At 40.2% G+C, this 57671-nt stretch carries 54 protein-coding genes and 1 riboswitch (2 of these 55 running past the window's edge); of the genes, 38 read left to right on the top strand and 16 right to left on the bottom strand.

From position 1 onward, the window contains the following. On the top strand, positions 1-624 hold the 3' portion of the coding sequence (gene coaA / locus LQ188_RS19175) for a type I pantothenate kinase (protein WP_101224861.1). Its footprint begins 297 nt before the window's first position; 624 of the gene's 921 nt are visible here — the last part of the coding sequence; its start codon lies off the left edge, out of view; it ends in the stop codon at positions 622-624. 617 nt (positions 625-1241) lie between these two features. Next, positions 1242-2747 (top strand): malate:quinone oxidoreductase, encoded by a 1506-nt coding sequence (locus LQ188_RS19170; protein WP_101224860.1) that lies wholly within the window; start codon positions 1242-1244, stop codon positions 2745-2747. Positions 2748-3090: 343 nt separating this feature from the next. Here LQ188_RS19170 and LQ188_RS19165 read toward each other — a convergent pair whose 3' ends face one another. Next, on the bottom strand, positions 3091-4143 hold the full coding sequence (locus tag LQ188_RS19165; RefSeq protein WP_230177832.1) for a potassium channel family protein: 1053 nt from the start codon (positions 4141-4143) through the stop codon (positions 3091-3093). Positions 4144-5054: 911 nt separating this feature from the next. On the opposite strand from LQ188_RS19165, the gene LQ188_RS19160 reads away from it, so the two are divergent. The 9 genes from LQ188_RS19160 to LQ188_RS19120 all read left to right on the top strand — a co-directional run bounded on the left by LQ188_RS19160 (position 5055) and on the right by LQ188_RS19120 (position 14438). Next, entirely contained in the window at positions 5055-6392 is a 1338-nt protein-coding gene (locus LQ188_RS19160; RefSeq protein ID WP_230177831.1) for a YjiH family protein, read from the top strand. Between the two features lie 335 nt (positions 6393-6727). Then, on the top strand, positions 6728-8353 hold the full coding sequence (gene nikA, locus LQ188_RS19155; RefSeq protein WP_230177830.1) for a nickel ABC transporter substrate-binding protein: 1626 nt from the start codon (positions 6728-6730) through the stop codon (positions 8351-8353). A 17-nt stretch (positions 8354-8370) separates the two neighbouring features. After that, a complete protein-coding gene (gene nikB, locus LQ188_RS19150; protein WP_101224856.1) occupies positions 8371-9315 on the top strand; it encodes a nickel ABC transporter permease subunit NikB in 945 nt (314 codons plus the stop codon). Then, a complete protein-coding gene (gene nikC, locus LQ188_RS19145) occupies positions 9312-10142 on the top strand; it encodes a nickel ABC transporter permease subunit NikC (RefSeq protein ID WP_101224855.1) in 831 nt (276 codons plus the stop codon). Before nikB ends, nikC begins: the two co-directional genes overlap by 4 nt. A gap of 18 nt (positions 10143-10160) precedes the next feature. Further along, complete coding sequence (gene nikD / locus LQ188_RS19140; protein WP_230177829.1) at positions 10161-10988, top strand: nickel import ATP-binding protein NikD; 828 nt, start codon at positions 10161-10163, stop codon at positions 10986-10988. Between the two features lie 33 nt (positions 10989-11021). After that, the gene (gene nikE, locus LQ188_RS19135; RefSeq protein WP_230177828.1) at positions 11022-11837 is read left to right on the top strand and encodes a nickel import ATP-binding protein NikE; all 816 of its coding nucleotides are present in this window, start codon (positions 11022-11024) and stop codon (positions 11835-11837) included. Positions 11838-12221: 384 nt separating this feature from the next. After that, positions 12222-12998, top strand: a complete 777-nt coding sequence (locus tag LQ188_RS19130) for a transporter substrate-binding domain-containing protein (RefSeq protein ID WP_230177827.1) — start codon at positions 12222-12224, stop codon at positions 12996-12998. Positions 12999-13062: 64 nt separating this feature from the next. Continuing rightward, positions 13063-13707 carry an amino acid ABC transporter permease gene (locus LQ188_RS19125; RefSeq protein WP_076370951.1) on the top strand — a complete coding sequence of 215 codons (645 nt, stop codon included), beginning with the start codon at positions 13063-13065 and terminating at the stop codon, positions 13705-13707. After that, positions 13704-14438, top strand: coding sequence for an amino acid ABC transporter ATP-binding protein (locus LQ188_RS19120; protein ID WP_101224851.1), 735 nt, complete (start codon positions 13704-13706; stop codon positions 14436-14438). Before LQ188_RS19125 ends, LQ188_RS19120 begins: the two co-directional genes overlap by 4 nt. A 231-nt stretch (positions 14439-14669) precedes the next feature. Here LQ188_RS19120 and LQ188_RS19115 read toward each other — a convergent pair whose 3' ends face one another. Beyond that, on the bottom strand, positions 14670-17177 hold the full coding sequence (locus LQ188_RS19115) for an NEW3 domain-containing protein (RefSeq protein ID WP_230177826.1): 2508 nt from the start codon (positions 17175-17177) through the stop codon (positions 14670-14672). A 256-nt stretch (positions 17178-17433) separates the two neighbouring features. Between LQ188_RS19115 and LQ188_RS19110 the strand changes: the two genes are divergently transcribed. From LQ188_RS19110 to argH, 5 genes are read left to right on the top strand one after another with little or no spacing between them, the layout of a single operon-like run. Beyond that, the gene (locus LQ188_RS19110; protein WP_230177824.1) at positions 17434-18660 is read left to right on the top strand and encodes an ROK family transcriptional regulator; all 1227 of its coding nucleotides are present in this window, start codon (positions 17434-17436) and stop codon (positions 18658-18660) included. Then, on the top strand, positions 18660-19751 hold the full coding sequence (locus LQ188_RS19105; RefSeq protein WP_101224848.1) for an extracellular solute-binding protein: 1092 nt from the start codon (positions 18660-18662) through the stop codon (positions 19749-19751). Before LQ188_RS19110 ends, LQ188_RS19105 begins: the two co-directional genes overlap by 1 nt. Before the next feature lie 15 nt (positions 19752-19766). Further along, entirely contained in the window at positions 19767-20879 is a 1113-nt protein-coding gene (locus tag LQ188_RS19100; protein ID WP_101224847.1) for an ABC transporter ATP-binding protein, read from the top strand. Further along, positions 20876-22564, top strand: a complete 1689-nt coding sequence (locus tag LQ188_RS19095) for an iron ABC transporter permease (RefSeq protein ID WP_230177822.1) — start codon at positions 20876-20878, stop codon at positions 22562-22564. The genes LQ188_RS19100 and LQ188_RS19095 overlap by 4 nt, the downstream gene beginning before the upstream one ends. 15 nt (positions 22565-22579) lie before the next feature. Then, positions 22580-24064 carry an argininosuccinate lyase gene (argH, locus tag LQ188_RS19090; RefSeq protein ID WP_230177820.1) on the top strand — a complete coding sequence of 495 codons (1485 nt, stop codon included), beginning with the start codon at positions 22580-22582 and terminating at the stop codon, positions 24062-24064. Between the two features lie 623 nt (positions 24065-24687). On the opposite strand, the gene LQ188_RS19085 is transcribed toward argH, so the two are convergent. The 3 genes from LQ188_RS19085 to LQ188_RS19075 all read right to left on the bottom strand — a co-directional run bounded on the left by LQ188_RS19085 (position 24688) and on the right by LQ188_RS19075 (position 27978). Further along, the gene (locus tag LQ188_RS19085; protein WP_101224844.1) at positions 24688-26166 is read right to left on the bottom strand and encodes a sodium:solute symporter; all 1479 of its coding nucleotides are present in this window, start codon (positions 26164-26166) and stop codon (positions 24688-24690) included. Continuing rightward, positions 26163-26363 carry a DUF3311 domain-containing protein gene (locus LQ188_RS19080; RefSeq protein ID WP_048685209.1) on the bottom strand — a complete coding sequence of 67 codons (201 nt, stop codon included), beginning with the start codon at positions 26361-26363 and terminating at the stop codon, positions 26163-26165. Before LQ188_RS19080 ends, LQ188_RS19085 begins: the two co-directional genes overlap by 4 nt. A 271-nt stretch (positions 26364-26634) precedes the next feature. Further along, a complete protein-coding gene (locus tag LQ188_RS19075; protein WP_230177817.1) occupies positions 26635-27978 on the bottom strand; it encodes an amino acid permease in 1344 nt (447 codons plus the stop codon). 206 nt (positions 27979-28184) lie between these two features. Next, positions 28185-28263: riboswitch (glycine riboswitch) on the bottom strand. A gap of 502 nt (positions 28264-28765) precedes the next feature. Here LQ188_RS19075 and LQ188_RS19070 point away from each other — a divergent pair. Next, positions 28766-30154, top strand: coding sequence for an amino acid permease (locus LQ188_RS19070; RefSeq protein ID WP_230177816.1), 1389 nt, complete (start codon positions 28766-28768; stop codon positions 30152-30154). A gap of 443 nt (positions 30155-30597) precedes the next feature. Continuing rightward, the gene (locus LQ188_RS19065) at positions 30598-31947 is read left to right on the top strand and encodes an FAD-binding oxidoreductase (RefSeq protein WP_230177814.1); all 1350 of its coding nucleotides are present in this window, start codon (positions 30598-30600) and stop codon (positions 31945-31947) included. A gap of 87 nt (positions 31948-32034) precedes the next feature. Here the strand turns inward: LQ188_RS19065 and LQ188_RS19060 are convergent, their stop codons facing one another. The 4 genes from LQ188_RS19060 to LQ188_RS19045 all read right to left on the bottom strand — a co-directional run bounded on the left by LQ188_RS19060 (position 32035) and on the right by LQ188_RS19045 (position 35280). Next, on the bottom strand, positions 32035-32247 hold the full coding sequence (locus LQ188_RS19060) for a hypothetical protein (RefSeq protein ID WP_101224840.1): 213 nt from the start codon (positions 32245-32247) through the stop codon (positions 32035-32037). 383 nt (positions 32248-32630) lie between these two features. Further along, positions 32631-34013 carry an adenosylmethionine--8-amino-7-oxononanoate transaminase gene (gene bioA / locus LQ188_RS19055; RefSeq protein ID WP_230177812.1) on the bottom strand — a complete coding sequence of 461 codons (1383 nt, stop codon included), beginning with the start codon at positions 34011-34013 and terminating at the stop codon, positions 32631-32633. Continuing rightward, the gene (gene bioD / locus LQ188_RS19050; RefSeq protein ID WP_101224838.1) at positions 34010-34717 is read right to left on the bottom strand and encodes a dethiobiotin synthase; all 708 of its coding nucleotides are present in this window, start codon (positions 34715-34717) and stop codon (positions 34010-34012) included. The genes bioA and bioD overlap by 4 nt, the downstream gene beginning before the upstream one ends. Continuing rightward, positions 34696-35280, bottom strand: coding sequence for a biotin transporter BioY (locus LQ188_RS19045; RefSeq protein WP_230177811.1), 585 nt, complete (start codon positions 35278-35280; stop codon positions 34696-34698). Before LQ188_RS19045 ends, bioD begins: the two co-directional genes overlap by 22 nt. A 301-nt stretch (positions 35281-35581) precedes the next feature. Between LQ188_RS19045 and LQ188_RS26850 the strand changes: the two genes are divergently transcribed. The 6 genes from LQ188_RS26850 to modA all read left to right on the top strand — a co-directional run bounded on the left by LQ188_RS26850 (position 35582) and on the right by modA (position 40981). Beyond that, positions 35582-35704 (top strand): hypothetical protein, encoded by a 123-nt coding sequence (locus LQ188_RS26850; RefSeq protein ID WP_290370127.1) that lies wholly within the window; start codon positions 35582-35584, stop codon positions 35702-35704. A 75-nt stretch (positions 35705-35779) separates the two neighbouring features. Continuing rightward, on the top strand, positions 35780-36763 hold the full coding sequence (bioB, locus tag LQ188_RS19040; protein ID WP_101225033.1) for a biotin synthase BioB: 984 nt from the start codon (positions 35780-35782) through the stop codon (positions 36761-36763). Positions 36764-37497: 734 nt separating this feature from the next. Next, a complete protein-coding gene (locus LQ188_RS19035; RefSeq protein ID WP_101224835.1) occupies positions 37498-38196 on the top strand; it encodes a polysaccharide deacetylase family protein in 699 nt (232 codons plus the stop codon). A gap of 17 nt (positions 38197-38213) precedes the next feature. Further along, entirely contained in the window at positions 38214-38813 is a 600-nt protein-coding gene (locus LQ188_RS19030; RefSeq protein ID WP_101224834.1) for a DedA family protein, read from the top strand. Between the two features lie 102 nt (positions 38814-38915). Next, positions 38916-40085, top strand: a complete 1170-nt coding sequence (locus tag LQ188_RS19025) for a glycosyltransferase (protein ID WP_101224833.1) — start codon at positions 38916-38918, stop codon at positions 40083-40085. A gap of 95 nt (positions 40086-40180) precedes the next feature. Continuing rightward, positions 40181-40981 (top strand): molybdate ABC transporter substrate-binding protein, encoded by an 801-nt coding sequence (modA, locus tag LQ188_RS19020; protein ID WP_230177810.1) that lies wholly within the window; start codon positions 40181-40183, stop codon positions 40979-40981. Positions 40982-41422: 441 nt separating this feature from the next. Here the strand turns inward: modA and LQ188_RS19015 are convergent, their stop codons facing one another. Continuing rightward, complete coding sequence (locus LQ188_RS19015; RefSeq protein WP_230177809.1) at positions 41423-41920, bottom strand: VanZ family protein; 498 nt, start codon at positions 41918-41920, stop codon at positions 41423-41425. 109 nt (positions 41921-42029) lie between these two features. Here LQ188_RS19015 and LQ188_RS19010 point away from each other — a divergent pair, with 109 nt between their 5' ends. Genes LQ188_RS19010 through LQ188_RS19000 form a run of 3 tightly spaced genes read left to right on the top strand, consistent with a single transcriptional unit; the run spans position 42030 to position 43442 of the window. Then, positions 42030-42401: a hypothetical protein gene (locus LQ188_RS19010; RefSeq protein WP_230177808.1), complete on the top strand. Its 372-nt coding sequence runs from the start codon at positions 42030-42032 to the stop codon at positions 42399-42401. Further along, the gene (locus LQ188_RS19005) at positions 42398-42898 is read left to right on the top strand and encodes a hypothetical protein (RefSeq protein WP_101224830.1); all 501 of its coding nucleotides are present in this window, start codon (positions 42398-42400) and stop codon (positions 42896-42898) included. The genes LQ188_RS19010 and LQ188_RS19005 overlap by 4 nt, the downstream gene beginning before the upstream one ends. Before the next feature lie 40 nt (positions 42899-42938). Then, positions 42939-43442, top strand: a complete 504-nt coding sequence (locus LQ188_RS19000) for a GrpB family protein (protein WP_230177807.1) — start codon at positions 42939-42941, stop codon at positions 43440-43442. Between the two features lie 113 nt (positions 43443-43555). Here the strand turns inward: LQ188_RS19000 and LQ188_RS18995 are convergent, their stop codons facing one another. The 3 genes from LQ188_RS18995 to kduI form a co-directional block, all read right to left on the bottom strand. Next, a complete protein-coding gene (locus LQ188_RS18995; protein WP_230177806.1) occupies positions 43556-44563 on the bottom strand; it encodes a LacI family DNA-binding transcriptional regulator in 1008 nt (335 codons plus the stop codon). A 180-nt stretch (positions 44564-44743) separates the two neighbouring features. Continuing rightward, on the bottom strand, positions 44744-45520 hold the full coding sequence (gene kduD, locus LQ188_RS18990; RefSeq protein WP_230177805.1) for a 2-dehydro-3-deoxy-D-gluconate 5-dehydrogenase KduD: 777 nt from the start codon (positions 45518-45520) through the stop codon (positions 44744-44746). A 47-nt stretch (positions 45521-45567) separates the two neighbouring features. Further along, a complete protein-coding gene (gene kduI, locus LQ188_RS18985; RefSeq protein WP_101225031.1) occupies positions 45568-46398 on the bottom strand; it encodes a 5-dehydro-4-deoxy-D-glucuronate isomerase in 831 nt (276 codons plus the stop codon). Positions 46399-46707: 309 nt separating this feature from the next. On the opposite strand from kduI, the gene LQ188_RS18980 reads away from it, so the two are divergent. From LQ188_RS18980 to LQ188_RS18940, 9 genes are all read left to right on the top strand, one after another. Further along, positions 46708-47673: a sugar kinase gene (locus LQ188_RS18980; protein WP_230177804.1), complete on the top strand. Its 966-nt coding sequence runs from the start codon at positions 46708-46710 to the stop codon at positions 47671-47673. A gap of 84 nt (positions 47674-47757) precedes the next feature. Further along, positions 47758-48783 (top strand): 2-keto-3-deoxygluconate permease, encoded by a 1026-nt coding sequence (locus LQ188_RS18975; RefSeq protein ID WP_034310693.1) that lies wholly within the window; start codon positions 47758-47760, stop codon positions 48781-48783. Positions 48784-48926: 143 nt separating this feature from the next. Continuing rightward, the gene (locus LQ188_RS18970) at positions 48927-49466 is read left to right on the top strand and encodes a GrpB family protein (RefSeq protein WP_230177803.1); all 540 of its coding nucleotides are present in this window, start codon (positions 48927-48929) and stop codon (positions 49464-49466) included. Then, entirely contained in the window at positions 49447-50055 is a 609-nt protein-coding gene (locus LQ188_RS18965) for a YdbC family protein (RefSeq protein WP_230177801.1), read from the top strand. The genes LQ188_RS18970 and LQ188_RS18965 overlap by 20 nt, the downstream gene beginning before the upstream one ends. 102 nt (positions 50056-50157) lie before the next feature. Then, entirely contained in the window at positions 50158-50913 is a 756-nt protein-coding gene (locus LQ188_RS18960; protein ID WP_161922136.1) for an AAA family ATPase, read from the top strand. Positions 50914-51104: 191 nt separating this feature from the next. Then, entirely contained in the window at positions 51105-51485 is a 381-nt protein-coding gene (locus LQ188_RS18955) for a GntR family transcriptional regulator (RefSeq protein ID WP_048686641.1), read from the top strand. After that, the gene (locus LQ188_RS18950; protein WP_057279131.1) at positions 51482-52168 is read left to right on the top strand and encodes an ABC transporter ATP-binding protein; all 687 of its coding nucleotides are present in this window, start codon (positions 51482-51484) and stop codon (positions 52166-52168) included. The genes LQ188_RS18955 and LQ188_RS18950 overlap by 4 nt, the downstream gene beginning before the upstream one ends. After that, the gene (locus tag LQ188_RS18945) at positions 52165-52992 is read left to right on the top strand and encodes a hypothetical protein (protein ID WP_101224822.1); all 828 of its coding nucleotides are present in this window, start codon (positions 52165-52167) and stop codon (positions 52990-52992) included. The genes LQ188_RS18950 and LQ188_RS18945 overlap by 4 nt, the downstream gene beginning before the upstream one ends. 24 nt (positions 52993-53016) lie before the next feature. Next, positions 53017-54228, top strand: a complete 1212-nt coding sequence (locus tag LQ188_RS18940) for a hypothetical protein (RefSeq protein WP_230177799.1) — start codon at positions 53017-53019, stop codon at positions 54226-54228. Positions 54229-54308: 80 nt separating this feature from the next. Here the strand turns inward: LQ188_RS18940 and LQ188_RS18935 are convergent, their stop codons facing one another. Next, positions 54309-55508 (bottom strand): MFS transporter, encoded by a 1200-nt coding sequence (locus LQ188_RS18935; RefSeq protein WP_230177797.1) that lies wholly within the window; start codon positions 55506-55508, stop codon positions 54309-54311. A 12-nt stretch (positions 55509-55520) separates the two neighbouring features. Next, positions 55521-55940, bottom strand: a complete 420-nt coding sequence (locus LQ188_RS18930; RefSeq protein ID WP_230177961.1) for a MarR family transcriptional regulator — start codon at positions 55938-55940, stop codon at positions 55521-55523. Positions 55941-56105: 165 nt separating this feature from the next. On the opposite strand from LQ188_RS18930, the gene LQ188_RS18925 reads away from it, so the two are divergent. Next, positions 56106-56507 carry a hypothetical protein gene (locus LQ188_RS18925; protein ID WP_230177795.1) on the top strand — a complete coding sequence of 134 codons (402 nt, stop codon included), beginning with the start codon at positions 56106-56108 and terminating at the stop codon, positions 56505-56507. 266 nt (positions 56508-56773) lie between these two features. On the opposite strand, the gene LQ188_RS18920 is transcribed toward LQ188_RS18925, so the two are convergent. After that, positions 56774-57421: a hypothetical protein gene (locus LQ188_RS18920; protein WP_101224818.1), complete on the bottom strand. Its 648-nt coding sequence runs from the start codon at positions 57419-57421 to the stop codon at positions 56774-56776. 135 nt (positions 57422-57556) lie between these two features. Between LQ188_RS18920 and LQ188_RS18915 the strand changes: the two genes are divergently transcribed. Beyond that, positions 57557-57671, top strand: partial view of a DUF4306 domain-containing protein gene (locus tag LQ188_RS18915; protein ID WP_230177793.1) — the 5' portion only. The gene runs 368 nt beyond the window's last position; the window shows 115 of its 483 coding nt (coding positions 1-115); its start codon is at positions 57557-57559; the stop codon falls past the right edge of the window.

Below are 57671 nucleotides of genomic sequence, written 5' to 3'. Positions count from 1 at the left end.
GCAAGGTTGCTTCAGACTTTATTATCTAGATGGGATAATCACAGAAACGTAGGTCTTGTCACTACCGACGGTTTTTTGTACCCAAATGATCTTTTAGAAGAAAAAGGACTCATGAAAAGAAAAGGGTTTCCTGAAAGTTATGATACTCAAAAATTAATTAATCTTATCGGAGATGTAAAAGCAGGAAAAAATAAAGTGGAAGTTCCAATCTACTCACATTTGAAGTATGACATTTTGCCAAATGAAGTGCAGACTATCTGTAATCCGGATATCTTAATAGTGGAAGGTGTTAATGTTCTTCAGGTAGACAAGGAAAACCAAGTATTCGTCAGTGACTTTTTTGATTTCTCACTCTATGTAGATGCAGATGTAAACGACATAGAAAGATGGTATGTTGAAAGGTTCCTTTTACTTCAAAAGACCGCATTTCAAAGTCCTGAATCCTATTTTCACCGTTATATTAACTTGTCTAAGGAACAGGCCATTAAACAAGCGACTCAAATTTGGGATGAAATCAATTTGAAAAATTTACATGAAAATATACTGCCGACAAAAGGACGGGCAAAACTCGTCTTGAAAAAGGGATCAGAACACAAAGTTGAAAATATCTTTATGCGAAAATAATATAATGAATGTAAGGATTGTGTATTAGAATAATATTTTTTTGTAATAGCAATAAAGTAAGTAATTTTTTATAAGGGACTATGCTATAAGTCTTAAAATTAGCAATATTATCAATGGTCTTACCTTATATTGGTTTAATTATCAGTAATTATTGGTATTGTTATAATATCTAATAATTGGGTGAAATTTATGATACAAGTTAAAAAGGTAGGAGTTTAACATTTTCAGGAAGGTACTTATTGTTTAGGGAAATGGTTACAAATCCTTCTAATTTCACTTCTGATTTTGTCAATAAATGTGTTTTTTCGTTGCTTTTTCCGATGTGTCAATATTATTTCACTAACAGTTTCTTCCTTCAATAAGGGGAAGTTGCTGAAGAAATCTTTTAATGCGACTATCGGGGCGGATAAGTTTAAGCTAATTTCTTCACAAAATCAATATTTTAACAAAAAAAGTAATAGTAGAATATTTTAATCTATGAAATAATAATAATAGACTATGATATAGTTATAAGGAGACAGAAAAGGTGTGTTCCTTGTTCGTGCCTGGCTTTTTGTGACACCTAAGCAGGAGCGCCTACATCTTTTTTGAAAATATAGGGGATAAGGAAGGTTATAATGAGCAACATACAGAAACAAACAGACGTTATCTTAATTGGCGGCGGAGTCATGAGCGCGACTTTGGGATCATTACTGAAAGAGTTAGCACCGGAATGGGAAATCAAAGTATTTGAGAAGCTTGCAAACGCAGGAGAAGAAAGCTCTAACGAATGGAATAATGCGGGTACGGGTCATTCTGCACTTTGTGAGCTTAACTATACATCCGAAAAGTCTGACGGATCTATAGATATAAGCAAAGCAATTAAAATTAATGAACAGTTCCAAGTTTCATTGCAGTTTTGGTCGTATCTTGTAAACTGTAAGCTGATTGATAATCCGCAAGACTTTATCATGCCATTGCCTCATATGAGTATGGTACAAGGGGATAAAAATGTAGCGTTCTTAAAGAAACGTTTTGAAGCGCTGTCAAAAAATCCTCTGTTCAAAGGTATGGAGTTTTCCGATGACCCAGCAAAACTGATGGAATGGATTCCACTTATTATGCAAGACCGTCCATCAAATGATTCTATAGCGGCAACAAAAATTGATTACGGTACTGACGTTAACTTTGGTGCTTTGACACGCATGTTGTTTGACCACTTAAAGACTAAAAACGTCGATATCAAATATAAACATAGTGTTGATAATGTTAAACGGGCTAGCGATGGCACATGGGAATTAAAAGTTCGTAATGTCGATACTGGCAGCGTAGAACGCCATAATGCTAAATTCGTCTTTATCGGCGGCGGGGGCGGAAGCTTGCATTTGCTGCAAAAATCCGGTATTCCTGAAGGGAAGCATATCGGCGGATTCCCAGTTAGTGGATACTTCATGGTATGTAATAATCCGGAAGTTGTTGCGCAGCATCATGGAAAAGTATACGGAAAAGCTAAAGTTGGTGCTCCACCAATGTCTGTTCCGCATCTTGATACACGTTTTATCGATAATAAAAAATCGTTGCTTTTTGGACCATTTGCAGGCTTCTCTCCGAAGTTCTTAAAAACAGGTTCAATGCTCGATTTAATAACTTCCGTAAAACCTAATAATGTTTTAACTATGTTGGCGGCAGGCGCAAAAGAGATGCCATTGACAAAATACTTGATCCAGCAAGTTATGTTATCGAAGGAACAGCGCATGGAAGAGTTACGAGAGTTCATCCCGAACGCTAAGAGCGAGGATTGGGATTTAGTAGTGGCTGGCCAACGTGTACAAGTTATCAAAGATACTGCTGAAGGCGGCAAAGGTACACTTCAATTTGGTACGGAAGTTGTCAGTGCATCCGATGGCTCGATTGCAGCATTGCTAGGTGCTTCTCCAGGGGCTTCTACAGCTGTTCATGTTATGCTTGAGGTAATTAATAAATGCTTCCCGCAACGTATGGAAGAGTGGGAACCGAAAATTAAAGAAATGATTCCTTCTTATGGAGAGTCACTAATGGAAAATACTGAGCTTCTGCACGAAATTCAAACTTCAACATCAGAGACGCTTGGTCTAAGCAAAAAAAAAGAGCTAGTTTATAGTTAATTTTTGGATACTGAAGTAACATTGAAATTAAAAATAACAGAACCTTTAATCTATCATTGATTGAAGGTTCTTTTTTTGTTTTAAAGCCTTATTCATTTAAGGATGCTTATTTGTAGGCAAACACGAAGAAAATTGAGTTTATGGCGCTAGTACAATTTGGACGTTGATTGGAACGAGAGGCACTCACTTTCCGCGGGCGGTCCGGGATCCTCCTCCGCTTGCGCCTGCGGGGTCTCCCCTGTCTCGTACACCCGCTCCAATAAATTAGTTTTAACTTTTAGATAGAACCCCCTTTTCTACAAACTGAGGGATGCTATTATAGCATCCCTAAAGATTTCTGCTTCTAATGTATCTTTGAATTTATTTGGGAAATGGTTTCTTTATCGCAAATAATGAAAAGCTGTGCATCATCGGGAATTCTTGCATCTAATTTTTGGTTTATGTTAAGATCACCACGATCTGCTACCAGTGTGGCTCCTTTGTTAAGAAGATCTATAAACGCATCACGATAGGTTAGCCATTCATCTTGTTTAGGAATCTCATACATAGTTTCCTCATATTTCGTGCTCATAAGTTCTGAATACATGTGGGTGACTCCATGAGAAAATAATGATCGTACTGCTGCGTGGGAGATCATTTCTTGCGTAGGAATAAACTCGTCCACCTTTACACGCTCGAATAAACGAATATGCTTTTGATTGATCACCTCGGCTGTGACATGGATGGACGTATTTGTTTTTTCTTCAATGGCCGTTATGGCAGTGGCAACTAATAATGTCTTTCCATCGACAAGTAACGGATCCTTTGTAGCATAATTATCTTGTGTAATTTGGTCAGCAAAAATGATAACGCCTTTTGCTTTAGGCAGATTTGCACGGAGTAATGTTTCTTCATCGGTGGCATCCCCGCGAACATAAAACAGACGCTCCTCCATCATAGGAGCTTTTTCCAAGTTATCAATGATTACAATATCAATGGTTTCATCAGATTTAAAAATTTCTTGGAGTGCAGATTTTGACTTATCACTCCAACCAATCAAAATGATATGATTTTTACCTGTATATTTCATTTTTCCACCAACTTTACGTTTTTCGATAAGATATACAGATTTAATGATTCTTCCAATAAAAAGACTAACAAGCCCAATACCAGTGATGTAAAGACCAATGGTAAATGCTTTTCCAAGATCAGTGACTGGTGCATAGTCCCCAAAACCAACCGTAGCAAGCGTTGTAAGAACCCAGTAAACTGAGGTTAAATATGATTCGAACGTCTGTGGCTCTATTGAAAAAGCAACATATGCAGCAACTAATATGTATAAAATGGCAAATGGTATAAAGATTCTACCTCTTAATTTAATCAGGTAATATATTATTTTTTTTACCTTAATTCTCATCATACCCATCCTAGTTTTCAAGTCATCGATTAAATTTATAGTTCCCCAATTTAACAATTAAATAAACGTAAGTGTAAAAAAACTATTTTTTACCCAAGCAAGAAGCAAAAGAAAACTGTTTAAAATAACGTTCAGATCATTTTCTTAAGCAAAGAAATGGGCAGATCGTTGAGAATTCCATTGGGTTTCATCTGCAGAAGTTTAATAGACCACACAATCAGTATGGGTTTTTTGCACCAAAACCACGTATTCTGCTATTAAATTTTGCTCTAATTTTAATATAGATTATAAAATGAACAATATCAGATGAATTTTTGTAAATAAATTATAAAATAATTATCAAAAAATAAAATTATTATTTGAATTTTCAATATACAATGAATGTTAAATAACGAGGAGGTCCATCAAAATGAAAGCGGATACAATAAATAGAATAATGATTTTATAAAGGAACAGGATTGCATACAAAAGACAGTACTTCCCATATTAATGAAAAATCGGAATATAGCTGAGCCCCAGATGGAGGGTATATGGCGGGATTGGAAAGCGGCACATAACTGGGAGTGTTTTGCTTCGAATCCTCAATAAGAGCTGGAAGAGGGTGAAAGCTCTGGGGAATCCTAACGATGCACCACGGGCAATGGCATTTGTGAAACAGGATTGGCCCAATAATAAATAAAGTTCCAAGGCTTTTCTTCCCGTATTCTGCTGGTTAGGCTAGGGGGCGTGCCGAATTTTAATTTTAAACGATATGGCGGCAAGCGGAGAACTAAAAGCCCTATCGTAATCGAACGTTGTATTCTGGTCCTGTTGCCTTACCAAATCGTGAGACAGGAGCGATGAGAGGATCGGATGTGGGTATGACGCCAAGAATTTACCCAGCATGCAATTATATAATAGGGGGAATAATTATGGGATCACCAAATGTGGCGACAAATACGAAACAAGAGAAGCCGCAAATTCAATCAACTACTAATATACTGAAGTTTATCATATATAGTTTAATAGGAAGTTTTATGTTTTTTATTCCTATTACCATAAATGGTGTTTCAAGCATACCAATTGATCATATAGTAACATGGATCAAAGTAACCTTGCCGTCAGCCGTTCCTATTTATGCTCTTATTGTCATTCTATTAGGAGCTGTCTATCCATTTATTTCAAAAAGTTGGAGCAAGGATAAGGTATCAATAGTTTTTTCTTTCTTAAAAGTAATAGGTGCTGTTGTTGCGATCTTAATATATTTCAAGATTGGGCCCGAATGGTTAATGGCCCCAAGTATGGGTCCTTTCCTCTTCGAAAAACTTGTCATACCTGTAGGACTTGTCGTTCCTTTTGGTGCTCTATTTTTGGCGCTTCTCATTGGATACGGGCTTCTTGAATTTTTGGGTGTACTGATGCAGCCAATCATGAGGCCGATATTTAAAACGCCTGGGCGTTCAGCAGTTGATATGGTCGCTGATTTAGCAGGAAGCTACTCCATTGGTATGCTTATTACGAATCGACTATATAAAGAAGGAAAATATACGCTTAAAGAAGCCGCTATTATTGCAACTGGTTTTTCAACCGTTTCAGCAACGTTCATGATTGTTGTAGCAAAGACTCTCGGGCTTATGGACATATGGTCCCTTTTCTTTTGGGTTTCTTTAGGGATAACGTACCTTGTCACTGCCATTACCGTACGTATTTGGCCATTAAATAAAATGAGCGACGATTATTATTCGGATAATGCCGATCCAGAAGAGGTTATCAAAGAAGGACTTCTCAAAAACGCCTGGTATAGTGCGATGGTGGGAGCAAACAATTCGGTAAGTCTTGGCAGAAATTTATGGGATAACTTAAAGGACGGTTTTCTTATGACAATGAGCATTCTGCCGTCCATTTTATCCGTTGGTCTCATTAGCCTTGTGTTAGCGGAGTATACTCCAGTATTTAATTTACTTGGCTATCTTTTTTACCCATTTACTTGGGCATTGCAAATACCTGAACCATTTTTGGCTGCAAAAGCTTCAGCTATAGGAATTGCAGAAATGTTCCTGCCGGCGCTTCTCGTAGTTGATGCACCTCTGGTAACTAAGTTCATTATTGCCGTGGTATCTGTATCATCCATATTGTTCTTTTCAGCGACGATACCTTGTATCCTATCAACCGAAATCCCAATCAGCATTACGAAGTTGATTGTAATCTGGTTTGAACGGACGCTCATCACGTTAATTATTACTGCACCTATCGCAATATTGCTGCTTTAGTACGAATCAACGAATCTTAATTCGATCACAAATCGTACGGGTGCGTTCGTATTATAAGGTCGACCAGTAAAATTACTGGTTGACCTTTTTTAATAGAATCTTTTATATCAGTAGGCATGGTAGAACGTACAGGTGCGCGGGGCATTTGAAGGCTTGTAGGGACGTAGAATAAATTATTTGGAACAGCATCATCAAAGAAAAGGATGTTGAGTTAATATGTTTCTAACAAAACAAATTTATATCTTTCGAGAATTTCGACATTATATTGACAATAATATAGTTACTCATTAGAATTGATAAAGATTCTCAATATGGTACTGGGAGGCACCAATGTCATGTCAAAAAGAAGAAACAGCAAACAAGTGTTATTTATATCCGCAATCGTTTTAATTTTATCAACGCTTTTACTTGGATGTACAAATGAATCAAAAGAAAATTCAACTTCAAATAAAGACAGTAAAGACATGCTTACTATGGCTTGGCCGAGGGATATAGGTGAAATGAATCCGCATGTCTATAATCCTTCTCAATTATTCGCTACATCAATGATATATGAGCCTTTGGTCAGCTACCAAGATGGAGGCGAGCTGAAACCGCATTTAGCTGAATCTTGGGAAATTTCCAAGGATGGGAAGGAATATACGTTCAACCTCCGTCATGATGTGAAATTTTCTGACGGTACGAGCTTTAATGCTGAAATTGTGAAAAAGAACTTTGATACAATATTGAAAAATGTTGATTTACATAGTTGGTTGGGCTTTATTCCGAAAGTGGATCAAACGGAAGTAATTGACCAATACACATTTAAACTAACATTAAAGGAGCCGTATTATCCTACTATTCAAGAGTTAGCCGTCGTTCGTCCAGTCCGATTCTTAGGTGATGCTGGATTCCCTAAAGATGGTGACACTTCAAAAGGTGTTACAAAACCAGTCGGTACAGGCCCATGGGTTTTGGAAGAACATAAAGCAGATGAATATGCTATTTTCAAACGCAATGAAAATTATTGGGGTGAACTCCCTAAAGTAAAGAAAATCAAAGTCAAGATCATTCCTGATGCGGAAACCCGTGTTCTTGCTTTTGAAAAAGGTGACCTAGACCTAATTTATGGTGAAGGTGCTATCAGTCTGGATGCTTTCAAACAATTAGAAACAACAGGTAACTATGAGACTAGTATTTCTGATCCGGTTGCGACAAGACAACTAGTTATGAATACGAAGAAAGAACAACTTTCAGATTTACGTGTTCGTCAAGCATTACAATATGGATTTAATAAAAAAGCAATGGTTGACGGAGTTACTTCTGGGTTGGAAGAGAAGGCAGATTTCATTTTACCGACAAACTTCCCGTATACTTCAGACATTGATGTAACAGCGATTGATTATAATGTCGAAAAAGCAAAAGCTTTATTAGATGAAGCAGGATGGAAGCTTCCAAAAGGAAAAAACGTTCGTGAGAAAGACGGAAAGCCGCTTGAAATCGAATTAATGTACGACTCTGCAGAATCGATTCAAAAAGCAATGGCCGAAACATTACAATCTGAGTGGGCGGCACTAGGTGTTAAATTAAATATCGTTGGAGTTGAGCTTACGGTACAAATTGAAAGATTCAAAGCTAATGATTTTGAATTGAATTTCTTTAGTAACTATGGCGCTCCATATGATCCACATACTTTCGTAAATGTCGTTGGTTCAGAAGGGTTTGGTTTTAACGAAGCCATTTCATCTTATCCGAACAGAGATGAGTTGTTAAAACAAATTGCAGATGTTCCTGGAACAACAGATGAAAAAGAACGTCAAGAACTTTACTCAACTATTTTGGAATCACTGCAAGACCAAGGAGCGATTGTGCCTATTTCTTATATTAAGAAAATAGCTGTTTACCAAAAAGATGTATCTAATTTTACATTCCCTGCTAACCGGGATGAACATCCATTCACAGGAATTAGCATCGAGAAGTAAGTTACAGGAGGGTTTTCATGGGCACTTATATCTTGAAACGAATTATGGCCATTATTCCTATCTTTCTTTTGGCCACTCTTCTAACGTTTGGAATGATTCACCTTTCACCCGTGGACCCAGCTGAGGCATATTTATCTGCAGCACATATCCAATCTACAGATGAGATATTGGCTCAGAAAAGACATGAGTTCGGCTTAGATCAACCCCTCCATGTTCAATATGTAAATTCTATTATTAAGATATGCCAATTTGATTTTGGCATATCTTATCTTTCGAATAAACCTGTTTGGGAAGAGGTTACCTATCGAATGCCAGCGACCATTCAGTTAGCTTTAGGTAGCATCATATTAGCTATCCTGGTCAGTGTCCCTCTTGGGTTTTTGGCAGGCATAAAGAAAAACAGTGGTATTGACCATTTTAGTCGCCTTCTCTCTTTTTTCGGGGCGTCCATCCCTTCTTTTTGGCTTGGTTATTTATTGATTTTTTTCTTTTCTGTTAAACTCGACCTATTTCCTGTCGAAGGAATCGGGACTTGGCAACATCTGGTTCTTCCTTCCGTTACTTTAGCTTTGCCATTAATAGCTTTGTATACTCGACTATTACGTGCTAGCGTTCTTGAAAATTTACAGGAACCTTATGTCCTTTTTGCACGCACAAGAGGGATTCATAAAAAAGTCATTATGGGAAAACATGTATTGAGAATAGCCATATCCCCTATGATTACTGGACTGGGGATGAATTTAGGAAAGCTGCTGACTGGAACCATTATCGTCGAAGCGGTTTTTTCCTGGCCAGGATTTGGTCGTTATTTCATTGAAGCTATTTTTAATCGGGATGTTCCTGTCATTCAATGCTATGTGCTTTTAGCTGCGGGACTATTCATTTTTAGCAACTTGATTGTTGACCTAATCCAAATGTGTATCGACCCACGCATCTCCAGAAAAGGAGGGCAACGTCAATGATAACAAGTCTTCGTATTATGATGAGAAGTCAGAAAGTGATTGTCCTTTGTTCAATAATATTATGCTTCCTATTTATCATCACCATCTTGGCTCCATGGATTGCACCTAATGATCCTATTGCTGTCAATTTAGCTAATAAACTACAGCCATCTTCCTTTGAGTATCCATTGGGAACGGATCATTTAGGGCGATGTACGTTATCACGCATCTTATATGGAGCTCGCATTTCGTTAGGATTTGCTACATTAATCTTTATTTCATCTTTAGGCATCGGTTTGATTGTCGGAACCATTGCTGGTTATAAAGGTGGATGGGTGGACCAGGTGCTAATGAGACTGTGTGATGGTGTTATGGCATTTCCGAATCTTTTGCTCATTCTTGGCCTTGTTGGTATATTGGGACCTGGCCTTAAACAGGTCATCATAGCATTGATGCTTGTGCAATGGGTGTATTATGCAAGAATTTTCCGAGGAATGGTGCTTAGTCTAAAAGAACAAAACTATATAGCGGCAGCTAAAATAAGCGGTTCTTCTCAATGGAAGATAATAAAGAAACATATTGTTCCAAATGTTCTTCCTCCGCTCGCTGTTATGGGTACATTAGAAATGGGTTGGGCCATCATGGATATATCGGCCATGTCGTTTCTAGGTTTGGGCGTGCAACCCCCTACACCAGAATGGGGAGCAATGATTCATGAAGGGAAATCCTATATTCGGACGAATCCAGAATTAATGCTATATCCAGGTTTGATGATTATGCTTGTTGTAGTCACCTTCAATTTATTAGGCGAAGCGCTATCAGAACGTTTTGGAGTCAAACGTCGTTAATAAAAAGGAATGAGAAGATTGAGAACAGAACGGTCGAATGTATTAACAGTGAGCGATCTACATGTACAAGTACAAACAAAGGAAGGTGCTTCCACCCTCGTTCAGGATATTAATTTTGAACTGGAAAAAGGGAAGGTATTGGGTCTTGTTGGGGAAAGTGGGAGTGGTAAAACAGTTACGAGTATGTCCATTCTACAGCTTCTTGACCGGAAAACAACGACAATTAAAGGCAGCATTACCCTCCAAGGACGAGAATTGAATGGTTTGGACGATAAAGAAATACGTGAAATCCGTGGCAAGGATATTGCCTTTATTATGCAAAATCCGATGAATGCATTTACGCCTGTTTTTACAATTGGCAATCAATTTATCGAAACGATTAGGTCTCATACCTCATTGAATAAAAAACAAGCAAAAGAGCTTGCCATCGATGCGATGCAAAATGTAAACCTGCCAGATCCCGCGAAACTATTAAAAAGCTATCCTTTTCAATTGAGTGGAGGTATGCTTCAACGCGTGATGATTGCGATGGCTGCATGTTTAAATCCTACCGTTATTATTGCTGATGAGCCGACAACTGCACTCGACGTTCATAACCAATTACAAGTACTTCGCCACTTGGATAAAATTCGTTCTGAATATGGAACATCCATTTTACTCATTTCTCATGATTTAGGAGTAATTTCTGAAATGGCAGATGATGTAGTCGTTATGCAACATGGCAGAATTGTAGAAACAGCAAATGTGTTTGAACTATTTGATAATCCGCAGCATGAGTATACCAAGAAACTGCTAAATGCCCGCCTTAGCATTAAACATGAAGAACCTATCACCCATATGTTGTGATATATGGACTGCATTCTTTTGAGGGGTGAATAAATGAGTTTATTACAAGTAAAAGCAGTAACTCATAGCTATAATTCTCATACGTTTTTAAAATGGAAAGAGCCTTCTAAAAAAGTACTCACTGACATTTCCCTCTCTATTGATGAAGGAACATGTTTAGGGCTACTTGGCACGAGTGGAGCTGGAAAAAGTACATTAGGAAAAGTGATCCTTGGTTTAGAACGTCCACAGCAAGGACAGGTTCTGTTTCAAGGGCAGGATATCTATACTGCTGATAAGCTTACCCGACAAAAGATACGCCGAGATCTACAAGTCGTCTTTCAGGATTCATATTCAGCTGTCAATCCACGAATGACAGCCGAAAGTATTATAGGCGAGCCATTAGAAAACTATGAAAAACTAACCGTAGCCGAACAAAAAAGAACGGTTATTGAGTTATTGGAAAGAGTGGGCCTAAGTGAGAAGGATTTGAAAAAATACCCACACCAATTTAGCGGTGGACAATTGCAAAGGATTAATATTGCTAGAGCAATCTCTCTTAAGCCACTGCTAATCGTCTTGGACGAATCCGTAAGCAGTCTGGATATGGTTAATCAAACACTGATTTTAGAATTATTAAGTGAGTTGAAAAAAGACTTCGGCTTATCTTATCTATTTATTACACATGATATTAAAGCGGCTTATTCAATCTCTGATACTTTGGGTGTACTGGAAAAAGGAGAATTAATCGAGCATTACAATTCTAAAGATCAGTTTTTTTCGTCAGAACATCCTGTCGTTAAACAGATGAGAAGTTCTATACTCGCTGAGCATCCGCGTTTTCGTTCTCTTCCGACGAGGACTAACTAGACTTAGTCTAGAAGGATATTTATTGATTAGAAGGCCTCGATTTCAGTTTGATAATCGAGGCTCTTGTTTATATTGCTTCTGAAGCACATATTGTAGGGCATAAAAGGAACCATAATGGTTCCTTTTATTTGTTGCATCGATAATCAATCTTCCAATGATCTTAAATGGGTGTCTCCTATTAGGGATTTCAAAAACTGACCTGGTAAACCATATCCTTTTTCTATTTTCCATCACTGAAACAATATTAGGAAAAACATCCATAAAAATTATTTGGAGAAAATAATATTTATTCTAAAAATTCATATTATAATACTTTATTCTTATGCTATATTATAGGGAGAATTATTTATTATCACGTATAATTTAAGAATTGGAGTGATTTGAATGAAGAAACTTGGTTTACTTAGTATGTTTTTGATTCTAACTATCTTTATCTCGGCTTGTGGAACCAATGAAGAAAAAAATGCAGGTGAGGACAAGAAACCTGAAAAGGTATATAAAGTTGGTGTGGATACGACTTATCCTCCTTTTGAATTTAAAGAGGGGAACGACTATAAAGGTATTGATATTGAATTGATCAATGCAATCGCAAAAGACCAGGATTTTAAAATCAAATTGTCTCCAATGGATTTCGGTGGAATCATCCCGGCTATGCAAGCCAATCAGCTTGATGTGGCCATTGCGGGAATGAGCATTACAGAGGAAAGAAAAAAGGTAGTGGATTTCTCGACTCCGTATTTTGATGCAGGATTAACGATTGTTGTTAAAAAAGAGAATACAAGTACTAAAACTGTTAAAGATCTTAAAGGAAAAACCATTGCAGTGAAAAAAGGAACAACAGGTGCTAAATATGCACAGGATAATGCTACGAAACTAGGAATTAAAGTTGTTCAATTCAATGATAGTCCAGCGATGTTCCAGGAAGTGGCCAATGGCAACGCCGATGCCCTTATAGAAGATTACCCGGTTATCTCCTATGCGATCGCCCAAAAAGATCTTGGGTTGAAAATCGTAGGTGACCGTTTGAATGGTGACCAATATGGAATTGCTGTATTGAAAGGGCAAAACGAGGATCTATTGAAGAAAATAAATGATGGACTTGCCAATCTTAAAAAAGACGGCACGTATGATGAAATAATAAAAACGTATCTTGGTGAATAAACAATAGATTAAAGCTCAATAAGCGCGCTTATGGCGCGCTTTCTTTTTCAAAGGGGTGAAAGAAATGGATATAATTGTTGCGGCATTGCCTATTTTATTAAAAGGACTTCAGGTGACACTTTATATCTTTGTGATTGCCATTATCCTAGGTTTTTTGATTGGTTTACTTGTCGCGTTGCTGCGACTTGCCCCCATCAAAATCTTGAACTGGATTGCAAAGGTTTATGTGGATGCGATACGAGGGACACCGTTCATCGTTCAGTTATTTTTTATCTATTTTGGTGTGAATTCACTGAATTTGATTTCTTTGGACAGTACAACAGCTGGTATAATTACCGTTGCAATCAATGCAGGGGCATATTTTGCTGAAATAATAAGGGCTGGGATACAATCCATCGATAAAGGACAAACGGAAGCGGCAAGATCCATCGGGTTCACTGGAACCCAAACAATGAGATATGTCGTGCTTCCGCAAGCCTTCAGAAGGATGCTCCCTACCATTACGAACCAATCGATCATCAGCTTGAAAGACACTTCTCTATTATCCGTCATTGGTATAGCCGATTTAACCCAGCAAGGTCAGATTCAAGCTTCGGCAACCTTTGAAGCGTTCAAGATTTGGCTGGCCGTTGGTGTGATTTACTTTATCATCATCTATTTGTTAACCCTAATTGCTAATTTCATAGAAAGGAGGGTACAAGTTCGATGAGCATCATTACTGTAAAAAACCTGAGAAAATCATTTGGAACTGTCGAGGTTTTAAAAGATATCAACGCTGAAGTGCAGGAAAAGGAAGTAATTTGCGTAATAGGCCCTTCTGGATCTGGAAAGAGTACCTTCCTGCGTTGCCTGAATCTCCTTGAGGAAGTTACGGGCGGTGAGGTGGTCATTAACGGACATGATATAACCGATCCTAAAAGGAAAATCAATATAAACAAAGTCCGGCAAGAGGTTGGAATGGTTTTTCAACATTTCAATCTATTTCCCCATAAAACCGTTTTGGAGAACATAACCTTGGGTCCTATTAAAATTCGTGCCACCGATAAAGCGGAAGCGAGAAGGTTAGCGCTTGAGTTATTGGATAAGGTTGGTCTAAAGGAAAAAGCAAATAGCTATCCAGGGGAACTTTCCGGCGGACAAAAACAGCGGGTCGCAATCGCAAGGGCATTGGCGATGAATCCGAAGATCATGCTATTTGATGAACCGACTTCGGCCCTTGACCCTGAAATGGTCGGCGATGTTTTGGAGGTAATGAAACAACTTGCAAAAGAAGGCATGACAATGGTCGTTGTTACGCATGAAATGGGCTTTGCCCGGGAAGTCGGGGACAGGGTGATATTCATGGATGGAGGGTATATCGTGGAAGAAAATGAGCCGAATGAATTATTCGGTAACCCTCAGCACGAAAGAACGAAAGCATTCTTGAGCAAAGTGCTTTAACGGAAAGCACTATAAGAGATGATGTAAATCATGAATGAAGTTGTGCATGAAGTGTGGACAAAGGTATGCGGGAAATGAGGGGAAACCCAAACGCATGGAGCCTTTCCTTCATCTTTGTGCATAACTTTTTTGGTTTTTAGAGCAGGAATCAGTGAGGCGATGGCTTCAATTGGTAAACATCAAAAAAAGAAAAACCTATGCATTCGACACATGCATAGGTTTCTTCTTTTTTTACTTGGCACCATAACTAATCAAGTTCGTCATGATTCGATATCCGCCTGGAACTTGGCCTTGAATTTGCCTATATAGCACAAGGTTGGTGTAGAGGTAGGTGCCATTACCGTATTTAGCCATGAGAATTCCGCCATCAAATGGTTCTTCATTTGGATCAGCCATGGATATGAATGTTTCATATCGTTCATCCCATTCCATTGGGAAATACAATCCTCTTTCTTGGACCCAATTGCTCCAGTCATCACTTGTTATTTTATTTGGATAGTTAAAAAGCGCTGATTCTGGCTTCGACACGTTTACCGTGGCTTTTTCATCGGTTACCCGCCAGCGAATGGAAGGATTCCCGAGGGTAAGAGGATATGGAGCAGTCTTCATTGCATCCCATCCATCACCCGGTTTATGGTATTGCACGACGAGATGGCCGCCATTTTCCACATATTCAAGTAAGCGCGCGTTATTTGCCTTTAAATCTTCCCTCGATAGATAGGCACGGATGCCTGTAACGATCGTGTCATATTGACTTAAATCACCTTCAGCTAAATCAGCTGCAGTTAACTTCGTAATGTTCAGACCTGCATTGCTTAAGTAATCTGCCACTTTATCGAATCCGCTTTCAATGTACCCCACTTTTAATGAAGCTGGCTTCAAAAGCTCAAATGCAACGGTATTGATAGCTGCTGGGTATTGGTAATAGAATGTTCCGATATGGTCATAGGAAATTTCCTGAATGGTCGAATCAAAGGTTTTCCCATTGACAGTAGCAGCTGCCTTCACCTGATATTCGCCATTTTGTATTGCCTTAGGCGGTCTTAGGGTGAACTTCACTTGTCTTTCTTCTGATTTTTCTTTAAATGATACAGTGGCATTTTTGGGATGAACTCCCCAATTTTCAGGGACTTTTAAAGCGACCTTTGCCGATGCTTTTCCTTCTGTATAGTTTTTCAAGGTTACCGTCACTGGGACTTCCTCTTTTACATCTGCTGTATTTACGACGATATCTTCAGGAGATAGGGTAAGACCAACGTCGGGAAGGACAGCGATCGTTCCATCCACTTCCTCCTTGATGGAAGTTTTTGTGCTGCCGTATTTATAAGAAATGCTGGTCGTAATGGTTGATTCATCATAGGCATGGTAATAGGCTGCATCTTCAGGGACTTCAACCAGATAGGTCATTGTCGCTGATTTATTTGGTGCTAGATTGACATCTTTAGCTTTAGTTTTGATCTTCCATCCTTTAGGTAAGTTCAATGCAGCAGCGACTTTTTTCAAGGTTTGTTTCCCGTTATTCTTCACGGTTACGGTTACGTACGTTTTTTGGCCTTTCGTCAGGATCTTTGAAGCTGCTTTAGCTTGAACTTCGAGTCCTGAGGAGACATAACTGACGTTTTGCAATTGCTCTTCTTTTAATGAGAGCTTATGAAGCAAGTCGTTCTTAATGGCAGGGCTTAGCTTTGCCTTTTTGACTTGCGCAGTAATTGACCGAACATTTGAAAGAGCATTTTGGGATATTGAAAAAACACGTTTTTCATTGGGATAAGCCGTAATAACAGCGTCCAAATTCCGTTGCAGGTATTTAAATTCACCTTTTAATTTTGAAGCTGAGCGGGGGAGTTTTTCTGCCCATTCAGTAAAATTGTAAGGTACACCTGCAAAAAGGTCCGACTGGTTTTTTGTATCAACGGCGCTTTGCTTCAAATCCAGATGGATCTGGCGGGGTGCTGCCGGGATATCAGAACCCATGCCTTGGCTTTTATGCAGATAGCGGGATTGTTCTCCCAGCTGTGGATAAGTCATATTGTATATTGGGTCATATTTACCGATTTCAATCGAAGTGGTTGCTTGATCTGCCGATGAAACGGGCAAATATAACTTTTTCACTTGCCATACGGATAGCCCTTGTTTCAATTGTTGAGGAAACACAGTTGGGTCGGACGCATCCTTAAAGGCACGTTCACTTAAGATTGTCATTGTTCGATGATGTCCATGCTGGGTATCATCATTTTGAAAGGATGGCATCAATATATCCGGCTGATAGGTCCGAATAAAGCGGATAAGCCGTTCATAGGTGAGTTCTTCGCCCCACTTTTCTAATGTTTCCTCTGGTGTTTTAGAGAAGCCGAAATCATAAATGGGATCTGAGGTAGTTTCACTTAGATGATAGGCCTTAACCCCGGTTATTTTCGCAGCTTCAATCATTTCCCTCGAACGGATGATTCCAAGAGCATTGTCCAGTTCATCCCCAATTTCATTTTGTCCTCCTTCACCACGGTTTGCAATCAGGCTGGATGTCTTTACCCCTAACCCTCTCGATAGGTAAGCGAGAAAGTCACTCCGTTCATCATCTGGATGGGCACCGCTGTTCAAGAATGTCACGGTCGTCTCGAGTGGCTTGACCGCATTCCATAACTCAACGTTGGCTTCCTCAGGATTTGCAGCGCTGCCTCCAAGCGGCAATAATGCAAGAACCAACAAAAGGGAAAGCAGCGATAACAGAGCTTTTTTCATTAATCTTTTAACCCCCTTCAACTTTTTAAGACACCTAAAAAAAATGTAGGTTAGTAATATTTTCTAACTAACCAGATGGAAAAAACTTATCTAATAAATAGCATTAATGGTTATAAATGTAAATGATTCGAAGTAACTATTAAAAGTTGAACATTTTAAATGTTCAGAAAAATAACTTGTGCACTGAATTTATTTAAGTTATATTTTTACTTAATTAGGAAGATTTACTAACTAAATGATGTAAGGCCGTGATGTGATGAGTTTTAAAAGACCACCCAGTCATCAAAAATATGTCAATAAAAAAAGAATCATTCAATGCATCCAGGAATGCTCGCCCATTTCAAGAGCTGAAATCGCCGTTAAGCTTCAGCTAAGTAAACCAACTGTTTCTCTGGCTGTGGATGAACTTATACAGGAGAAATGGGTATTTGAGAAAGGAATAGGAGAATCCTCCTCTCAAGGCGGGAGAAGACCCATCCAGCTCTTTTTTAATGAAAAGGCAGCCTATATCATTGGAGTCGATATAGGCGGGACGAAAGTGAAAATCGTTTTAAGTGATTTAAGCGGCAACATCCTTGCCGACACTAGCTTTTCAACCAACACCTATTTAAAATCAGGGCTTCTTAAACAAATGGCGATTGAAACGGAACGGTTAATTGCCAAGAATCAGATTGCGAAGGGCAGGATATTGGGGATGGGAGTAGGAATCCCTGGTATAACGCAAACGGCAAGCGGATTAGTAATAGAGGCACCGAGTTTAGGCTGGGTACAATATCCTTTCATAGCCGAAGCGAAGCGGTATTTTGATTTCCCCATTTTTCTGGATAATGATGTAAACGCGGCTGCACTAGGTGAACAGTGGCTGGGTAATGCACAAAATAAGCGGAATTTGCTGTTCATTGCGGTTGGCACGGGGATAGGAAGCGGAATCATCTTGAACAACCAGTTATACAGAGGGGCTTCCAGTGCAGCTGGGGAAATGGGATATATGGTAACGGACAAAGAGGATATGAAGCGTGAATTCAAGCCGATTTTCCATAGATACGGCTATTTGGAAAGTGTCGCAGGAGGAAAGTCGATAGGCAGCCATTTTACCAGGGAGGTCCTCAAGGATCCTCATCATCTTTTATTCGAACGGGCCAAATCTTCCGAACTATCGGGGGAGGATGCCTTTTTGTCAGCAAAAAAAGGAGACACGACTGCAATGGCCGTCATAAATGAAGCCATCGAACATTTAGCGTGCGGAATTGTCAATGCGGCCAGTTTGCTAAATCCAGAAGTAATCATTTTAGGAGGTGGTGTATTAAATTCATCTGAATACATTTTACCTAGAATTCGGGAGATCGTTGATCGATATCTTCCTAGTTTAGTAGAAATGAAAACTTCACAATTGGGAGAAAACGCAGGAGTACTAGGCGCGGTTTCCTTATTCTTAAGGGAGCATGATGGCATTTTGAATTTTCGGGATGAGGGGGAGTATTAATGAAAAGTAGGAAAAAGTCGTTTGTTTCAGTAATGGCCTTATCGGCAGCACTATTGATTTCAGGATGTAACGGTACAGATACGAAAACGAATTCGGATGCTGGCGGTGCCAACGGAAAAAAGGGTGAGCTGGAAGATAAGATCGTTGTTTATTCACCGCATGGCAAAGATATTTTATCAAAATTCGAAAAGCAGTTCGAAGATGAGTATGGTATTGATGTTGAGTGGCTTGATATGGGGTCCCAGGAAATCCTTGACCGCGTTCGATCAGAGAAAAGTAATCCGCAGGCAGACGTTTGGTGGGGGGCACCTTCCACGAACTTCAATCAAGCGAAGGCTGATGGGCTGCTGGCTGCTTATAAGCCTAGCTATTCCGATAGTCTTGATGAAGGATTCCACGATCCGGAATGGTATTGGACGGGAACGAGCCAGACACCGGAAGTCATCATGTACAACAGCAAAGAACTATCGAAGGATGAGGTACCGAAAGATTGGGATGAGCTGCTTGATCCGAAGTGGAAAGACGAAATCATCATCCGCTATCCGTTAGCCTCCGGAACGATGAGGACAATTTTTTCTGCGATGATCTATCGTACGTATAAGGATACAAATGATCCAAAAGAAGGGTATGACTGGTTAAAGAAGCTCGATCAAAACACAAAGGAATATTCAGCAAACCCGGAAATGATGTATAACAAGGTAGCCAAAGGAGAGGGCTCACTTTCCGTTTGGGCAATGCCGGATGTTGTCATGCTGAAGGAAAATAAAAATTATCCGTTCGAGTTTGTCATTCCGAAGAGCGGAACACCTGTATTGACAGAAGGTATCGCCATCGTTGAAGGTGCCAAGCATCCAAAAGCGGCTGAAGCCTTTTATGAGTTCGTGAATTCACCTGAAGCCGCAAAAACTTTGGCAGAGGAATTTTACAGGATTCCGACCAGAAGTGATGTGAAGGATTTACCTGAATGGATCACGGAAACGGAAATTAAAGCGATGGATATTGATTGGAATGCATTCGAGGAAAAAGGTGACGAGTGGATGAAATATTGGGACGAAAATATTAAAAGTGGAGATAAAGAAATTAAAGAATAAGGAAGTGTCGTTGGGATGGCGTCAATAAAAATAGAGAATGTCCAAAAAGCCTTCGGGAAAACGATAGCTGTTGACCATTTAAATCTGGACATCAAAGAAGGTGAGTTTTTTACCTTTCTTGGTCCAAGCGGCTGCGGTAAAACGACAACGCTTCGGATGATTGCCGGTTTTTATTATCCAACAAAAGGTGTCGTCCGATTTGGCGACAAAGATATGACGCGTGTACCTCCGGAGAAAAGAAATACAGGCATGGTTTTTCAAAACTATGCCCTCTTTCCCCACATGACTGTTTTTGAAAATGTAGCGTTTGGCTTGCGTGTGAGAAAGGTTTCTTCTGTTGACTTAAAGAGGAGAGTGCTGGATGCCCTCCAAAAGGTAAGGCTGGAGAGCTACTCGAATCGTCAAGTGAGCCAGTTAAGCGGAGGGCAGCAGCAGCGGGTGGCCCTTGCGAGAGCACTGGTCATTGAACCGGAGATATTACTGCTGGATGAACCATTAAGTAATCTGGATGCCAAGCTTCGTGATGAAATGAGAGTGGAAATCTTAAGGCTGCAGCGTGACTATAAGATTACCACCATATATGTCACTCATGATCAGGCTGAGGCTTTATCCATGAGTGATCGGATCGCTGTGTTCAATTATGGTGTATGTCACCAGGTCGGGACGCCGGCAGAAATTTATAATCGGCCGGCCAATGATTTTGTGGCGAGTTTTATAGGCGAGATTAATCTTTTGCCCGTTCAAGTTGAAAAAGTTCAACAAGATAATATAGAGGTTACCCTTAAGAATAGTGAAAAACCGATTAAATTGAAGGTGGAAAATCAAGCTAGGGACGGAATTTCAATCATACAGAGTGATGCTGACCTTGCTGTTTCGATTCGTCCTGAAGCAATCAGAATTCTGGATGTGATCGAGGAAGGAAAGAATATCTTTAAAGGTAAAATAAATTCCGTCCAATTCTTTGGATCTGTTGTGAATGTCATGGTGGATGTTCAAGACGTGTTACTAAGGGTCGACGTATTTAACACTTATGATTTTGGATACTTTTATCAAGGAAAGGAAGTGTATGTCCAGCTTCTTGAGAAACAGCTGCGTCTTATTCCCATCATAAGTGGTGATGCTCCATGATTAAAAATCGTGATACGAGATTGACGGTTTGGCTCCTTATACCAGTTTTATTGGTGCTAGTAGCTTATGTACTCTACCCATCGTTGAGGACCTTTATAGAAAGTCTGCAAAAAGACGGAACGATATCCCTTGGAAATTATCAGGACTTCTTCGTACAGGAATCGAAAACGAACTTAGAGGCTCTATGGAATTCTGTTTATATATCCTTATTGAGTGTATTGGTCAGTGCCTTGATTGGCATTCCGCTCGCATTCATTTTTAACCGTTACGATTTTCCCGGCAGAAGCTTCTTTTCATCAGCAGCGATTTTGCCGATTGTCCTTCCATCATTGGTAGGGGTCATGGCCTTTATGTTTTTATATGGAGAATCGGGATTGATTCCAAATGCCATCAAGGACCTGTTTGGTCTCGAGAAGGTTCCATTCAAGATTGGCGGGGTATCGGGAATCCTTATCGTGCATGCCTATACGATGTATGTTTATTTTTATATGACCGTATCCGCTGCAATCAACAAAATAGATCCTTCCCTTGAAGAAGCGGCTTATAACTTAGGCGCAAATAAAATCAAGGTTTTTTGGAAGGTGACATTTCCATTATTGACACCTGCCATCGTAGCCGCTTCTCTACTTGTTTTCATGATATCGATGGCTTCTTTCAGTGCCCCGTTTTTATTAGCTGGCGGATATAGGGTGTTGAGCCTGCAAATTTATTTTTCAAAAATCAATGGTGATATGGAAATTGCCGCTACTCAATCCGTCATTCTATCCATCGTTTCGATTTCATTTCTATTATTCATGCGTTGGTATCAAAATAGGAAGGATTATCGCATGGCTTCGAAAGGAATTGGCGCACACAGGAGTGAAGTGAGAAACCCGTTTGTGAAATGGGTGATGGTCTTAACGGGTATCATCGGCGTAATTATTCTGCTATTACCGCACTTTACGATTCTATTGCTTTCACTTGTGCCGGATGGAACCTGGACATTTCAAACATATCCAACAGTATTTAATATGGAAAATTACCGGCTTTTGTTTGAAGACCCTAATATCTTCAAACCGTTACGAAATAGTTTACTGATGGCGGTTATTGCTACGTTGGCAAATCTGGTGTTTGGGGTCATAGCGTCCTATGTACTTGTCAAACGGAAATTCGTCGGGAAAAGCTTTGTCGATATTCTAGTCATGATTCCTTGGGCGTTGCCTGCAACGGTCATAGGGATGAACTTGATATTCGCATTCAATGAACCTAGCGTTTTTTCCTTTGGTCAAATTTTGGTAGGAACATTTTGGATTTTGCCGCTTGCCTATTTCATCAGGCATATTCCGCTCGTTGTCCGTTCGACTAACGCCGTTCTGGAGCAGCTGGATGACTCGATTGAAGAAGCAGCCAGAAACTTGGGGGCAAAGTGGTTTTATACCTTCAGAAAAGTCATATTTCCTATTATTATGCCTGGTGTTTTATCAGGGACATTATTGGCATTTATCGAATCTGTGGGGGAATTCCCGACGTCGGTCCTGTTGTACACAATTTCTAACAGGCCCATATCCATTGAAATCATGAATCAGCTTCGGATGTTCAATATGGGGCAGGCAGCTGCCTATGGGATGATTCAAATCACGCTGATTGTAATCGTTCTCTTTATTTCGAACAAGTTTTTTGGAATCAAAGCGGAAAGAGCTTTATAAATCGGAGGTTAAAAGATGAGCAGGCTTGAAGAATTTATCAAAAATGAAGGTAGTGCCTTTCCCGGAAAAACATATGCTAGAGAGCTTCTGATGCCTGTTTTTAATGATCAAAGAGATTACTTATTTCATGCAATGTTCGATATTCATCGGGCACATGTCATCATGCTTTCGGAACAAAAGATCATTAAAGAAGAAGAGGCGAAGACCATGCTTGATGGGATTCGGAAAGTGGCTCAAACAGATCTAGCGCAGTTGACCTATCAGCCCCAGTTCGAAGACTTATTTTTCATGATGGAGGCAAAGATCGGTGAGGAAATCGGTCATGAACTTGCAGGGAAGATTCATATCGGCCGCAGTCGTAATGATATGGGAGTCGCCATGTACCGGCTTGTTTTAAGAGGTCATCTACTCCAATTGATTGGCTATGCAAACCAATTGAGTGAAGCATTCTTGGTGCAGGCTGAAAAACATACAGAAACCTATATAACTGGTTACACGCATACCCAACCGGCTCAGCCGACTACGATAGGACATTACTTTTTGGCAATATATGATGTGCTTCAAAGGGATATTGGCCGGTTATGGGCAGCCTATGAAACGGTTAACCAATCCCCTTTGGGCGCGGCCGCGTTAACGACCACCGGTTTTCCGATCAGCCGGAACCGTACGGCTGAACTGCTTGGGTTTGATTCGGTGATTGAGAATTCCTATGACTCGATTGGCGGGGCGGATTATTTATTGGAAACCGCAACTGCCATCATGACGTGCATGGTCAATACAGGAAGATGGATTCAAGACTTCCTGCAGCATGTGACAAGGGAGTTTGGAACCTTTCATGTGGCGGACCCTTATGTTCAAGTGAGCAGCATCATGCCGCAAAAAAGAAATCCAGTCTCCATTGAACATTCCCGTTCGATTGCAAGCAGTGCGTATGGTGATGCACTTGCTGCAATGAATATGATCCACAATACACCATTTGGTGATATCGTCGATACGGAAGATGATTTACAGCCGCATTTATATCGGGCTTTTTCGAATGCAGGACGTGTCATGAAACTAATGTATGCCGTCATGTCAACCTTGAAAGTAAATGAAGAACACACAAAGAAAATGGCCGCAAAATCCAGTATAACGGTTACTGAATTAGCGGATACCCTATCAAGAGATTACGACATATCCTTTAGAAAAGCCCACTCCATAGCCAGTCATATTGCAAAACGGTCAATTAGTGAAGGGAAAGAGCTATATGATTGGGACACAAAAGAAATCAACAAGATCATCAATGAATTCGTTTCAGTGAACATAGCAGAAGATGAATGGAAAAAAATAATCTCTCCCGAATATTTTGTGGAAATCAGAAGCATTCAAGGCGGGCCCTCCCCAAAAGAGGTTACGAGAATGATTGTAAATAGAAAACAAAAACTGGAACAAGATTTGCAGGAATATAAGGAAATGGTCAAAGCATTGAATGATGGCAGGAAGGCTTTAGTGGATTACTAAAGGTATGTTGTTAAAGGGAAATGAGTCTTGACGCGCATGAAACTCACGAGTAAAAGCATGAACCTTCTGAAGAGCGTATTTTTTGTTGGCTCGAAAGCAATACGATGCATTTTACTGAGAAAGCTTCATATTTTATGATATATAGTCATTCTTTATCAGGGTGGCTATTTATTTTGGATTTTTATTGCAACTGAGATATCCCTAGTGACAATGAATGTAGATTATTCCTAAAAACAATGCTATTATTTGGAAAATATATAATATAAGGCGGAATGTTAATGTCAAATAGATCTCAGTTCGGTGTTATCCTGATTTTAATAGCTTTCGTAATATCGATTACTTTTTGTTAGAATCCGGAAGTTTTATTAAGAGGTGGATATGATTTAGCTATTGATGGTCTGGTAGTATCCAGAACCTTGATGATTATTTTTTCGTTGTATTTATTAGTTAAAATAGGGGATTTGTTTATAAACAGAAAAGATTAATAGTCTAAAATGAGGTTTCCTATAAACAATATTGAGAAAAAGGGCAATATGCTTGGATGCCGATAATAAGGAAGGCTCAGTCTTTTGACTGAGCCTTCCGATGTTTATTTATCCAAAATAACCGGTTTCAAAGTTTCTTCATATTTCGTTAACGGATTTAGGTTCCAACTGAATCGCTTGCTTTCTGAAAGCCAGACTTACTGCGATCATCACAATGAAATTGACTGCCAATGCAATGATTCCCACATTCAAATCTTTCGCTGCTTGCGGCAAGGATGGAAACAAGGTCCCTATTGTCGAATGACTGAGTGTAATGCAAATTACGATGGCCAATCCTGAAATGATGCCGGAGATTGCGCCAAATTTATTGATCGGATTATTCCTTTTCAGACTAAAGAGCAGGGACGGGAAAAGCTGTGTGATTAGACTGTATCCCATAAGAATTAATGCTGACATCGTTTCGCCGCCGTTTAAGGTGAAGTAGACGGCTATAAGGGCGATGACTGGAACAAGGAACTTTGCCAATCGTACAACATGGCGATCGGATACTGCAGGTGCAAATTCCTTATAGACGTTTTTCGCGAGCAGTGTAGCGACGCTCATCAAAAGCATGGATCCCGGCACCAATGCAGTCAATAATCCAGCTCCGCCGATTATGCCTATAAACCATGGATCAAAGGTCTCGATCGAAAGGCGCAGCAATGACAGGTCTGCATCTGCCCCAACGAGTCCGGGCACTTTCAATATTGCTGTAAACCCAACAAAAAAGACGAATAACAGCATGAGTGTATATAAAGGGCTGATGATTGCATTTTTTCGAAATACCTTGCCGCTGCGTGCTGAATAAACAGCGCTGAAAACTTGTGGCCACATATAGAAGCCGAATACGAGCAATATTACCGTGGAGATGAACCATGATACGCTAAGTCCCTGATCTGGGAACTTAAGAAAACCAGGCTTGGCCGCATCAATCGCTTCAAACATCGGCTGAAATCCGCCGAAGTAATGAATCGGCAGATAAATCCCCAAAAATCCTATTATGGCGACCATCATTATATCTTTAATGACCGCTGTCCAAACTGAACCGTGTATACCGGAGATCATCACATAAATGGTAAGGCTGATCGCCCCCATCCAAACTGCCTCAGACATGGAGATGGCACCATAAGATGCTTCTGAGACAATGATCCCCAATCCTTTCAGCTGCACGACGATCACTGGAATCATCGACACCACACCGACAAGCGCAGCCAAAATTCCTAAACCGGGACTCTTATATTTGCTTACAAAGAAATCGGATTGAGACATCAGTTTATTTTCCTTGGCATATCTCCATATTTCCGGTAGGAGCCAATAGGATAATACGTAAGACAAAGTAATGTAAATTAGAACATATAGTGCGGGTGCGCCCTTGCCATAAGCCCAGCCGCTGCCGCCAAGGAAGGAGAAGGTCGTATAGATTTCCCCGGCCATCAACAGAAAGACGAATATCGCACCAAAACCGCGTCCGCCAACCGTCCATTGTTCCAAGTCCATATCTTTTCCTTTTGAAGAGCGTATGCCTAAAAATATCGATAGAAGTAAAAATGCTAAAATGATTAAGAGAGCAATATTCATTCCTGGTCACCTTCCCGATTCCTGGGATCCAGCTTATACATGATGCCCAGTATGGCAGAGGTAAGGACCACCCACATAGCCATCCAGAACATATTGAAAGGCATCCCTAATACATATGGTTCTATTTTATTAACAAAAGGCAGAAATCCTAGTATGCCTATAAAAGGAACTAGAGTAAGAATATATATAATCTTCATAAACAAACCCCTCCGTTTTAATAAAGTGAAACGCCCACCAATGGGGTTTATTCTTCAATGCCACTGATGGATGGGTGAACCAAACCGGGATGAAAAATTCATACATGACGGAAAAGGTCCGATAATATATATTAGCTTACACTATTTTGATATAAAATTTAATGCAGTTGCCTGATATATTTGAGCAACTGTGCGCAGACAGCCGAACAATGATATGTTCATAAAACAGATAAAGCCTTGAATTCATAGTGAGTTCAAGGCTTTATTTCCTTTAGCTATATTTTTTCCGAGAATTATATAGTATTACCAAAAGTATGAACCAGATTGGGGTCAAGAGCAGTGATAGTCGTGTAGCTTCAGCGAATAGCATAACAATAAGGATGAACAGGAATAATCCTAATATGGCGTAATTGACAAAGGGTGTAAAAGGAGCCTTGAAAGTCGATTTCGCTCTTAGGTCAGGCCTTGTTTTCGAATATTTGATATGGGAAATCAAGATAATGCTCCATACCCATATGAAACAGATGGCACTGATGGTCGTCACGACGGTAAATGCCTGTTCAGGTATCAGTTTGCTTAATAATGCCCCTATTGATACAACGATTGTGGATGTTAATAAGGCATTGCTCGGAACAGCCTGTTTATTTAATTTTTCCAGTTTAGCAGGGGCTTCGCCATTCCTGCTTAACGTATAAAGTATTCGGCTCGTTGAAAATAAACCGCTGTTGCATGCAGAAGCAGCGGATGTCAAAACGACGAAGTTGATGATCCCTGCAGCGACAGGAATGCCGATTAACGCAAAGACCTCTACAAATGGGCTGCTCGTGGCATCCAGTTGTGTCCATGGGTTGACGCAGAGAATGACGAATAGTGCACCAACATAGAAAAGTAAAATCCGGACAGGGATTTTATTGATGGCAGATGGAATGTTCTTTCTCGGGTTTGCCGTTTCTGCTGCGGAAACCCCGACCAATTCGACACCGACAAATGAGAAGACGACCAGCTGTAAAGATAATAGGAATCCAGAAATGCCATTAGGGAACATGCCCCCATGATTCCATAGGTTCGTTAGGGAAACCGTTCCGCTATTGGTATTGAAGCCGATGATCAAAAGGATGATCCCCACGACGATCAAGGCGATGATCGTGATTACTTTAATGATGGCAAACCAGAATTCCAATTCACCAAATAACTTAACGGTCAAAAGGTTCAATCCTAACAGAATGACTAGGCATATTAGAGCCGGAATCCATTGAGGGATATCGAACCAATATTGCATATAGACGCCGACAGCTATGATATCGGCCATTGCGGTCATGATCCAACAGAACCAATATGTCCACCCTGTCACGAAGCCGGCCCATGGACCGACATATTCGGTTGCAAATTCAGTGAATGATGTATACCCTGCATTGGATAAGAGCAATTCCCCTAGTGCCCTCATCACAAAAAACAAGGCAATCCCTATTATCAGATAGGAAAATAAAATGGAAGGTCCTGCTAATTGTATGGCTTTTCCGGAACCTAAAAATAATCCGGTGCCAATGGTTCCTCCTATTGCGATCAGTTGTACATGTCTATTTTTTAAATCTCTTTTTAATTCTTGTTTTGCCAATTCTTACGCCCCCGTCTTTTTATAGTCTTGGTAGTGAATGAATTTACCTGAATGGTCTTGGAGAGAGGGACTGATTTTTTCGTCCAGCTTGCCTTTCCCATTGGTTTTAAAGCTGTTGTTTTTAGTCCAACCACAAAATGGACAATAAAAAAAGAGATTGGATAATACCAATCTCTTAAAGGGTTCAGAATAACAATTTTATCATTCGTTACTCTTCTGTCCTTTTGCCTGAGATTGTGAATCCTTCGGCGCTGCACCTTGTACAGTCTCTCCAGAAGCTGCTCCTGCTATAGTGTCATCCATAGCATTCATCGCTTGCTTGTATGCGGTTGTGAATAAATGTTGTCAGTGATAATCTACCACTGCTGAATCATTCATTATGCTTATAAAATAATATTGGAATTCTATCATCTATTTTTCGGAAGGTCAACAAGTTTTTTTTGAAGTGAAAACGGCAATAGCTGTAGGTTTATAGTGGTCTTAATTTTTATTAAGGTACTTGAAAAATTTGTTTTTTAGATGATCACTATTATGAAATATTGAACATCATTTTTTTGAAATGATATTTTTAGATAAGGGGAATTGCCAAGATATATTTGGTAACTGTTTATTTCAAAAATACAATTGTATTTTTACAGAATATTTACTATTATAAGATAAGAAAACATAATTGAAGTGTTATTGATATTTTTTTCGATAAAGCATTTCTAACCGCAATAATTAATAGAGAGTCGTTCGTGTTAAGGATGGAAAAGCATTACCGATATTGCATCTGGGGGAGTTAAACATGTCGAACAAGGAATTAAAGAGAGGGCTGGAAGCACGTCACATTCAAATGATAGCTTTGGGCGGAACCATCGGTGTCGGGTTATTCATGGGATCGGCGAGCACGATCAAATGGACCGGGCCCTCTGTAATGCTTGCTTATGCCATCGCAGGTATTTTTATATTTTTCATCATGCGTTCCATGGGTGAGATGCTCTATTTAGAACCGACTACAGGTTCTTTTGCAACCTTTGCGAGCAGCTATATACATCCTTTGGCAGGTTATATGACTGCTTGGAGCAATTGGTTTCAATGGGTAATCGTCGGAATGTCCGAAATCATCGCGGTTGGGTTGTACATGCAATATTGGTTCCCGGATTTACCGGCTTGGATACCAGGTGTGGTCGCCATGATCATCTTGGGGGCGGCCAACCTCATTTCAGTTAAATCCTTCGGGGAATTTGAATTCTGGTTTGCGCTTATAAAAATCATAACGATCATATTGATGATCGTTGCCGGCCTAGGCCTTATCTTCTTTGGAATAGGGAATGGCGGGGATGCGATTGGATTATCGAATCTATGGGAAAATGGCGGCTTCTTTACGGGAGGCTGGACAGGATTCTTCTTTGCGCTTTCCCTTGTCGTGGCATCCTATCAAGGCGTTGAGCTTATCGGCATCACAGCCGGAGAAGCGAAAGATCCAAGGAAGACCGTAACAAAAGCAATCCAATCAATCATATGGCGTATATTAATTTTCTATATTGGTGCCATATTTGTCATCGTGACAGTCTTCCCTTGGGATCAACTGGATGACTTAGGAAGCCCATTCGTTTCAACCTTTGCTAAAATAGGTATCACAGCAGCAGCAGGAATCATCAACTTTGTCGTAATCACAGCGGCAATGTCTGGATGCAACAGTGGGATTTTCAGTGCAGGGCGTATGCTTTACACACTTGCATTGAATGGCCAAGCTCCAAAAGTCTTTGCTAAAGTATCTAAAAATGGAGTGCCGGCATATTGTACGATCGCTGTACTATTAGGATTGGGCATCGGGGTTATCCTGAATTACCTTGCACCGCCGCAATTATTCCTTTATGTGTACAGTGCGAGTGTATTACCCGGGATGATTCCATGGTTTGTCTTACTTATCAGTGAGCTTAAATTCAGAAAGGTAAATGCCGCTGAAATGGAGAAACATCCGTTCAAGATGCCGTTGGCCCCTTACAGTAACTATGCGACAATTGCCTTCTTACTGATGGTGCTGGTCGGTATGTGGATCAATCCTAGTACCCGGATTTCCTTGGTTGTCGGGATCATTTTCCTAGCCTTGGTCGTAGCAAGTTATTACATGCTGAAAATGGATAAACGAACACCATTGGATGTTAAATCCGATGATGAAATTTCGGGATAAGAAACTCTATCGGAAAGCCCTTCTCTTAATTCGAGAAGGGCTTTTTTGTCTTTGGTGATTGTTGGAATTCAGGAGTGAAGTGGTGGAATTCACGAGTAAAATGGCGAAACTTACGAGTAAAGTGGTGGAACTCACGAGTAAACCAGCGAAATTCACGAGTAAAACGGCGAAACTCGAGTAAAGTGGTGGAATTCACGAGTAAAACGGCGAAACTCGAGTAAACCAGCGAAATTCACGAGTAAAACGGCAAAACTTACGAGTAAAGTGGTGGAATTCACGAGTAAAATGGCGAAACTCACGAGTAAATCAGCGAATCTCACGAGTAAAGCTAATTAGTCCCCGTAACAAGGGATGCCAGCAGGGGGACGTTTATGGAATGTGTCTTCCTGACAGACTTTTTCATAGGATGTAGCATCATCTTTACCCGAGGAAGGGGTTATATTTTGGAAAGAACAAAGCTTACCGGGCGGGTCGTTACACCTAATGATGCTGAGTATGAGCAGGCCAGGATAAATAATAACTTAAGTTTTTCTAAATTTCCAAAGGTCATTGTGTTTTGTCAGAATTCCAATGATGTATTGAATTCATTGAAGTGGGCCCGGGAAAATCATACACCTTTCCGGGTTAGGAGCGGCAGGCATAGTTATGAAAATTTTTCATTAGTGAATGGCGGTCTAATCATTGATATAAGTGAAATGTACAATATCAAGGTCAACCGTGAAAAAATGATTGCAAAAATCGAAGCCGGAGCTGATTTAGGTCAAGTATATAATACGCTATGGAAGTATGGCACGACGATTCCGGCTGGAACCGAAAGCGGTGTTGGTCTTGTAGGCCTTACGCTCGGCGGTGGAATAGGCATGTTATCGAGACGCTTTGGACTTACTTGTGACAATTTGCTTGAAATAGAAATGGTAAGGGCGTGCGGAAAGAGGGGCGCCAAACTTATTAAAGCAAATAGGAAAATTAATAGTGATTTATTTTGGGCATGCTGCGGGGGTGGAGGGGGAAACTTTGGCATAGTCACTTCTCTTACCTTTCGGGTACACCCCGTATCAAGGGTATCGATTTTCTCCGTCACATGGGGATGGGAAGATTTTGAAGCGGTGTTTGAAGCCTGGCAGGATTGGGCCCCTCAAGTTGAAGAGTGTTTAACTTCAGAAATCGAATTCAAGTCAAAGGAAGTAAACCAAATTATCGCTCAAGGTGAATTTGTTGGGCCATCATATAGGTTGCAGCAGCTTCTAAAGCCTTTGACGAGAGCGGGTTTTCCAACAAATATCATGATAAAGGAAGTCCCGTACATTGATGCTGTGCAATTCTTTAATGATCCAAGTGGAAATCGACCGGCCCATCGCAAGCGATCGGGGTCCTTCATTGAAAAACCCTTTCAACGGCAAGCAATCTTGACGATGAAGCATTTTCTGGAAAACGCTCCAAATGAAAATGCAGCCATTTGGCACCAATCCCTAGGAGGGGCAGTTGGCCGTGTGTCCCCAAATGAAACGGCTTTTTATTATCGGGATGCCGTCATCGCCCAGGAGTATCTGGTTACATGGACGAATCCAGAAGAAGAGCGGCAAAACATCCAGTGGATCAAAGAACTTAAATGCGCATTGTCACCATATACTACAGGTGACTACGTGAATTGGCCGGATATCCTCATCGAAGATTGGCCAACTGCGTACTATGGAGAAAATTTCAAGCGGCTTCGGGAAGTTAAAACGAGATATGATCCATACAATACGTTTAAATTCCCTCAAAGTATACCGCCTTTTAAGAAGTGGGTCTGAAAAAGCTTGGATGAACCAAAAACATTCGTTATTAAAAGGCCTATTCCTCAATTGGGATAGGCCTCTTTTATTTTCATCTTCCCAAAATCATTCTGCTTGCTGAGCTTGAACTGCACTGTAAACCTGATTTACGGAAGACTGGGCTTGTGCGATTTCTTGAGCTGCTTGTTTAATGGCTTCTTGTGCCAAAGTTGGATCAGAGGAAGATTTTTCAATTGCTTGTGAAAGTAAGGTTTGTGTTAGGGTAACGTTTGCTTTTGCTTGGTTTAATTGATTGATATCAATTTGTTGTTGAGGCATGTAGCTTCTCTCCTTATGTCATTATTGGAATTACTCCATTAGGATGACCTTTCTTTTCTTTTTTATAAGGAGAAAAAATATATGACGCAGACAGGATGGGCAGCTTGGGGAAATTTTGAAACAAGCAAAAAAGCCATTTAAATAAACGATGCCAAATTTATGGACAATCCAAATTCGTGTAAAAGGTACATCTTTAAGATTTAAAAACGGGCAGAAAGAGAATGGAATCATTAGGGGTATTTACTTAGAATCCTTAAATTTTCATCTGCATAAATAGTATTACGTTCCTTGAAAACAATGTAATATCTTTGATCTTTCTTTACGAAGTCCCTACAAAGTATAGAAGGAACCGGATGAGCTCTGCTCTTCCGGTTCTTTGTGTATCAGTTAGCTGCTGGAATCAATCCTTTATGAATGGAGACTTCCTTAATGGCACGGTAGACGGTTTGGACCATGAAATCGAGTTCCTTTTCTGACATGGAAAGGATCGGCATCATCGTGATGACTGGACCAAGTTCCCGAATGATCAGGCCATTTTCCCGTGCTGTATGGATGATTCCGGAAACGACATTCTCTTGGAGGGTGAACGTTTCTTTTGTTTGGCGGTCTTTAACGATTTCCACTCCAATCATGAAGCCGCGCTGGCGGATATCGCCGACTATCGGGAGTTCGTATAGCGTTTGCAGTCTTTGTGATAGATATTTAGATTTTTTCTGGATGTCTTTAATGAGATTCCGGCTTTCCATTAGCTCGATATTCTTCAGGGCCAGTGCACAGGCTAGCTGATTTCCTGTATAGGTGTGGCCGTGATAGAAGGTTTTATGTTCTTCTCTTTCCCCCAAAAAGGAATGAAAGATCTGCTCGGTCATGATGGTTGCTGCGAGTGGCATATATCCCCCAGTGATCCCTTTACCCATACACATGATATCAGGGACGACATCCTCCTGTTCGCAGGCAAACATTGTACCGGTGCGACCGAATCCTACGGCCACCTCGTCACAAATTAAGAGGATATTGTACTTTTTGCATAATTGTTCGACCTCTTTCAAAAAGCCTTGGGGATGGGTTATGATGCCTGCTGCTCCCTGCACAAGCGGCTCGATGATCAATCCTGCAATTTCCTCTGATTGTTTCTCCAGTAACTGCTCCAGTTCCTTCAAACAATGGTTTTTCACGGCTTCTTGATCTCCATACTCAGTCATGTGATAGGCATATGGTGAAGGGGCGGAAATCCGTTGAAATAAGAGGGGCTTAAAGATTCTATGGTATAAATCCATTCCGCCCACACTCACAGCTCCGACAGTATCGCCATGGTATGCTTCGTCAAGTGAGACGAATTTGTTTTTATTCTGATGCTTGACGGGATCGATATTTTGCCAATATTGATATGCGACTTTAAGGGCGATTTCAACAGCGGCAGATCCCGTGTCAGAGTAGAAGACTTTCGATAAAGAACCAGGAGTGATCTCGGCCAGTTTTTTTGCCAGTAGAATCGATGGTACATTCGCAGATCCCAGCAGCGTGGAGTGCGCGACTTTATTCACTTGTTCAATTAGGGCGCCGTTTAATTCCGGCTCGTTATGCCCGTGCACGTTCACCCATAATGAAGCATAGCCGTCGAGGTAGCGTTTGCCATCCACATCAATCAGGTAGCTGCCTTCGCCGCGCTCAATGATCAGCGGTTTGCTTTCCCGATACGTTTTCATTTGTGTGAACGGATGCCATACATATTCCTTATCCCATTGTTCTAAATCCTGACTGTTCATGCTTTGAACACCTCTTTCAGTTGGTGGGTATAATCTTGATCACTAAGTAAATCAAGGATACAGATTCTCAAGTCTTTTCTAACATCGGCCAGTGTTGGGATGCAGGCGAGGCCATTCAGCCCAGTCAGCTTTTCAATGGTTTCGATATTGTCTTGATGAATCCGATCTTCCGGCCGGAAATGATTATACAAAATGGTTTTCACGTTTATATCATGGACTTGGGCATAAGAATGGGTGGTCACGACATCATGAATCGCCCCTAAACCGCTTGTGGATACGAAGAGGACAGGCATGCCGCAATCCTTTATGAAATCCGCCGTCATATAGAAACCTTCCGTTCGTTCAATAAGCGGCACAGCCAATCCGCCAGCGCCCTCTACTAATACGATGTCATACATTTCCTCAAGTTCGTGAACCCTTTCCACGACTTTCTTCTCATCGATAAGACTACCGGTTAATTTAATCGCCAAATGTGGGGAGGTTTCCGGTTTCAGTGTGTAAAACCCTGAATCCTTTACACCGAGTTCCTGCTCAAACCAAGATATATCCGGGTATGTATGATTTTCTTCATTGATTCCAGTTTGGAATGGCTTGAATATCGTGACGCTTTTTCCCAATGTTTGAAGAGACAGATAGAGTGCACTCGTGACGATGGTCTTTCCAATATCCGTGCCAGTTCCGGTTATAAAGTAGGCTTGGCCCATGGATGATTCAGCTCCTTTACGTTTATATATCTTGCAATGCGCGGACGTACTTGTTGAATGATGACAGCACATAGAATGCATAGCATAAGATCACCGGGTACAGGTAACAAGAAGCCGTAAAGAATCGTCTGGTTGGTGGTAAGCGGCGTTTCTACAATCCACTTCATCGCACCATACAGCCAGATGCAGCCAAAAAGGTAAACTGTCAGCAAAGAGGCGGCATTAGCAAAGAATATGGAACGAATCGTAGAGAGGGAAAACCGGTTGATCAGCCATCCATTTACATAGGCTCCCAGTATATATCCGAGCAAATAGCCGAATGTGGGTTTGAAAATATAGCCGAATCCCCCGCCTTCAGCAAACACGGGCACCCCGATAAGTCCGATCAAGACGTAGCATAACTGACTGAGCATTCCAAGCCGGGGCCCCAATAATGCGCCTGCCAAATAGACTGCCAGAATTTGCAGTGTGAATGGTATGTAAGGTATAGGTATCTTAATAAAGGCGCCAATGGCAGTTAACGCGGTAAAAAGGGCCACATAGGAAATCGTCCTAGCTTTCAAGTTTTTAACCTCCTTTTTTGAAAGTGCTGGCAAAATGCCCACTATTAGTTTGCCTGATTTCTATTTTATATGTCAACTAATTTATTGTTTAGTTAACATATAAAAAGCCATCTTTATCGGGATTTAAAGGAGAGACTAGGAAAATATTGAAAAAGACCATTGAATAATATTTTGTTAGTATGTTATTATTCTATCGATATGTTAACTTAAAATATTTAAGGTTAACAAATTTACCTAAATCGCCAGGCAGTATTGATACTGCTAAATGTTAAGTGCTGCCCATTGTGGTTGGATGGTGCACATGCGACTACTTGGTTTGAAGGGAAAGTGGATTGGAGATGGAGGCATTCGCGGTTGGAGCATCAGGCAGATATTGCAGGCATTTGGTCTTTATTTACCAGACCGGGTTATGCTCCTTTTCTAGGAATTGCATAGTCAAGGAATCCATAAACCAGCGATTCGGCACACAATAAAGAAAAGAGGGATAGGTTTGGAAACAATGTTAAGGGACTGGAAGATGTTAGCGGAGAACGTTATCAAAGGATATAAAGTGACGGAGGAAGAGGCATTATCCATCGTACAAGCCCCAGACGAAGAGGTTTTGGAAATTTTGAATGCGGCCTACCTCATACGCAAGCATCATTATGGGAAAAAAGTTAAATTGAATATGATCATCAATACGAAATCAGGATTATGTCCCGAAGATTGCGGCTACTGCTCGCAGTCGATCGTATCGGAAGCCCCAATCGATAAATATGCTTGGTTGACGAAAGAAAAGATTGTCGAGGGAGCGCAAGAATCAATTCGTCGCAAAGCGGGTACTTACTGCATCGTTGCGTCTGGCCGTCGTCCGACCAACAGGGAAATCGATCATGTCATTGAAGCAGTAAAAGAAATCCGCGAAACGACGGATCTTAAAATCTGCTGCTGTTTAGGTTTCCTGAATGAGGAACATGCTGGCAAACTTGCGGAAGCAGGCGTTCATCGCTACAACCACAATTTGAATACATCACAGGAAAACTACAGTAAAATTACATCGACACATACATATGAAGACCGGGTAGATACAGTCGAAGCTGTAAAAGAAGCCGGAATGTCCCCATGTTCTGGTGCCATTTTCGGTATGGGGGAATCTGAGTCGGAAGCGGTGGAAATCGCACTATCCCTACGCAGCCTTGATGCAGATTCCATTCCTTGTAATTTTCTCAATGCAATTGACGGAACGCCGCTTGAGGGAACTTCCGAGTTGACCCCCACTAAATGCCTGAAATTGATTTCGATGATGAGATTCGTTAATCCGAGTAAAGAAATCCGTCTGGCCGGCGGTCGTGAGGTCAATCTCCGTTCCATGCAGCCCATGGCACTTTATGCAGCCAATTCCATCTTCGTCGGCGATTATTTAACGACAGCTGGTCAAGAACCCACAGCAGATTGGGGAATCATAGAAGACCTGGGATTCGAAATTGAAGAATGTGCTCTTTGATAAAGAGGATTATTGGAAAACAATATGGATTTAAAAAAACACCCTTAGGGTGTTTTTTTCAGTTTGTCGGCAAAAAGAAGACCCAATTGGGGTCGGAAAAAGTGCGTGGAGGGTCGAATAAATTCGAGAACGGTCGAATAAGGTGCGTGGACGGCCGCAAAATGAGCGTTGATGGATGAAAAAATCGTGAACGGCAAAAAATGCTCCGGATGATAACAATTGGAACGTTTTTAAATGAAAAAAACCGCAGGCACACTCGATTTTTCTTGGAATTTGTCTAAAAACAATACTAGATTACCCTTCATGTTTTTTCTCTAACCCTTATTGGATTGAAGAAATTGGCGACACTCCTGCCGAATAACTGGCTAGCCAAGACCCCACAGCGGCTTGCGGTGAGGAGGCTTGGCAGACAGTCGGCGGAAAGGGAGCGGATTTCTGAAATCAACTCGAAGGTTTTTAAATGAAAAAAATGCAGGCAAACTGCTCTAATTCTAATTTCTTTATAGGTGTTTTATTACTTTGCAGTAAGCAGGCTAGTGGTCAGTAAAATTTTACAAAAATAAAAAAATGATTGATAAGTGAAAATAATGAAAAAAAAATGCTAAATTGTAAGAAGAGGTTTTTTTAATGAATTACCTGAATACAATAAAATTTGCTGCATTGTGGTAAATGAATATGATATAGGGAAAGAATCAGTATTGGTAATATCAATAATGAGAGGATAGTTTTGTGTGATGCATATATGGCTGATTAGTTTTATTATTTTATTATTGCTATTAATATTTTATACTATTATCCCAACGGTGCTTATTCGTGTATGCAGTCTGGGAATAACAAAAAAAATCAATTTGAATAATGGGATTGCGCTAACTTTCGATGATGGCCCAAACCCTGAATATACAATAAAATTACTTGATCTTTTAAAAGAGTATAAGATAAAGGCCACATTTTTTGTTGTTGGCAGTAAGGTGAAAAGAAATCCTGAGATTATTAAAAGAATGCATGAAGAGGGACATACTATAGGGATCCACCATTATCATCATGTTTCAAGCTGGGTGCTATCACCAATCCATTTACGGAAACAGTTGGAAATGACTGAAAAGGCGATAAATGAAGTTACGAATGAAAAGGTTGTTTTTTATAGACCGCCATGGGGCCATTTTAATATGTTCACACCACTTTTCAGTAAGAAATATAGAGTGGTGATGTGGTCCGGCATCTTCGGGGATTGGAAAGTCGAAAATTGCAGAAATACTTTGCTTGATCAACTGCGAAGCACTTCGACAGAAGGTTCCATCCTGTTGCTTCATGACTGTGGTGAAACATTGGGAGCGGATAAAGAAGCACCAGGCTATATGATTGAAATGTTAAAAATTTACCTACAGGAGAGTAAGGAAAAAGGAATTTACTTTATTACTTTAAAAGACTTATAAATAATTCTGGGGGTATTATGAATATAGATACGCTTTTACATTTTATTGATTCATATGGATACCTGATCATTTTTCTTTTTTTATTCTTCGGCATTGTGGGAGTGCCTGCTCCTGAAGAATCACTTTTATTTCTGATTGGGGTGTTGGTAGCACAAGGTAAGCTCTCACTGGGTTTGGCAATGCTGTGTGCAATTCTCGGCGCCTTTATCGGAATGCTTGCAGCTTATGCATGCGGAAAATATGTGGGGTATCCATTTATAAATAAATTTGGAAGATTCATTGGGATTACGACTGAACGCTGGGAGAAAGCAAAGAAAAACTATACGGATAATGCACAAAAAACATTAGTATTTGGATTTTATATTCCGGGAATAAGACAAATTAGTCCATATTTCGCAGGAATCTCTTCTATACCTTTTCGGAAATACTTCCTATTTTCCCTATTTGGCACTATTCTATGGACCGTCCCTTTTATAGTGGCCGGTTATTATATCGGGGATGCTTTTAATGTTAATCCTAAATATGTTCCATATTTAGGGCTTGTATTTTTAGTTATTTTTGCACTTTATGTTTCTATCAAATACATTAAAAAGAGAAAACAAATGTCCAAAGGTTGAGTCGGCTCCTTATTATAAAATTGGAATTTTATTATAAGAAGAAGATATCATGAACTATATATTTTGTATTTTCAGAATGATTTCTTAGGAGATGACACATATATGAAGAAGAAAATTTTGTTTTTACCTCTCTTTCGAATGCAGTCGGGACATCATCAAGTTGCAGAGGCATTAATGGATATGTTAAAAAAGCATTCAAATGGGATTACTTATAAGAAAATCGATCTAATCAGCTATACCAATACCTCTCTAGAAAAAATCATTGTAAATAGTTATCTTACATGGATCCGTTATGCGCCGGAAACCTATAATCTTGCCTATAAGAATCTGTTTTATGTGCACACGCCAAAGGAACGGATATTTAAGTGGTATCAGCAACTATTCATGAATAAATTGGAACAATTGATAGCAGAAGAAAAGCCTGATTTAATTGTGTGTACACACGGTTTTCCTTCCTATCTTTTAAGTCAGCTAAAGATGAAAGGGAAGTGCAGCACACCGGTTATAAATGTGTACACGGACTACTTTATTAATAATGTGTGGGGAAGCGAAGGGATAGATGCCCATTTTCTTCCTAGTCAAGAAGTAAAAGAAAAGCTGATGAGTAAGCGTCAAATACCAAAACAAACGATGATGGTCACTGGAATTCCCGTGCACGAGGAAATCACTAAAAATGCCCGTGTCCAAAGAAACACAGCACGGCCAAAAATTTTGATATCCGGAGGAAATAGCGGTCTTGGAGGGATTTTGAACTTAGGTGATGAGTTAAAGAATTCAACCGACTTTGATTATTTAGTCCTTTGCGGAAATAACAACAAGCTTTATGAAGAAATCGAAACATGGAACTTACCACATATCAAACCATTGCCTTATATCTCATCAAGGTCTGAAATGAATAAGCTTTATGAAGAAGTTGACGCAATCGTTACGAAACCGGGCGGTGTCACGATTAGCGAAGCATTGCGAAAAAGGCTTCCCATTTTTGTTCATTCGAGGCTTCCCGGGCAGGAGGAAATTAATCTGCAATATTTAAAACAACAAGGACTTGTATTTAAACTTAATCAGAAAAAGCCTTTTGAAAAACAATTGCTGGGTATATTGAAGGATCAGAAAAAAATGAAAAAGTGGAACACATCCATAGAAGCTTATCATAAGGAAATAGAGTTGGAGAAACCTGAGGGAATAGTGGAGGTCATGAAATTGATCCTTAGTCTTAATCAAAATGGTACACCTTCCTATCTAGCCCGACAGCCCAAACTTCTTTATAGCTGAGATGCATGGTGTTCGGAATCTAAATGAAAGAATGAATACGGAAGGCTGCTGAATTAGCAGCCAACCTAAAATGAAAGGTCGGAAGAAGAGTGACTTTGAAAAAAACATACCTTATGATTTTTTCGATTATGCTGCTTGCGGCAGCGATCGCAGGTTGTTCAAATGATCAAGCGGAAAAAACGGAAATGAAGGCGCAAGCCGGAGGTAAAGTGGAATTGACGGTTTCCGCAGCTGTAAGTTTGCAAGATGCCTTAAATGATATAAAGATGTCTTTTGAAAAAGAGAATGCAAATGTAGAAGTTCATTATAACTTTGGAGCCTCTGGAGCTCTTCAGCAGCAGATATCCCAAGGCGCGCCTGTTGACCTGTTTTTCTCAGCTGCAGAAGATAAATTTGATAAATTAGTAGCGGAAGATCTTATTGAAGAGAAAAACGGAATCGATTTAGTCGGCAATGATCTGGTGCTGGTGGTGCCAAAGGATTCCAAAAAGGAAATCGGATCGCTGGAAGACCTTACAAAGGCAGAAAAAATTTCGATTGGCACTCCAGAGTCTGTACCGGCAGGGCAATATGCGAAACAAACTTTGGAAAACATGAACCTCTTTAAAGAGGTTGAAGATCGATTGGTATATGCAAAGGATGTCCGGCAAGTGCTTACATATGTGGAAACGGGAAACGTGGACGCAGGCCTCGTCTATAAAACGGATGCGCTCAACTCATCGAAAATTGAAATCATTGCAGCAGCCCAGGCAGATTTACACGACCCGATCATATATCCCGTCGGAATGATCAATGACTTGGATCATGATAAGGAAGCCAAGCTATTCTATGATTATCTCCAAACGGAAGACTCCATGAAAATCTTTGAAAAATACGGATTTAAAAATTTGAAATAACCACCAATCTGATGGCCTGGGTTTGTAGACAAAATGGGGTTCTACCTAAATTTTAAAACAAGACTAGATTATACTTAATGTTTTTTTACTGTAATCCTTATTGGATTGAAGAAATTTGCGACACTCCTGCCGAATTACTGGATAGCCGAGACACCGCAGCCGCTCGCGGCGAGGAGGCTTGGCAGGCAGTCGGCGGAAAGGGAGCGGATTTCTGAAATCAACTGAAACATCTCTTGCTGTTCTTTGAATTTGTCTACAGGCTGTAACCACCAATCTGGTGGTCTTTTTTTTATGCACCTACAGTAATATTAGGTATATTTTCCTTTATATTGAAACCTTGTCTCGCTTTAAACGTAAGAATAAGGACATGATATTTCAACCTACGCGTCAATAATTCGGCAGCGGCGTGAAAGTAACTTGTGACAAAAGAAGGACAGCAAATTACTGTCCTTGGGCCTGGCTGTGAATGGTTCCATTCTTTTTGAAAACTGTGTAAAACAGCTTAATCGGCAGGTATCCTATAGTCCCGCCAAGAGTATTCAGGATCATATCATCAGTATCAAAACTTCCTAATTCAAATAAAAGCTGAAGAACCTCATAGGTGAAGCTAAAACAGAATGTTGCAATCAAGATCGATATGAGTTGGGAAAATCTTTTTGATATTAATGGAAGCATCAAGCCAAATGGTACAAAACCGATGATATTCCCCGCTATGTTCTCAATCCGGATGGATGTATTTACATCCGCTAAGAACAGGTAATGGAAAATGGTTTTAAAAGGGATGAAGTTATGGGACCCCCAATATCGGCCATTGAAGGTAAAAATAATATGACCATTCATTTCGGTTATCGAGAGGGTTTTAAATAAAATGAGCTTTGTAAGGATTAATAGATAAAGAACCATAAATAACGATAATACAATTTTCACAAAAATTTTCATGATACAACTCCAATATTAAAGTAGGAAATATTTATCATTTTATCATAAATGGTATATGATGAGTTTAATGTAATATTTTACAAGTTTTTTAGGGCAAGGAGGGGTAAAAGTGGAGGAAGCAATAATTGATTTTCTCATTGCAGTCATGTTAATTATTGGTTTCACATACGGCCTCATTAGGCAATTTAGACATTGTGTCAGTATCAGGAACGGAAATAAGTCGGAGTATGTTCATTACAAGAGGGTATTGATTGGAAACTACCTGATTTGCCTATCCTATTCGGGTTTTCTTTTTTCTTATATTTTGAATTCATTACTCTCATCTCATATTATACCGGCTTCATTTATTACAAGTGATAATACTAGTTTTTGCTGTTTTGTTTTTCTTGCCATTCTATTAATCGCTAAATTTGGAATTATTCCAAAGGAAAATGAACAAGTTGGATTACAGGAATACATAGTTGAGAAAGAGGAAATATGAAGAAAATTTCGCTTACTTTATTAATCGTATGTATATCGATCACCTTTCTATTGAATTTTGCCATGCCTGAATTTGCTGGCAAAATGAAAGACAATATAAGTTCCATGAATATCCTGTATTCATACAGTGTCACAAAATCATTTTCGGAACAAACCCAAGAAACGATCGAAATGGCATCCGTGCCTTTAGGGAAAGCCGAGACAAGGAGCGCCGATTTCCGAAGTGATGTTAAGCTTGAGGGAACTCCGCTGAATATTAGAAGTGTAGTGAAAGAGAGCTTAAACAAGCCGGAAGCGTATAAAACTAAAGAGAAATTAACCGGCCCCGAAAAAGGGTTTTCTTACCGGAAATATTATCTTACCAAAAATTATGATAAAGGAAGATATACAGTCATCCGAACGAATAAAATAACCGGGAAAGAAAAGGTGTATGTCGGAACTTACTATGAGCCGAGTACGCAAGATCCGATCGTCAAATGGTCACGTGATGAGAAATAATGGCTGATAATATCTTTTACCTGAAAAGTTGAGTGATTATATGGAGAAAACAGTAAAAATCGAGGATTATAACCCTGATTGGGTTAATGAATTTCAACAGGAAAAAGCGAGGATAATGGGGGTTTTAAAGAACTCTTGCCTTTGTGTTGAGCATATTGGAAGTACATCTGTCATAAGGTTGGGGGCAAAACCGATTTTGGACATCATGGTTGGCGTCCGGCATTTAGATGTAGCAGACACATTCATTGAGCCCTTGAAATCGATTGGATATGAATTTGTCCCGCATCAGGAATTTCCCGAAAGGCGTTTTTTTAGAAAAGGCCAATGGAGAGCGGGGACACATCATTTGCATATCTATAGATTCGGAAGTGAACAGTGGAAGAATCAACTTTCGTTTAGGGACTATCTAAGAAATCATCCTGACGTAAGGAAACAATATCAGGAATTAAAATTATCCTTAGCTCAAAAGCATCCTGGGGATATAGTGGGGTACACGAAAGCAAAAGCTCCATTTATCCAAAATGTCATAGAGTCAGCAAGATGATAGTTCTTCTTGCAATGTTTCTTAACTGAAAGAAAATGAAACACCAAAGGTTAGCTTTTCTTAGGACAAGAGGTAACGGCAGTCAATTTAAACTGCCGTTTTTTTATGGGCGATTAGCATGAACTCCGAACAATTAGTTCAGGGGCAAACCGGTAAGTAATGTACGGAGTCTGATCCGAATTGGTTATCCGGTTCAATAATAACTCTGCTGTTTTAATTCCCATTTGCTGTATGGGTTGTCCAATAGTTGTGATGGATGGTTCATAAAACTCCGTATAAGCGACATCATCAATGCTGACAATGGCCACTTCCCCAGGAATCGAGAGTTTTTGCTTTTTCAAATAGCTAAGGATTTCACGTAACACTAAATCATTTCCTGCCACAATGGCTGTTGGAGGTTTTTCTGCATCGAATATCTGGGCCAATTTTTCTTGAATTCGATTTCTTGGTAAAGAATGAATATCATCCTCCCTGACTTCCAATTTATGAGATGCCATCGCTTTTTTGAATCCTTCGATTCTTTCCAATCTTGGTGTGATCGGGATATCAATCGGTAAGGTTAAAAAAGCAATATTTTCGTGTCCTTTTTCAGCCAGCATGGAAACAGCTAAAAAGATTGCAGCATGATTGTCCAAAAGAACGGAATCGGATGTAACTCCATCAACTAATCGATCAACGAATACCATTGGAATTGAATGATCGATCAAGTAATTATAGACTTTAAAATCATTTCCTACCGGAAAAATGATGATTCCATCTACTTGTGTAGAAACAAGCAAATCAAGGTATTCCTTTTCTTTCTCTGGATCATCGGCAGAGTCACATATGAATACCTTCATGCCATGCTGCTGAAGCTGTTGTTCAACGGTACGAATGATTTCAGTGGATAAAGTATGTAAAATATTAGCTACGAGTATGCCTATCACTTTTGTTTTTTTTACTTTTAAATTCCTGGCATTATCATTGGGGCGAAAATCAAGTTCTTGGATGACTTGCTCGATTCTGTTTTTTGTTTCAGCACTCATATAACGAAAACGTTGGTTAATATATTGAGAAACCGTACTTTTGGAAACACCGGCCTTCTCAGCAACATCTGATATGGTAGTTTTCTTTTTTTTCATGATGTTCTCCTAAAGGATATTATTTCTTGAAATAGAACGGGTTACCTTCATCATAACAAAGGAGCATTACGATTCCAACGCCAGTTAGCAGATTTTGTTAAACATTGGATGTAAGAAACACCCTAAGCACTTTGGCTAAGGGTGTTAACCATAAACATATTCATTTGCAAACCTTAATCATTAACGAACGAGCCAGCCTCCATCGACAGCGAGAATATGGCCATTCATATAGTCAGAGGCCTTGCTTGCAAGAAAAACGACGGTTCCCATGACATCAAATGGTGTTCCCCATTTTTCAGCCGGGATCCTTGAGAGAATGTCCTTGTTTCTTGACTCATCTGCACGTAGCGCGGCAGTATTGGCCGTTTCAATATATCCTGGGGCAATCGCGTTTATTTGAATGTTTTTAGACGCCAATTCATTAGCGAATGCTTTAGTCAGCCCGGCAACGCCATGTTTACTCGCTGTATATGCCGGAACGAACTTCCCTCCTTGGAAGGTTAGCATCGAAGCGATATTTATAATTTTTCCGCTGCCTTGTTCAACCATTTCTTTGGCAACTAACTGACTAAGAAAATACAGGGAATTTAGGTTAATGTCCATTACTGCATTCCAATCTTCGTCTTTATATTCCAATAAAGGAGCACGGCGAATCGTTCCTGCATTATTAACAAGGATATCGATTTTCCCGTATGCATCAAGACAGCCTTTTACAACACCTTTAAGGCTGTCTTTATTCGTAAGTTCTGCTTGATAAAAGACTGCTTTTTGGCCGGTCGTTTCGATTAAATCCTTTGTTTCTTTCCAATTATCACCATGGGCAACGATAAAAACATCTGCACCTGCTTTTGCTAATGCAACCGCATATCCTTGTCCTAATCCAGTATTTCCTCCTGTTACGATGGCAACTTTATCTTTTAAACTGAAAAAGTCCATTGAAAAATCCAGTAAACTCATCTAATTTCCTCCATCCCCATATGGATTAGTAAACTATTCTTAGCATGTTACTTCATTTCTGAAATAGGAAAGTTATCCATATCCTCATATGTATAATTCTCTCCGGCCATTGCCCAAATAAATGTGTAGTTGCTTGTAGCGGAACCACTATGTATGGACCATGGAGGTGAAATGACAGCTTGTTCATTTTTCATTACAATATGCCTTGTTTCATCGGGTTCCCCCATCATGTGGAACAAAATGGCATCTTCTGCTAAGTCAAAATACATATAAACTTCCACTCTGCGGTCATGAACATGAGGAGGCATGGAGTTCCAGACATTTCCTGGGGCCAATTCAGTCATTCCCATACACAGTTGGCAGCTTTGGATACCTTTTTCATGAATCATTCTGCGAATCGTCCGCTTATTTGCCGTTTCCTGTGATCCCATTTCATCACCTTGCACTTCCTTGAATGCTACGTGTTGAATGGGGTAATTTTTATGTGCTGGAGCAGAGGCTAAATAAAATTTAGCAGGTTCGGAGTCTGAATCACTACTGAAAATCAGCTCTTTACAACCTAATCCTATATACAGACAATCACGATTTTGAAGGGGATATACCTCCCCATCAACTGAGATCCTTCCTGATCCCCCTATATTAAATACACCTAATTCTCTTCGTTGAAGAAAATAATCAGCTTTTATGAAATCATGGCCCTCAAGCTTGACCTCTTTAGAAACAGGTTTGATTCCTCCTATGATGATCCTGTCATCAAGGGAATAGCATAAAGAAACGTCATCATCGAGAAATAAATTTTCCACTAAAAAGTTTTTGCGGATTTCACTTGTATCAAAGTGTTTGGCTTGTGACGGATGAATGGAATAACGTTTTTCCATATGCATATAAATAACCTCCTATTTAGTAAAACGGTTTATCGTGAATATTCAAAATGTTAGCGCTACCAATATTAAAAATATATATAATATTTTCCAAATAGTCAATGATAATAGAAAATTTTAGTAGATTAATCAGTGTGAAAGAAGAAATAAATGATTAAAACTATGTTTTTATGCAAAATAAAAATATGAAGATTAGTGTTGTTAAAAACTGGTTTATATGGTAATCTGACTTTAATAAAAAGAAAGCGCTTTCTTACGGTTTTGGTTTACTAAACCGTAATACACCTTTTTCAGGGGGAATTAGGAATGAAAGAATTAGATGTGATCACTTTTGGGGAACCGATGACCATGTTCTATGCAAATGAAGCAGAACCTTTACACGAAGTTAAATCCTTTTCCCGAGCGATTGCGGGAGCCGAATCAAACGTAGCTTGCGGATTGGCGCGTCTTGATTTAGATGTTGCTTATATGACGAAACTTGGCAACGACAGTTTCGGTAAGTTCATCATCGGAGAATTGAATAAAGAAAAAGTCGACACGACAGGTATCCGTTTTACAAGTAATCACCCAACAGGAATGCTAATCAAATCTAAAGTGCTGGATGGAGACCCAGAAGTGGAATATTTCAGAAAAAATTCAGCAGCTTCTACTCTGGAAATTGACGACTTCTCGGAAGAATATTTTCTGCAGGCTAAACATCTGCATGCAACAGGTATCCCATCCGCATTATCTGAAAGCTGCCATGAATTTACCGTTGCTGCCATGAAATTTATGAGGAATCAAGGAAAAACCGTTTCATTTGATCCAAATTTACGGCCTAACCTATGGCCGGATAAACAAAAAATGGTGGATTGCATTAATCAGCTAGCTTACATTTGTGATTTCTTTCTTCCAGGCATGTCTGAAGCGGAAGTTTTAACAGGACTCCAAACACCTGAGGAGGTGGCCGAATTTTATTTGAACAAAGGAGTTAAAATGATCGTCATCAAGCTTGGAGCAGAGGGAGCCTATTATAAAAATGCGAATGAAGAAGGGTATATTAAAGGATTTGTACCCGAAAAAGTCGTTGATACAGTAGGGGCCGGCGATGGTTTTGCCGTCGGGGTGATCAGCGGCTTGCTTGAAGGTATATCCACGATGGAAGCCGTTACTCGGGGTAATGCGATTGGCGCACTGCAAGTCATGTCTCCTGGTGATATGGATGGTATGCCCAGCCGGAAAAAATTACAGGACTTTATTGAAAGCCAGAACAAACTATTAAACGTTGATTGATCGATAACTGCAACCAGTTAACTCCACAACTAGACTTCCAATTACAAATAATCATAAATTTGATAATGAAGTGGAGAGATTGTGATGAGAATAAAAGCCGCAATAGAAAAAATCCCTGGTGGCATGATGGTTGTCCCGTTGTTCATAGGTGCTTTGATACATACTATTTTTCCTGACACAGCAACCTTCTTTGGTGGATTTACAGGTGCGATGCTAACGGGTACCGCATCGATACTAGCCGTCTTTTTCTTTTGTGTCGGAGCTACGATAGATGTTAAGCAATCCGGGTATATTGCAAGAAAAGGATTTACATTGCTTATCGGTAAAGTCGTTTTTGCGGCATTATTAGGATATGGTGCAGCTTTGCTTCTTCCAGAGAATGGGATTCAAACTGGTCTCTTTTCCGGTCTTTCGGTTTTAGTGCTGATAGCGGCTTTTAATGAAACGAACGGTGGTCTTTATACCGCACTCATGACAAAATTGGGCAGAACGGAAGATGCTGCGGCATTCCCGTTCATCAGTATTGAAAGCGGACCGTTCTTCACGATGATCATCCTCGGTGTTGGAGGCCTTGCAACCTTCCCATGGCAAACAATTGTTTCTACATTGATTCCATTTGCAGTCGGGATGATTGTAGGGAATATCGATAAAGAGTGCCGGGAATTCTTTGGACAGGCCGTACCGGTCCTTATCCCGTTCTTCGCATTGGCTCTAGGATTCGGGCTGGATTTTGGCATGATCTTAAAATCCGGATTCATGGGAATTTTAATGGGTGTTGCCGTCGTCTTCCTTTCCGGAGGTGTCTTATATCTGCTGGACCGTTACGTTACTGGCTCCGATGGTGTTGCTGGGGTCGCGGCTTCTTCAACAGCGGGTGCCGCAGTTGCTGTACCTTTCATCATCGCCGAGTTAAACCCGCAATTCGCTCCTGTAGCAGAATCGGCAACAGCGATCATCGCGACAAGTGTATTGGTGACGGCGATCCTGACACCGATGCTGACAATGTGGGTTGCAAAGAAACAGGAGGAAAGAGGCATTCCGCAGCGAAGAGGCATGAAACCAACTATTTTGAAAGATCAAAATGTGGCTTCCATACAAAAAGCGAAGTAAAACAAATGAAATGTAAGCGTTATCCAAAAAGCAACTGGGGTTATTATCCCGGCTGCTTTTTTGTGATGCATGCACATTGGTGTTAAAATTAGGAAATAGTAAAACGGAATGTGTAAACGCGAATTCTTATCAAGGAGGCTTTCATGAGAAAGGTAGAGGTCGTACCATATAAGAAAGAATGGTCCAAGCTATTTCATGATGAATGCCAAAAATTAGAGGATATTTTTGGGCCTGAAATGATGAATGTATACCAAATTGGCAGTACGGCCATCCCGGCAATACATGCCAAGCCTGTAATAGATATTTTGGCAGTGGTGAAAGATGTGGAATGTGTCGCTGACTTTAATAAAGAGATGGAAGGGATGGGGTATGATGCCAGGGGCGAGAACGGAATCGCTGGACGACGTTTTTTTCGTAAAGGCGGGGATGAGAGGACGCACCATATTCACATGTTCCAAAAAGGACATGAAGAAATTGGCCGACACCTCGCTTTTCGGGATTATTTGCTATCACACCCTGATGAAGCACAAAAATATAGTAGGCTGAAGCAGCGCTTGGCAGCGGAATTCCCAGATGATATTAAAGGATATGTTAACGGGAAAAATGATTTTATCAAAAAGGTTGATGAAAAAGCGAAACATTGGGCGAAGCGTGGTGATCATCATGTTAATGAAGTGGATTAAATGCCAAGTGAATGAGGAAAACAAGCGTTCATTTTCAAAAGCACAAGAGGGATGGGTAGAATTGCGTCATTGTGCTGGTTTCATGGGTCAAATCGGAGGGTGGAATAGATATGAACCCTTTGAAGCAGGCATTCTCTCCGTTTGGAAAAATCTCCATGCCTATCAAAGTTTCATGCAGCATCAGCATGATGCAATATTCGGGAAGAGTGACCAGGGAAGTACTTATACAAATATTTCTGTCGATATATTCGAGAGTATTTTCAATATAGGAACAACAGACATTACAGCTTTTTTTGGCAAGGGGAAATTACTGCGAGTGGCTGACTGTTCTGTTGAAAAGGATAAACGAGCCCGTTTTGAGCAGGTGCTAAAAGAAGTAGGGAGCAAGGGCATGCTGTCTGGCGCATTCGGTAGTAAAAGGCAAAACGGCAGATACCTTGTCGCCTCAATATGGGACAGTGAATTTTCACATCAAAGGTATGCGGATAAGGAATTGCCTGCCCTGATAAACGAATCGGGAGTGAACGTTTCAACCCATCGCCTTACAGGAAGTTTAATTGAATTGCATCCAAAGTGGGTGGTCATTTAGAATCAAACATTATCAATCTATCAATTGAGGCTATGGCGTCTTGAATTTGAACGTTAAGGACATATCAGAACTCTAAATATATTCTACAGAAGGTGATTACAAATGAAACTAGATTATGATTCACAGTACATCAGGGGCATCTACCTGAATAGAGATCGAATATCTTCGTATGACCATTTCCCTCTTGATCTGCCGGTTATCAAGCACCTTCAGGAAGTTGCTTTTCATCCCAGTGTTACCTATGTCATCGGGGAAAATGGAATGGGGAAGTCCACCTTGCTTGAAGGTATTGCGATTGCGTATGGCTTCAATCCGGAAGGCGGAACGTTAAATTTCAATTTCTCCAATTATGATTCACATTCCAATTTGGACGAATACCTCCGTTTGAAAAAAGGCGTATACAAACCGAAGGATCATTTTTTCTTTAGGGCGGAAACCTTTTATAATTTAGCTACGAATATAGAGGAATTGGACAGGGAGTCATCGTTTGGGTCGAAAATCATCGATTCCTTCGGTGGAAAATCGCTACACCAGCAATCTCATGGGGAATCGTTCTTTTCTGCTTTTGTAGAACGATTTCAAGGCGATGGATTGTATATCCTCGATGAGCCTGAAGCTGCTTTGTCGCCATTGAGACAAATATCGATGCTGGCCAGGATAAATGAGCTTGTTCAACAAGGTTCCCAATTCATCATTTCCACCCATTCCCCGATCATCATGGCCTACCCGGATGCTAAAATCCTCCAAATTTCAGATGAGGGAATGAGTGAGGTGACATTAGAGGAGTCCAATCACTATTTGTTAATGAAACAGTTTTTTGAAGATAAAGATCGGCTTCTTCATCATCTATTTCAATGAGATTTTAGCATCTCCATGAAAAGCAACTAAGGAAAACCCCGTCTGCACTGCACATACGGGGTTTTCATTTTTTTGGAATTCCTTGTTGACAGCTTAGGTGTATTACGGGTATAGTACATCTATAAGGTGTATGAACCACTTAGTACATACACGTATATCAGGCTTTTTTTAATAAATAGGGGGTGGTTTTAATGAACGTAAATACCCGGGAACCGGTATATCTGCAAGTCGTTAGGCATTTTAAAGAACAAATAGCCATTGGTAATTTCGTGGCTGGGCAGGAAATTCCCTCTCGAAGAGAACTGGCGGCTTCACTTAATATAAATCCCAATACCGCTCAAAAAGCGTATAAAGAAATGGAGGAACAGGGCTTGATTCATACAGAACGAAATTTCCCCAGTCAAATCACGACGAATGAAACGATTTTACAGGCTGTAAGGCAGGAACTGATTTTGGCAGCCGTCGATACGTTTGTCGATGCGATTCGTCCGATTAATGTACCGGTTGATGAACTGCTTCGTGTGGTTAAAGAAAAATACTCGGAAGAAATAAGGGAGGAGGAAGAACAATGATTGAAGTAAAAAAGATCTCCAAGAATTATGGCCGGAAAAAGATCTTGGATGATGTTTCATTTACAGCCAATAAAGGGGAAGTCACTTGTCTGATCGGGATAAATGGTGTCGGTAAAACGACTACACTCAAAGCGATCATGGGATTGACGCCATATAAAGGTGAAATCCTGATCGATGATCAAAAGATGACAAAGGACAGTTATGAAAAAATCACCTTCATACCGGACGCACCAACCATGCTTCCGCAAATGACCATTAAACAGGCCATGGTTTTCATGTCGGATTTCTATACGTCCTGGAATCCGGAAAGAGCTAACCAGCTAATGGGGTTTTTCAAGCTTAAAGAGGAGAATCGCATTTCGGAATTGTCAAAAGGGAATACAGCTAAGCTCAACCTGATGCTTGGTTTGTCCCTTGACGTCGATTATGTACTGATGGACGAACCATTTTCGGGAATCGATATGTTTAGCCGCGAGCAAATTGCCGATGTCTTTGCGAGCCACCTGATTGAGGATAGAGGAGTCATCATCACGACCCATGAAATCGGTGATATTGAACATTTGATAGATAAGGTCATTTTATTGGATAACGGTTCGGTGCTTAAAGAGTTCAATACAGAAGAAATGCGGGAAGAGGAAGGGAAATCGGTAGTCGATGTAATGAGAGAGGTGTATCAATCATGATGCGATATTTAAAATTAGTGAACTTTGAAATCAACCGTTTCAGTAAAATCTATCTTAGCTTAATGTTGATCACCTTGGTTTCACAATTTGCCGGAGTGATCATCGTAACGAAAAGCCTTCTTAAAGATGCCAGGGATATCATGAAAGAAGAAAGACTATCTGAAGCAGCTTATATTACCAATTATGGAGGCATTGATTTTAGCCATATCGCCCATGCCCTCTTGTTTGTAGGACCGATAGCGCTGAGTGCGGTTGCCCTTATTTTTTACATTTTCCTTATTTGGTATCGTGATTGGTTTGGAAAGAATACGTTCATTTATCGTCTATTGATGTTACCAACATCCAGATTATCGATCTACCTTTCAAAAGCTACGGCCATCTTCCTGATGGTATTAGGGTTGATTGCTTTCCAAATCATCATTTTACCAATGGAAAATGCCCTATTTAATTCAAATGTGCCACAAGCGCTCTTGAATGAAATGTCAACTTACAGCATTACGAAACTCATTCCGATTTTGTCATTGATCATCCCAAGCACGTTCACGCAATTCCTGCTTTCCTATGGCATAGGACTTATGATCATGTCGATATTATTCACGGCGATCATGTTTGAAAGAAGTTTCCGCATAAAAGGAATCATAATGGGCTTGTTATATTGCGGAATCGCTGCGGTGTTGTTTTTAGCCCCAGTTTTAATGGAAATCGGGAATTTCTATTTCTATCCTAATGAATTATTTGGCCTGATGCTCGCAATAGGGATCATTTTGACAGGATTATCGGTTTGGCTTGGTGCTTGGTTATTGAAAAATCGCGTTACCGTATAACAACTTTAAAGGAGAGTGAACAAGGTGAAACGTTATTTATGCAGCATCATTATTGGAATGGTTGTCATCTTAAGCATCGGGACCTATTATGTCAAAGTAGCTTCCTCCGCTTCCAGCCTTCCAAAGTATACGTTCAAGACACTGGAAGGCAGCGATAAAGAGCTTGATCCGGTGATCATACATGCTACGCTTCAAAATGGCAGTACATTTTATGAACCATTAACAATTGAATCCAATACAACGACATATGCCAGCGAAAGGTCTTACTTGGAGAACTTAACTGGAAGACAAGATCATATAATTGAAAGATTGGTAAAAGAACATCGTTCATTTATGCGTGGCAAGGATTACATTAGTTCTTTATATGAAGACGATGATTTTCTCGCTTACGCTTGGGTGAATAGCAAATATACAAAGAGCGGGAATATGGAAGCAAAGTTTGATATCGGTTTACTGGAGAAGAAGGACGAAGAGGAAACTTCATTCCAAATTGAACTTCCGAATCAAGGGAGAATCATGAATGCTGATGTCAGGGATGTGCAGTTGGTCCATTCAAAACTACAGGTTTTAACGATGAATGATGTGAATTCCAACAATGAGAAGCAGACAAAAGAGGTTCATCTGTATACGATCGATGTAGCCAATAAAAAAGTCTTGAGCGATAAAACCCTTGTATCTGAAACCTTTACTGACCCAGAACAAGTTGATTTTCAGATGCCAATCGATCTTGCTCCCTCCCAGCCAAACAACATGGTATTCATTTCGTTAATTAAAGGGGTAAATCATGAGGATGGCTTTAAGGAAAAACTAAAGGAAAGCAAGCTTTTATCTTATAATTATGAAACGGAAAAAGTAGAAACGGTTAAAAAAGAATCACTTAGCCTGGACATGGCTAGATCAGGATATACAGACGGAAAAAACCTTTATGTAGTTGACATGAAATCAGGTAAATACCGCATTAAAACGTTTGACCTCAGCAGTCAAACGTTAACGAATGACACGGAGCTGGATATAGCTGCTAATAAAATGGAACAATACTTCGCTGCCATTAAGAACGGGCGTGTGTACTTCCTATTGAACGGAATGAATCAGGATGGCTTATTAACATACAAACCTGCCAAACTTCTGATTGCAGATATAAAGACTGGAAAGACTTTATATAAAGGTGAAACAATCATAAATAAAAAGAACAGCAAAAGTTTTGAACTTTATATCGATGACCTGGAAATAAAATAAGGACCTAATATAGCTAGAAGCTGTTTCAAAAAGCTTTAAAATAAAAAGGGATATCCCCCAATGGGATATCCCTTTTTATTTTAAATGGAAGCCAAGTTCGTTCTGGCTGTACGTTCCTTTTTGCCGTGCAAGAAGTAGTAAAGGACGGAGGTTGCGATGACCAAAACGCCCAAGATGACATAAAGTGTGCTGTAACCTGTTACCGGAATGATGAATCCCAGAATATAAGGGCCGAATCCAAGTCCTGCATCAAGCATGATAAAGAAGGTGGACGTTGCCATCCCCATTCGGTGAGGCGGTGTCAGTTTAACGGCAATCGCCTGCGAGCTGGATTGCATATTACCGAATCCAAGGCCAATGAGGAAACCGGCTGCCAATAAAGTGAAACTATTGGTTGTCATACTTAGAAGGAGCAATCCGATTCCGAAAATAATGAAAGCCGGATACATAATGAAGTTCGATCCTTTCCGGTCCATCAATGGTCCTGAAAAAGGACGTGATAACAATACGGCTACTGCGTAAACTACAAAGAAGAAGCTTGCCGTATTGACCAGATCGATTTCAATGGCATAAAAACTGATGAAAGAAAGGACACTGGAATAACAGAATGCCAATAACAAAGTGATGATTGAGATGGGCAGTGCCTTAGGTTCAATGAAATTGGAAAGCTTGAATCCTTTGCTTTCCGTAACTTTTGCCGTCACTTTCAATGCCGGGACATACAAGAAGAATGCTGTAATCAGGCTGATTACCCCTAAAGCCAGGCAGAAACTGAAAATGACTTGGAAGCTTGTATGTTGAGCCATATACAGACCGATGAAAGGACCGATTGCCGTCGCAAGCGTTGCACTCATGCTGTAATAGCCGATGCCTTCTCCCTTTCGAGTTGCCGGGATGATCTGGGCGACGATCGTGCCTGTCGCAGTACTCGCCATCCCCATCGCCATCCCATGGATCAGGCGGTTAACAAGCAGGAAGCCAATTCCAAGGTCCACAAAATATAGAAGTGTTGTCAAAGTGAAAAAGATCAAGCCTATGAATAATGTTTTCTTACGGCCGATTGAATCAATGAAACGGCCGATGAACAGACGTCCGATTAACGTCCCGATAATAAAAATACCCGATATGAGTCCGGCTTCACTTGTAGAAGCATCCAATTCATTAACAGCATAGATGGCAAGTGTCACCATCAGTAAATAAAAGATTAATGTGATGAAAAAATTGATGGACGAAACGATGACAAAGTCCTTCGTCCACAGTCTGGCTCTGGATTGATCCATTTTATTATCTCCTTACTTTATAATGTTATTTCTTATTTCGCCCATGATGCGTATGGCTGCAAGTTGTTCCTCTTCAGTGATTCCTTGCAAGATATCCTGTTCATATTGATCGATTGTCACGCGGACTTCACTGTAAATTTTTTTGCCAAGCTCCGTAAGCCGCATTCTTTTCTCGCGTCTATCTTTGCTTGGCACATGCTCGACATACCCCAGCTCTTCCAAGCGGCTAATGGTCCTCGTAATCGTTGGTTTTTCCACACTTTGATAATTGGCAAGCTCTACAAGCGTCGCCGAACCATTATTGATTAAGAAATGTAAAATGGACCATTGCGCCCTGTGTAAATCATGCTTATTCAGCTGGATATTAAGATTATTTTCAAACGGCCGGTACAGCAGTAATAATTGCTGAAAGAATTTTTGGAAAGTCTTTATCAGAAACACCTCTTATCAATATATAGTTACCGTGAGTAATTGTTACCCTGAGTAACTATAATACCAAAACAAATCCATTCTGTCCACTCGGATATGTATTGTTTAGTTAAATCAGGTTTTTAGTTAAAATGAATGGGAATATAGGAATAGGAGATGATGTGAAGCATGAATAAATCTATGATCGCGTTAATTGCCACAGTAACAATGCTAACTGCTTGCAATAATGACAAAGCGGATGAAAACGGGGAAAAATCTGTCCAAACAACAGATGAAAATCAAACCCAAACTGAAAATGAACAACAAAAACAACCTTCGCAAACAGAAACTCAAACAAGTCATAAACATGAGAAGTGGTCTTCTTTGCCCGAATATGACAAAATCATCGAGCAAATCGGCAACGAAGACTATACTTTCATTAAGGAAACGGATAACGATGGTAAACGAGTATTCCTTATTGAATTGAACGGTGAAAAACAATATAAAACCGTTTTCGTCAAAAATACCAATCGCCTGAAAATTATCAAAATAAATGGCGGCGGAGAGGTTTACGACGGAATCTTAAAATAAGTGGACCTGCGTAAGTGTTGGTTTTGATAAAGGGGTCGGGGGGAAAGGGCTGTAAACCTTTAAGGTTATCGCATTCCCTATCATAGAGGGCGAGCGAGTGGGTCTGCTGCTTCCCGGCATCATGTTGATGAGATCACTAGAAAGTTAATGGGCAGAGGATTTGCCATCCTTTATGCCGACAAACATTAATTGCCGGTGGGAAGGATCATTATGCTGTATATTTCGAAGATCCCGATCGGAGGAAGAACGAACTCACGGCCCCTTAATCATACGCAATAGTTGGCATAGCTATAATGGCCGTTATGTCCATCTTTCCCTTTCTCTGGTTCGGGTTCTGGGCCAAGTGAAAAGGCCTCGATCAATATAAATGCACCGAAAACTTGGGTCCAGCTGCCTAGTAAAAGAATTTGTTCTCCCATCCGTCGTTTTTCGTTCAAAATGAAGATATTTCCGACCGATTCCAAAAAAGAACCGGCTGCAATGAGTCCATTTCCCTTGATCTCAAAAGAGCGTGAAATGGACTCCTCCGTCAATGATGCCCCGAATGCTTCAAATGCGGCACCTAGTCCTTGGATTCCACTGCCAAGTGCATCGGTTCTGGTGCCCTCTTCCTCTGAACCACTCAACTGCATATCTATTCCAACTGCATTTGCGATATTGCCAATAGCCTCAAGCCAAGCACCGAATATGAAATAGGTTTCCGATCGTTCATTATCCGAGTTCAGCATTTTCGAACGGCCGATTGCTTGCAGCGAATTTCCAACGGCCTCAATGCCATTCCCTTTGAGGACAAGATCTTTTCCGAGGTTAGTCCCCGTTAAAGTTTGCCGGGTTTGCCCGATTGCACCTACAAGTGTGCCGATGCCAAGTAACCATGCTCCTGAAATAAGGAGGTCATCTCCATGAGTGATCATATCTCAAACGCTCCTTAAAAGTGGTTAGATTATATTATTCAGGAAACAGTGTTTGTTTACATATTGCTTTAACACCATAAGTTCGGGTTGAAAATTAACCATTTATTGGTATAATGACAGCTGGAGGAGATGATATTGACATTTAGAAATTTTTTACAAATGATTATCACTGCACTTTTCTTTATCGTTTTTATGTTTTGTACCTGGTACGAAGGCAGTGAAATCCTGGATAGACCTTGGGAATGGAAGT

Origin of the sequence: Peribacillus sp. Bi134 (assembly GCF_918698065.1) — a bacterium.
In the GTDB taxonomy this organism is placed as follows: domain Bacteria; phylum Bacillota; class Bacilli; order Bacillales; family DSM-1321; genus Peribacillus.
This window is presented reverse-complemented; position numbering and strand designations above follow the sequence as displayed.

Excerpts from the sequence above, each read along its gene's own strand:
- LQ188_RS19170 (WP_101224860.1), top strand. The coding sequence starts at position 1,242 with ATGAGCAACATACAGAAACAAACAGACGTTATCTTAATTGGCGGCGGA.
- LQ188_RS19125 (WP_076370951.1), top strand. The coding sequence starts at position 13,063 with ATGGATATAATTGTTGCGGCATTGCCTATTTTATTAAAAGGACTTCAG.
- LQ188_RS18925 (WP_230177795.1), top strand. The coding sequence starts at position 56,106 with ATGAATAAATCTATGATCGCGTTAATTGCCACAGTAACAATGCTAACT.
- LQ188_RS19085 (WP_101224844.1), bottom strand. The coding sequence starts at position 26,166 with ATGAATATTGCTCTCTTAATCATTTTAGCATTTTTACTTCTATCGATA.
- LQ188_RS19095 (WP_230177822.1), top strand. The coding sequence starts at position 20,876 with ATGATTAAAAATCGTGATACGAGATTGACGGTTTGGCTCCTTATACCA.
- LQ188_RS19165 (WP_230177832.1), bottom strand. The coding sequence starts at position 4,143 with ATGAGAATTAAGGTAAAAAAAATAATATATTACCTGATTAAATTAAGA.
- LQ188_RS18975 (WP_034310693.1), top strand. The coding sequence starts at position 47,758 with ATGAGAATAAAAGCCGCAATAGAAAAAATCCCTGGTGGCATGATGGTT.
- nikE (WP_230177828.1), top strand. The coding sequence starts at position 11,022 with ATGAGTTTATTACAAGTAAAAGCAGTAACTCATAGCTATAATTCTCAT.
- LQ188_RS18995 (WP_230177806.1), bottom strand. The coding sequence starts at position 44,563 with ATGAAAAAAAAGAAAACTACCATATCAGATGTTGCTGAGAAGGCCGGT.
- LQ188_RS18920 (WP_101224818.1), bottom strand. The coding sequence starts at position 57,421 with ATGATCACTCATGGAGATGACCTCCTTATTTCAGGAGCATGGTTACTT.
- LQ188_RS19060 (WP_101224840.1), bottom strand. The coding sequence starts at position 32,247 with ATGCCTCAACAACAAATTGATATCAATCAATTAAACCAAGCAAAAGCA.
- LQ188_RS26850 (WP_290370127.1), top strand. The coding sequence starts at position 35,582 with ATGCGACTACTTGGTTTGAAGGGAAAGTGGATTGGAGATGGAGGCATT.
- LQ188_RS18960 (WP_161922136.1), top strand. The coding sequence starts at position 50,158 with ATGAAACTAGATTATGATTCACAGTACATCAGGGGCATCTACCTGAAT.
- LQ188_RS18965 (WP_230177801.1), top strand. The coding sequence starts at position 49,447 with ATGTTAATGAAGTGGATTAAATGCCAAGTGAATGAGGAAAACAAGCGT.
- LQ188_RS18945 (WP_101224822.1), top strand. The coding sequence starts at position 52,165 with ATGATGCGATATTTAAAATTAGTGAACTTTGAAATCAACCGTTTCAGT.
- nikA (WP_230177830.1), top strand. The coding sequence starts at position 6,728 with ATGTCAAAAAGAAGAAACAGCAAACAAGTGTTATTTATATCCGCAATC.
- LQ188_RS18970 (WP_230177803.1), top strand. The coding sequence starts at position 48,927 with ATGAGAAAGGTAGAGGTCGTACCATATAAGAAAGAATGGTCCAAGCTA.
- LQ188_RS19070 (WP_230177816.1), top strand. The coding sequence starts at position 28,766 with ATGTCGAACAAGGAATTAAAGAGAGGGCTGGAAGCACGTCACATTCAA.
- LQ188_RS19160 (WP_230177831.1), top strand. The coding sequence starts at position 5,055 with ATGGGATCACCAAATGTGGCGACAAATACGAAACAAGAGAAGCCGCAA.
- bioB (WP_101225033.1), top strand. The coding sequence starts at position 35,780 with ATGTTAAGGGACTGGAAGATGTTAGCGGAGAACGTTATCAAAGGATAT.
- LQ188_RS19035 (WP_101224835.1), top strand. The coding sequence starts at position 37,498 with ATGCATATATGGCTGATTAGTTTTATTATTTTATTATTGCTATTAATA.
- nikB (WP_101224856.1), top strand. The coding sequence starts at position 8,371 with ATGGGCACTTATATCTTGAAACGAATTATGGCCATTATTCCTATCTTT.
- LQ188_RS19120 (WP_101224851.1), top strand. The coding sequence starts at position 13,704 with ATGAGCATCATTACTGTAAAAAACCTGAGAAAATCATTTGGAACTGTC.
- kduD (WP_230177805.1), bottom strand. The coding sequence starts at position 45,520 with ATGAGTTTACTGGATTTTTCAATGGACTTTTTCAGTTTAAAAGATAAA.
- LQ188_RS19080 (WP_048685209.1), bottom strand. The coding sequence starts at position 26,363 with ATGAAGATTATATATATTCTTACTCTAGTTCCTTTTATAGGCATACTA.
- LQ188_RS18955 (WP_048686641.1), top strand. The coding sequence starts at position 51,105 with ATGAACGTAAATACCCGGGAACCGGTATATCTGCAAGTCGTTAGGCAT.
- LQ188_RS19100 (WP_101224847.1), top strand. The coding sequence starts at position 19,767 with ATGGCGTCAATAAAAATAGAGAATGTCCAAAAAGCCTTCGGGAAAACG.
- bioA (WP_230177812.1), bottom strand. The coding sequence starts at position 34,013 with ATGAACAGTCAGGATTTAGAACAATGGGATAAGGAATATGTATGGCAT.
- nikC (WP_101224855.1), top strand. The coding sequence starts at position 9,312 with ATGATAACAAGTCTTCGTATTATGATGAGAAGTCAGAAAGTGATTGTC.
- LQ188_RS18935 (WP_230177797.1), bottom strand. The coding sequence starts at position 55,508 with ATGGATCAATCCAGAGCCAGACTGTGGACGAAGGACTTTGTCATCGTT.
- LQ188_RS19110 (WP_230177824.1), top strand. The coding sequence starts at position 17,434 with ATGAGTTTTAAAAGACCACCCAGTCATCAAAAATATGTCAATAAAAAA.
- LQ188_RS19005 (WP_101224830.1), top strand. The coding sequence starts at position 42,398 with ATGAAGAAAATTTCGCTTACTTTATTAATCGTATGTATATCGATCACC.
- LQ188_RS19030 (WP_101224834.1), top strand. The coding sequence starts at position 38,214 with ATGAATATAGATACGCTTTTACATTTTATTGATTCATATGGATACCTG.
- LQ188_RS19115 (WP_230177826.1), bottom strand. The coding sequence starts at position 17,177 with ATGAAAAAAGCTCTGTTATCGCTGCTTTCCCTTTTGTTGGTTCTTGCA.
- LQ188_RS19105 (WP_101224848.1), top strand. The coding sequence starts at position 18,660 with ATGAAAAGTAGGAAAAAGTCGTTTGTTTCAGTAATGGCCTTATCGGCA.
- LQ188_RS19025 (WP_101224833.1), top strand. The coding sequence starts at position 38,916 with ATGAAGAAGAAAATTTTGTTTTTACCTCTCTTTCGAATGCAGTCGGGA.
- kduI (WP_101225031.1), bottom strand. The coding sequence starts at position 46,398 with ATGGAAAAACGTTATTCCATTCATCCGTCACAAGCCAAACACTTTGAT.
- argH (WP_230177820.1), top strand. The coding sequence starts at position 22,580 with ATGAGCAGGCTTGAAGAATTTATCAAAAATGAAGGTAGTGCCTTTCCC.
- bioD (WP_101224838.1), bottom strand. The coding sequence starts at position 34,717 with ATGGGCCAAGCCTACTTTATAACCGGAACTGGCACGGATATTGGAAAG.
- LQ188_RS19130 (WP_230177827.1), top strand. The coding sequence starts at position 12,222 with ATGAAGAAACTTGGTTTACTTAGTATGTTTTTGATTCTAACTATCTTT.
- LQ188_RS18980 (WP_230177804.1), top strand. The coding sequence starts at position 46,708 with ATGAAAGAATTAGATGTGATCACTTTTGGGGAACCGATGACCATGTTC.
- LQ188_RS19000 (WP_230177807.1), top strand. The coding sequence starts at position 42,939 with ATGGAGAAAACAGTAAAAATCGAGGATTATAACCCTGATTGGGTTAAT.
- LQ188_RS19015 (WP_230177809.1), bottom strand. The coding sequence starts at position 41,920 with ATGAAAATTTTTGTGAAAATTGTATTATCGTTATTTATGGTTCTTTAT.
- LQ188_RS18950 (WP_057279131.1), top strand. The coding sequence starts at position 51,482 with ATGATTGAAGTAAAAAAGATCTCCAAGAATTATGGCCGGAAAAAGATC.